At 69.8% G+C, this 57671-nt stretch carries 51 protein-coding genes (1 of these 51 running past the window's edge); 19 read left to right on the forward strand and 32 right to left on the reverse strand.

Annotated elements, in window-relative coordinates; translation table 11 throughout:
* Window positions 1–26: 26 nt before the first annotated feature.
* The gene (locus tag P2Q00_RS47230; RefSeq protein ID WP_275781095.1) at window positions 27–245 is read right to left on the reverse strand and encodes a hypothetical protein; all 219 of its coding nucleotides are present in this window, start codon (window positions 243–245) and stop codon (window positions 27–29) included.
* A gap of 133 nt (window positions 246–378) precedes the next feature.
* A complete protein-coding gene (locus P2Q00_RS47235) occupies window positions 379–2538 on the reverse strand; it encodes a RecQ family ATP-dependent DNA helicase (RefSeq protein ID WP_275781096.1) in 2160 nt (719 codons plus the stop codon).
* A gap of 445 nt (window positions 2539–2983) precedes the next feature.
* Here P2Q00_RS47235 and P2Q00_RS47240 point away from each other — a divergent pair, with 445 nt between their 5' ends.
* Window positions 2984–3619 carry a hypothetical protein gene (locus P2Q00_RS47240; RefSeq protein ID WP_275781097.1) on the forward strand — a complete coding sequence of 212 codons (636 nt, stop codon included), beginning with the start codon at window positions 2984–2986 and terminating at the stop codon, window positions 3617–3619.
* A gap of 196 nt (window positions 3620–3815) precedes the next feature.
* Here P2Q00_RS47240 and P2Q00_RS47245 read toward each other — a convergent pair whose 3' ends face one another.
* The 3 genes from P2Q00_RS47245 to P2Q00_RS47255 all read right to left on the reverse strand — a co-directional run bounded on the left by P2Q00_RS47245 (window position 3816) and on the right by P2Q00_RS47255 (window position 5920).
* Window positions 3816–4445, reverse strand: a complete 630-nt coding sequence (locus P2Q00_RS47245; protein WP_275781098.1) for a hypothetical protein — start codon at window positions 4443–4445, stop codon at window positions 3816–3818.
* 68 nt (window positions 4446–4513) lie between these two features.
* Window positions 4514–5215: a ribonuclease HII gene (gene rnhB, locus P2Q00_RS47250; protein WP_275781099.1), complete on the reverse strand. Its 702-nt coding sequence runs from the start codon at window positions 5213–5215 to the stop codon at window positions 4514–4516.
* A gap of 81 nt (window positions 5216–5296) precedes the next feature.
* The gene (locus P2Q00_RS47255) at window positions 5297–5920 is read right to left on the reverse strand and encodes a TetR/AcrR family transcriptional regulator (protein ID WP_275781157.1); all 624 of its coding nucleotides are present in this window, start codon (window positions 5918–5920) and stop codon (window positions 5297–5299) included.
* 185 nt (window positions 5921–6105) lie between these two features.
* On the opposite strand from P2Q00_RS47255, the gene P2Q00_RS47260 reads away from it, so the two are divergent.
* Window positions 6106–7653: an MFS transporter gene (locus P2Q00_RS47260; RefSeq protein ID WP_275781100.1), complete on the forward strand. Its 1548-nt coding sequence runs from the start codon at window positions 6106–6108 to the stop codon at window positions 7651–7653.
* Between the two features lie 323 nt (window positions 7654–7976).
* On the opposite strand, the gene P2Q00_RS47265 is transcribed toward P2Q00_RS47260, so the two are convergent.
* The 3 genes from P2Q00_RS47265 to P2Q00_RS47275 all read right to left on the reverse strand — a co-directional run bounded on the left by P2Q00_RS47265 (window position 7977) and on the right by P2Q00_RS47275 (window position 10291).
* Window positions 7977–8894, reverse strand: coding sequence for an ADP-ribosylglycohydrolase family protein (locus P2Q00_RS47265; protein WP_275781101.1), 918 nt, complete (start codon window positions 8892–8894; stop codon window positions 7977–7979).
* A 12-nt stretch (window positions 8895–8906) separates the two neighbouring features.
* A complete protein-coding gene (locus P2Q00_RS47270) occupies window positions 8907–9566 on the reverse strand; it encodes a histidine phosphatase family protein (RefSeq protein ID WP_275781102.1) in 660 nt (219 codons plus the stop codon).
* Between the two features lie 119 nt (window positions 9567–9685).
* Entirely contained in the window at window positions 9686–10291 is a 606-nt protein-coding gene (locus P2Q00_RS47275) for a YdbC family protein (RefSeq protein ID WP_275781104.1), read from the reverse strand.
* Window positions 10292–10450: 159 nt separating this feature from the next.
* Here P2Q00_RS47275 and P2Q00_RS47280 point away from each other — a divergent pair, with 159 nt between their 5' ends.
* A complete protein-coding gene (locus P2Q00_RS47280) occupies window positions 10451–10984 on the forward strand; it encodes a TerD family protein (RefSeq protein WP_275781105.1) in 534 nt (177 codons plus the stop codon).
* Between the two features lie 93 nt (window positions 10985–11077).
* On the opposite strand, the gene P2Q00_RS47285 is transcribed toward P2Q00_RS47280, so the two are convergent.
* Both P2Q00_RS47285 and nrdR read right to left on the reverse strand, forming a co-directional pair.
* Window positions 11078–13972: a vitamin B12-dependent ribonucleotide reductase gene (locus P2Q00_RS47285; protein WP_275781106.1), complete on the reverse strand. Its 2895-nt coding sequence runs from the start codon at window positions 13970–13972 to the stop codon at window positions 11078–11080.
* Window positions 13973–14136: 164 nt separating this feature from the next.
* On the reverse strand, window positions 14137–14697 hold the full coding sequence (nrdR, locus tag P2Q00_RS47290; protein ID WP_275781107.1) for a transcriptional regulator NrdR: 561 nt from the start codon (window positions 14695–14697) through the stop codon (window positions 14137–14139).
* A gap of 565 nt (window positions 14698–15262) precedes the next feature.
* Here nrdR and lexA point away from each other — a divergent pair.
* The gene (gene lexA / locus P2Q00_RS47295) at window positions 15263–16042 is read left to right on the forward strand and encodes a transcriptional repressor LexA (RefSeq protein WP_030947215.1); all 780 of its coding nucleotides are present in this window, start codon (window positions 15263–15265) and stop codon (window positions 16040–16042) included.
* Between the two features lie 151 nt (window positions 16043–16193).
* Here lexA and P2Q00_RS47300 read toward each other — a convergent pair whose 3' ends face one another.
* From P2Q00_RS47300 to P2Q00_RS47315, 4 genes are all read right to left on the reverse strand, one after another.
* The gene (locus P2Q00_RS47300; RefSeq protein WP_275781108.1) at window positions 16194–18170 is read right to left on the reverse strand and encodes an ATP-dependent DNA helicase; all 1977 of its coding nucleotides are present in this window, start codon (window positions 18168–18170) and stop codon (window positions 16194–16196) included.
* Between the two features lie 223 nt (window positions 18171–18393).
* On the reverse strand, window positions 18394–19203 hold the full coding sequence (locus P2Q00_RS47305) for a GNAT family N-acetyltransferase (protein ID WP_425579665.1): 810 nt from the start codon (window positions 19201–19203) through the stop codon (window positions 18394–18396).
* A 78-nt stretch (window positions 19204–19281) separates the two neighbouring features.
* The gene (locus P2Q00_RS47310; RefSeq protein ID WP_275781159.1) at window positions 19282–21114 is read right to left on the reverse strand and encodes an IucA/IucC family protein; all 1833 of its coding nucleotides are present in this window, start codon (window positions 21112–21114) and stop codon (window positions 19282–19284) included.
* Window positions 21115–21553: 439 nt separating this feature from the next.
* Entirely contained in the window at window positions 21554–23137 is a 1584-nt protein-coding gene (locus P2Q00_RS47315) for a diaminobutyrate--2-oxoglutarate transaminase family protein (RefSeq protein ID WP_425579664.1), read from the reverse strand.
* A gap of 269 nt (window positions 23138–23406) precedes the next feature.
* On the opposite strand from P2Q00_RS47315, the gene P2Q00_RS47320 reads away from it, so the two are divergent.
* Window positions 23407–24639, forward strand: coding sequence for a trypsin-like serine peptidase (locus P2Q00_RS47320; RefSeq protein WP_275781109.1), 1233 nt, complete (start codon window positions 23407–23409; stop codon window positions 24637–24639).
* Window positions 24640–24710: 71 nt separating this feature from the next.
* Here the strand turns inward: P2Q00_RS47320 and hflX are convergent, their stop codons facing one another.
* The 6 genes from hflX to miaA all read right to left on the reverse strand — a co-directional run bounded on the left by hflX (window position 24711) and on the right by miaA (window position 32970).
* Window positions 24711–26204 (reverse strand): GTPase HflX, encoded by a 1494-nt coding sequence (gene hflX, locus P2Q00_RS47325; protein ID WP_275781110.1) that lies wholly within the window; start codon window positions 26202–26204, stop codon window positions 24711–24713.
* Window positions 26205–26349: 145 nt separating this feature from the next.
* Window positions 26350–27906, reverse strand: a complete 1557-nt coding sequence (locus P2Q00_RS47330) for a M1 family metallopeptidase (protein ID WP_275781112.1) — start codon at window positions 27904–27906, stop codon at window positions 26350–26352.
* 118 nt (window positions 27907–28024) lie between these two features.
* Window positions 28025–30160 (reverse strand): RelA/SpoT family protein, encoded by a 2136-nt coding sequence (locus tag P2Q00_RS47335; RefSeq protein ID WP_275781113.1) that lies wholly within the window; start codon window positions 30158–30160, stop codon window positions 28025–28027.
* Between the two features lie 297 nt (window positions 30161–30457).
* A complete protein-coding gene (gene dapF, locus P2Q00_RS47340) occupies window positions 30458–31333 on the reverse strand; it encodes a diaminopimelate epimerase (protein WP_275781114.1) in 876 nt (291 codons plus the stop codon).
* 86 nt (window positions 31334–31419) lie between these two features.
* Entirely contained in the window at window positions 31420–31923 is a 504-nt protein-coding gene (locus P2Q00_RS47345) for a hypothetical protein (protein ID WP_275781161.1), read from the reverse strand.
* A gap of 108 nt (window positions 31924–32031) precedes the next feature.
* Entirely contained in the window at window positions 32032–32970 is a 939-nt protein-coding gene (gene miaA / locus P2Q00_RS47350) for a tRNA (adenosine(37)-N6)-dimethylallyltransferase MiaA (protein WP_275781115.1), read from the reverse strand.
* A gap of 183 nt (window positions 32971–33153) precedes the next feature.
* On the opposite strand from miaA, the gene P2Q00_RS47355 reads away from it, so the two are divergent.
* Window positions 33154–33429: a hypothetical protein gene (locus tag P2Q00_RS47355; RefSeq protein WP_275781116.1), complete on the forward strand. Its 276-nt coding sequence runs from the start codon at window positions 33154–33156 to the stop codon at window positions 33427–33429.
* Between the two features lie 84 nt (window positions 33430–33513).
* Complete coding sequence (locus P2Q00_RS47360) at window positions 33514–33783, forward strand: antitoxin (RefSeq protein WP_275781117.1); 270 nt, start codon at window positions 33514–33516, stop codon at window positions 33781–33783.
* A gap of 71 nt (window positions 33784–33854) precedes the next feature.
* Here P2Q00_RS47360 and P2Q00_RS47365 read toward each other — a convergent pair whose 3' ends face one another.
* The 3 genes from P2Q00_RS47365 to P2Q00_RS47375 all read right to left on the reverse strand — a co-directional run bounded on the left by P2Q00_RS47365 (window position 33855) and on the right by P2Q00_RS47375 (window position 36740).
* A complete protein-coding gene (locus tag P2Q00_RS47365) occupies window positions 33855–34592 on the reverse strand; it encodes a class III extradiol dioxygenase subunit B-like domain-containing protein (RefSeq protein WP_275781118.1) in 738 nt (245 codons plus the stop codon).
* 54 nt (window positions 34593–34646) lie between these two features.
* The gene (gene miaB / locus P2Q00_RS47370; protein WP_275781119.1) at window positions 34647–36164 is read right to left on the reverse strand and encodes a tRNA (N6-isopentenyl adenosine(37)-C2)-methylthiotransferase MiaB; all 1518 of its coding nucleotides are present in this window, start codon (window positions 36162–36164) and stop codon (window positions 34647–34649) included.
* Window positions 36165–36335: 171 nt separating this feature from the next.
* A complete protein-coding gene (locus P2Q00_RS47375; protein WP_275781120.1) occupies window positions 36336–36740 on the reverse strand; it encodes a pyrophosphohydrolase domain-containing protein in 405 nt (134 codons plus the stop codon).
* Between the two features lie 112 nt (window positions 36741–36852).
* Between P2Q00_RS47375 and P2Q00_RS47380 the strand changes: the two genes are divergently transcribed.
* A complete protein-coding gene (locus P2Q00_RS47380; RefSeq protein ID WP_275781121.1) occupies window positions 36853–37854 on the forward strand; it encodes a TAXI family TRAP transporter solute-binding subunit in 1002 nt (333 codons plus the stop codon).
* Window positions 37855–37893: 39 nt separating this feature from the next.
* On the opposite strand, the gene P2Q00_RS47385 is transcribed toward P2Q00_RS47380, so the two are convergent.
* Together P2Q00_RS47385 and P2Q00_RS47390 are read right to left on the reverse strand one after the other, a co-directional pair.
* Window positions 37894–39294 carry a HAMP domain-containing sensor histidine kinase gene (locus P2Q00_RS47385; RefSeq protein ID WP_275781122.1) on the reverse strand — a complete coding sequence of 467 codons (1401 nt, stop codon included), beginning with the start codon at window positions 39292–39294 and terminating at the stop codon, window positions 37894–37896.
* A 9-nt stretch (window positions 39295–39303) separates the two neighbouring features.
* Window positions 39304–39990, reverse strand: coding sequence for a response regulator transcription factor (locus P2Q00_RS47390; protein WP_275781123.1), 687 nt, complete (start codon window positions 39988–39990; stop codon window positions 39304–39306).
* A gap of 300 nt (window positions 39991–40290) precedes the next feature.
* Between P2Q00_RS47390 and P2Q00_RS47395 the strand changes: the two genes are divergently transcribed.
* The 8 genes from P2Q00_RS47395 to P2Q00_RS47425 all read left to right on the forward strand — a co-directional run bounded on the left by P2Q00_RS47395 (window position 40291) and on the right by P2Q00_RS47425 (window position 46662).
* Complete coding sequence (locus tag P2Q00_RS47395) at window positions 40291–41067, forward strand: amino acid ABC transporter ATP-binding protein (protein ID WP_275781124.1); 777 nt, start codon at window positions 40291–40293, stop codon at window positions 41065–41067.
* Between the two features lie 79 nt (window positions 41068–41146).
* Window positions 41147–41989, forward strand: a complete 843-nt coding sequence (locus P2Q00_RS47400; RefSeq protein ID WP_275781125.1) for a glutamate ABC transporter substrate-binding protein — start codon at window positions 41147–41149, stop codon at window positions 41987–41989.
* Between the two features lie 75 nt (window positions 41990–42064).
* A complete protein-coding gene (locus tag P2Q00_RS47405; RefSeq protein ID WP_275781126.1) occupies window positions 42065–42733 on the forward strand; it encodes an amino acid ABC transporter permease in 669 nt (222 codons plus the stop codon).
* On the forward strand, window positions 42730–43659 hold the full coding sequence (locus P2Q00_RS47410) for an amino acid ABC transporter permease (protein WP_275781128.1): 930 nt from the start codon (window positions 42730–42732) through the stop codon (window positions 43657–43659). Before P2Q00_RS47405 ends, P2Q00_RS47410 begins: the two co-directional genes overlap by 4 nt.
* Window positions 43660–43834: 175 nt before the next feature.
* Window positions 43835–45436 (forward strand): FAD-dependent monooxygenase, encoded by a 1602-nt coding sequence (locus tag P2Q00_RS47415; RefSeq protein WP_275781130.1) that lies wholly within the window; start codon window positions 43835–43837, stop codon window positions 45434–45436.
* Between the two features lie 118 nt (window positions 45437–45554).
* Entirely contained in the window at window positions 45555–45602 is a 48-nt protein-coding gene (locus tag P2Q00_RS51055; RefSeq protein ID WP_309506048.1) for a hypothetical protein, read from the forward strand.
* Between the two features lie 80 nt (window positions 45603–45682).
* On the forward strand, window positions 45683–46234 hold the full coding sequence (locus P2Q00_RS47420; protein WP_275781131.1) for a cupin domain-containing protein: 552 nt from the start codon (window positions 45683–45685) through the stop codon (window positions 46232–46234).
* Window positions 46231–46662 (forward strand): rhodanese-like domain-containing protein, encoded by a 432-nt coding sequence (locus tag P2Q00_RS47425; RefSeq protein ID WP_275781132.1) that lies wholly within the window; start codon window positions 46231–46233, stop codon window positions 46660–46662. Before P2Q00_RS47420 ends, P2Q00_RS47425 begins: the two co-directional genes overlap by 4 nt.
* Window positions 46663–46845: 183 nt before the next feature.
* Here the strand turns inward: P2Q00_RS47425 and recX are convergent, their stop codons facing one another.
* Window positions 46846–47784, reverse strand: coding sequence for a recombination regulator RecX (recX, locus tag P2Q00_RS47430; RefSeq protein WP_275781133.1), 939 nt, complete (start codon window positions 47782–47784; stop codon window positions 46846–46848).
* A 4-nt stretch (window positions 47785–47788) separates the two neighbouring features.
* Complete coding sequence (gene recA, locus P2Q00_RS47435) at window positions 47789–48913, reverse strand: recombinase RecA (protein WP_275781134.1); 1125 nt, start codon at window positions 48911–48913, stop codon at window positions 47789–47791.
* 501 nt (window positions 48914–49414) lie between these two features.
* Between recA and P2Q00_RS47440 the strand changes: the two genes are divergently transcribed.
* Complete coding sequence (locus P2Q00_RS47440; RefSeq protein ID WP_425579666.1) at window positions 49415–50170, forward strand: hypothetical protein; 756 nt, start codon at window positions 49415–49417, stop codon at window positions 50168–50170.
* 73 nt (window positions 50171–50243) lie between these two features.
* Here the strand turns inward: P2Q00_RS47440 and P2Q00_RS47445 are convergent, their stop codons facing one another.
* Both P2Q00_RS47445 and P2Q00_RS47450 read right to left on the reverse strand, forming a co-directional pair.
* Window positions 50244–51512 (reverse strand): AI-2E family transporter, encoded by a 1269-nt coding sequence (locus P2Q00_RS47445; protein ID WP_275781137.1) that lies wholly within the window; start codon window positions 51510–51512, stop codon window positions 50244–50246.
* A gap of 60 nt (window positions 51513–51572) precedes the next feature.
* A complete protein-coding gene (locus tag P2Q00_RS47450) occupies window positions 51573–51767 on the reverse strand; it encodes a DUF3046 domain-containing protein (protein WP_275781138.1) in 195 nt (64 codons plus the stop codon).
* An 80-nt stretch (window positions 51768–51847) separates the two neighbouring features.
* Between P2Q00_RS47450 and P2Q00_RS47455 the strand changes: the two genes are divergently transcribed.
* On the forward strand, window positions 51848–52792 hold the full coding sequence (locus P2Q00_RS47455) for a hypothetical protein (protein WP_275781139.1): 945 nt from the start codon (window positions 51848–51850) through the stop codon (window positions 52790–52792).
* Between the two features lie 11 nt (window positions 52793–52803).
* Here the strand turns inward: P2Q00_RS47455 and P2Q00_RS47460 are convergent, their stop codons facing one another.
* The 3 genes from P2Q00_RS47460 to P2Q00_RS47470 are packed head-to-tail and all read right to left on the reverse strand — an operon-like array spanning window position 52804 to window position 54757.
* Entirely contained in the window at window positions 52804–53112 is a 309-nt protein-coding gene (locus P2Q00_RS47460) for an AzlD domain-containing protein (protein ID WP_030947314.1), read from the reverse strand.
* Window positions 53109–53891 (reverse strand): AzlC family ABC transporter permease, encoded by a 783-nt coding sequence (locus P2Q00_RS47465; RefSeq protein WP_275781141.1) that lies wholly within the window; start codon window positions 53889–53891, stop codon window positions 53109–53111. The genes P2Q00_RS47460 and P2Q00_RS47465 overlap by 4 nt, the downstream gene beginning before the upstream one ends.
* Window positions 53792–54757: an AraC family transcriptional regulator gene (locus P2Q00_RS47470; protein ID WP_275781143.1), complete on the reverse strand. Its 966-nt coding sequence runs from the start codon at window positions 54755–54757 to the stop codon at window positions 53792–53794. Before P2Q00_RS47470 ends, P2Q00_RS47465 begins: the two co-directional genes overlap by 100 nt.
* 285 nt (window positions 54758–55042) lie before the next feature.
* Here P2Q00_RS47470 and P2Q00_RS47475 point away from each other — a divergent pair, with 285 nt between their 5' ends.
* A protein-coding gene (locus tag P2Q00_RS47475) for an ATP-dependent helicase (RefSeq protein WP_275781145.1) crosses the window boundary here: on the forward strand, window positions 55043–57671 show its 5' portion. The gene runs 2429 nt beyond the window's last position; only the first 2629 of its 5058 coding nucleotides appear in the window; the start codon lies at window positions 55043–55045; its stop codon lies off the right edge, out of view.

Raw genomic sequence — 57671 nt, forward strand, 5'->3', positions numbered from 1 at the left:
CTCACCCTGGCTCCCCGTCCCCGACGTCAGGAACCAGCCGCCTGCCAGCCCGAATCATCCGTCGTATCGACGACCCCGGACACCAGCCCCGACGCCGACACCGACGTAGACGCGGACCTGACGGTGGAGGCGGCGGCTGCCGGGGAACCCGCCGCCAGGGCCGCGCCCGACGCCGCGCCCACCCCCGCCATGACCAGGAAACCGGCCGTGACCGCGCTCAGAAACGTCCTGCGGACCGTCATCATCTTTCCCCCTCGTTCCGGAGTGTTCCGACGAGAGAGAGACTGTCCTGCCCCCCGGCACCCGCAAAAGAGGATTCCGGCAGGTCAAACCGTCCATGGCCTACTTGGGCCACCGACCTACTCGGGCCACGGAAGCTCAGCCTGCAGCCGCGAGGACAAGAGGAAGAACGCGTTCACTGCCTGCCCGGCAGAGCAGTCGGGCCGCGACTGCGAGAGTCCAGCCCGAGTCCGTGTAGTCGTCCACGAGCAGGACGGGTCCCGGAGAGCGTGCCAAGGCGCCGGCAAGATCTTCGGAGACCGTGAAGGCGCCGGACAGCGCGCGGAGCCGCTGCGCAGAGTTGCTACGCCGTACCGCGTGCGCTCCGCTCGGCCCGGTGTAGGTCAAAGTGCCGAGGAAGGGAAGCCGGCCGACGGTCGCGATTCCGTCGGCGAGAGAGCCGACAAGCTGCGGTCGGGCCAGCGACGGCACAGCGACAACCCCCACCGGCCGGGCCACGGCGTCGGGCCCCGTTGACGCCCAGCCGCCCGGAGAGCGCGCCCAGTCGGCGAGGACCGCCACCGCGGCCTGCAGGACATCGTCGGGGACCGGCCCGTCGGGCGCGTTCTCCGCCAGTAGCGGGCGCAGCCGGTTTCCCCAGCCGATGTCCGAGAGCCGCCCCAGGGCCCGCCCGGTGGAGCACTGCTCCTTGGCCGGGATACGCCCCTTCAGCTCGATGCCCAGTGCGGGCATCCCGGTCGGCCACATGCGGCGCGGCTCAACCTCCACTCCAGGGCGGTCCAGCTCCTTGACCGCCGCCGTCAGCGTCTGCTCCGAAACCGAGGAATCGGCCCATGCGCCCGCGCAGTTGTCGCACCGGCCGCACGGGGTCGCCCCCTCGTCGTCCAGCTGCCGCCGCAGGAACTCCATCCGGCACTGGGAGGTGCTCACGTAATCGCGCATGGCCTGCTGCTCGGCGGCCCGCTGCCGCGCCACCCACGCGTACCGCTCGGCGTCGTACGCCCATGGCTGCCCGGTGCTCTCCCAGCCGCCCTTGACCCGCTTCACCGCGCCGTCGACATCCAGCACCTTCAACATCGTCTCCAGTCGGCTGCGCCGGAGCTCCACCGCCGCCTCCAGGGCGGGCACGGACAGCGGGCGACCCGCGTCGGCCAGGGCCGCGAGAGTCTGCCGCACCTGCGCCTCGGGCGGGAAGGCCGTATCGGCGAAATAGCGCCAGATCGCCTCGTCCTCCTTGCCCGGCAGCAACAGCACATCAGCGTGCTCGACACCGCGCCCGGCCCGGCCCACCTGCTGGTAGTAGGCGATCGGCGAGGACGGCGAACCAAGATGGAGCACAAAACCCAGATCCGGTTTGTCGAAGCCCATGCCCAGCGCCGACGTCGCCACCAGCGCCTTGACCCGGTTCGCCAGCAGGTCCTCCTCGGCCTGCAGCCGGTCGGCGTTCTCGGTGCGCCCCGTGTACGAGGCCACTGGGAAGCCCCGCTGGCGCAGGTAGGCGGTGGCCTCCTCGGCCGCGGCAACCGTCAGCGTGTAGATGATCCCCGAGCCTGGCAGCTCGTCCAGGTGCTCGGCCAGCCATGCCAGCCGGTGCGCGGCATCCGGCAGCCGGACCACACCCAGCCTCAGGCTCTCCCGGTCCAGCGGGCCACGCAGCACCAGGGCCTCGCCGGCACCCGTACCCAACTGCTCGGCGACATCCGCCGTCACCCGTGCATTCGCGGTCGCCGTGGTGGCCAGCACCGGCACGCCGGGAGCGAGCTCGGCGAGCATGGCACGCAGCCGCCGGTAGTCCGGGCGGAAGTCATGGCCCCAGTCGGAGATGCAGTGCGCCTCGTCGACCACCAGCAGACCGGTCGTGGCCGCGAGCTTGGGCAGCAACTGCTCTCGGAAATCAACCGAGTTGAGACGTTCCGGACTCACCAGGAGAACATCGGTCTCGCCGCGCTCCACCTCCGCATAGATGGTGTCCCACTCCTCCGGATTGGCCGAGTTGATGGTGTGCGCCCGGATACCGGCCCGCGCCGCCGACTCGACCTGGTTGCGCATCAGCGCCAGCAGCGGCGAGACGATCACCGTCGGCCCCGATCCACGTCGGCGCAGCAGAGCGGTGGCGACGAAGTACACCGCCGACTTGCCCCAGCCGGTGCGCTGCACCACCAGTGCACGCCGGCGCTCTCTCACCAAGGCCGCCACCGCCTGCCACTGGTCCTCCCGCAGGCGTGCCGAACCGCCCGGGTCACCGACCAGCTCGGCGAGGATCGCGTCGGCTTCAGTGCGCAGCTCCAGATCGTCCATGCCTCCATGCAACCTGATGCCACTGACAACGGGCGAACTCACCCAGCGTGACCAGCCACCCGCGGACCGGTCACGGCTCGGCACGGTTCCTGCAGCACCCGACGGACGGCGAGGGCGCGGTCGCCGAACAGGCCACTTCGGGACGGTCGTTGAGCCCGTTCGACAACCCCACTCTGGACCACCCCCGCCCCAACGGTGTACGAACTTGGGGTGAACGGTCGCCCCATGCGTCGCAACGCGACGCACTGGGTAGGGATATGAACGGCATACCGCCATCTTTCGGTCAGTGGCCCCAATTGCTCGTTGCCGCATCCAAGTTCGGCAGCAAGAATTGAAGTCCGCTCCCCGCACGGCTCGTCCGTGGTCCGGTAGGGCTCTGCTGCGGCGTGCGCTCCCCTGAACAAGACCCCGCCCGCAGTGTGGGCGCGTAGCCGAAGGGAGGACTGTGACCTTCGGATTCGCTCCGTCCTCGGCGGCATCCACGTCGACGTCTGCCGACCTGTCCGCCGCATCCGCCAACCCTCTCGCCCGTATGCTCGAACCCGCGGAGTGGGCCGCCGCCGGAATCCCCCTGCTGCGCAATCCCCGTGAGGTCGTCAGCGGACTCCATTCCCGGCATCGCCCCAGGCCTGCGACCGCGATCGTGGCCGTACTCGACCCGGACGAACGCCTGTGTGCGAGCGCCTCGTTCACCCGCCGCCCGGCTCCGGCCGACGGCTGGATGTTCCGCAACACGCTCCTTGCTCAGCTGCGCCGGGTCATCCCGCACGACCTGCGGCGCCGCACACCGGTCCGCACCGCGGTACTGCTCTACTGCCGTGAGGGCGACGCGCGTTGGACCGAGGAGGACGGCGCATGGATGTGGGGCCTGCGTGACGCGTGCACATTGCACGGCCTGCGCTGCGGGGCGTACATCACGCTGACCCGGGACGGCTGGCAGGTGCTGGGCGAGGGCCGCGGCGGGCGCCGACCCAACGCGGACTCGTCACCGGAGCCCTTCGGACTGTCCGAGGCACCGCCTCCGCTGCCACGCACCGGCGGTGCCGCCTCGGAGGTCCTGCGCCGCGCGGCGGCCCGCTGAGCACACCGACGGGCCACGCCAGTCGGCACGCTCCGCCCGTCGGCACGGCTCCGTCACACCTCACAGGACCGGACGGAAGCGCTCGCACACCGGGCATCCCGGTGTTGTCTGCGCATGCCGAATCGCCCGCCGTGCCGATGCCGCCACAGCGGCGTCCTCGTCGCTCCGGCGTCCCCGTGGACGTACCGGAACAGACTCAGACGCCCGCGCCCAGCACCGAGTTGATCTGCTGCGGGTCGCCACAGACGATCAGCAGGGCCCCGGCCCTGGTGAGGGCCAGCGGCAACGCGGTGGCGGCGGCGTCGGGACCGCCGTTGACGGCAACCACGACCACGGGACGCGAGGCCGCACGGCCGACGACAGAGGCGTCCGTGTAGAAGACGTCGTCGCCCGCGTCGTGCTGCGCCCAGTAGGAGGCTTCACCGAAGGACAGCTCGTGGGCGGCCCACGGGTGCTGTTCGCCGGTGGTGATCACCAGCACGTCGCCGGGGGCACGCCCCGAGTCCAGAAGGAGATCCACGGCTTCCTCGGCGGCGTCGAGCGCGCCGTCCGCCGAAGCCGGGATCAGCTGGATCTGCGGGGTGGCCGCAGCAGCGACGGGAGCGGCCGGGACCGAGGGTCCGGGCTTGGCCGCAGCCACGTCATGCGACGTGCGTTGCACAGGCGGCGTGGGTCGGTGCGGACCAGGACGACCGGGACGCGGCGGAGCCGCGGGGCGGGGACCGGGTACGGGACGAGGGGTCGGCGCGGTGCGGCCACTGGCCGGGGTGGCGCGGGGACCCTGGGCACTCTCGTGAATCTGAGGCTCCTCGGGAATGAGAGGCATGAGCTGATTTTTATCAAACATTGGTGCGGCTCGCGTCAGCGGGTGGCACATGAGTGCGAGCGGAATCGTCAGAAATCGAAGCCGAGCTGCCCCTCGATCTCCGGAACGCTTCCGTCCGCGCAGCTGCGGACCTTCTTGAGATGCCGCCACTGGGGCAGCGCATCAAGATACGCCCACGACAACCGGTGGTACGGGGTGGGGCCCCGCTCCGCCAGTGCGGCCTTGTGCACGGGCGACGGATACCCGGCGTTGTCCGCAAAACCGAAGTCTGCATGGTCGACAGCCAGTTCGGCCATCATTTTGTCGCGCTGAACCTTGGCGATCACCGAGGCCGCGGCTACCGCCACGCACGACCGGTCACCCTTGATCACCGTACGGACCTGCCAGGGAGCGCCGAGGTAGTCGTGCTTCCCGTCGAGGATCACTGCATCGGGCCGGACCGGCAGAGCTTCCAGAGCACGGACCGCCGCCAAGCGAAGTGCGGCGGTCATGCCCAGATCGTCGATCTCCTCCGGAGAGGCGTGCCCCAGGGCGTACGAGGTCACCCACTTCTGCAGTTCCACGGCAAGAACCGTGCGTCGTTTGACGCTGAGCAGCTTGGAGTCGGTGAGGCCCTCAGGGGGCCTGCGCAGTCCGGTGACCGCCGCGCAGACGGTGACGGGGCCGGCCCAAGCGCCGCGCCCCACCTCGTCGACACCGGCAATGATCTTCGCTCCGGTCGTGGCGCGAAGGGAGCGCTCGACGGTGTGAGTAGGTGGTTCGTACGGCATGGCGCCTTCAGCCTACGCCCCGCGGATCATCCGGCGACACCCCGGATCCCCCAACCACGTCTCCACGGCCGTGCCCTGCACTCAGCCGCCGCTCGGCCGCAGCAGCGGAACCATCAACAGGTCGATCATTTCCTCGAGATCACGATCCTCCCATTCGCTTCCGCGCATTTTGGAGCGGTACATCATCATGGCCGGGATGGCGTCGAAGACATAGCTGTTCGCCGCGTCGGGCCGCACCTCATTCCGCTCGATTCCACGGGTGACGACCTCACGGAGCAGCTTGACGGTGGGCTCCACGATCCCGTCGAAGATCACGCCATGGAAGCGCTCCGCCTGGATCGGGTCGCATTCGTGAATCACGGCGCGGACCGCGAAACCGGGGCGCGAGAACATCGCCTCACGCGCCTGCCGGCACAGCGCGAGCAGATCCTCGCGCACGTTGCCCAGGTCGGGCGCCTCCTCTATGCGCGGCAGTCCGGCCTGCAGCGCATCGGCGACGAGATCCTCCTTGGACGGCCAGCGTCGGTAGACCGCGGCCTTGCCGGTCTGGGCACCGGCGGCGACGCCCTCCATGGTGAGGCCGTTCCAGCCGACCGTACTGAGCTGTTCCAGGGCGGCATCGAGGATCGCGCGTTCGAGCACGGCGCCGCGCCGACGGAGGGAGGCCGCCTGAGCGGGGGCGGCCGTCCAGCGCGAAGTAACCATCTGAGTGTCTCCAGCGAGCAAGGGGAGCGGGGATTTCGGGGGTGGGGGGCACCACGTGGCAGCAACGGGGGATTCGCCACGCGACACCAATTTAAGTGAACGCTTGCGTTCACTATCGGGGACTCACTACGGTTGTCGCGACAGTGAACGCGAGCGTTCACTAACGCACTTGTGGGGGACCCATAGTGACAACCTCTCAGTTGATCAAGGAACAGAAGCCAGGTGCGGCTCGCCGGGACGGACATCCCGGCATCGCGCTCGCAGTCATCGCGGCCTGCCAACTCATGGTGGTACTCGACACGACGATTGTGAACATCGCGCTCCCGCACATTCAAGACGCTCTGAAGTTCAGCACCACCGACCTCACCTGGGTCGTCAGCGCCTACACACTCACCTTCGGCGGCCTGCTGCTTCTGGGCGGCCGGGCCGGTGACATCCTCGGCCGCCGCCGGGTCTTCATGACCGGCATCGTGCTGTTCACCGTCGCCTCGATGCTCGGCGGACTGGCCCAGGAACCATGGCAGTTGCTGGCCGCACGCGTCCTGCAGGGCATGGGTGGCGCAATTGCGTCGCCCACCGCGCTGGCGCTTATCACCACGACGTTCCCCGAAGGCCCCGAGCGCAACCGGGCGTTCGGCGTCTTCGCCGCGGTCTCCGCGGGCGGCGGCGCGATCGGCCTGCTCGCCGGCGGCATGCTCACCGAGTGGCTCAACTGGCGCTGGGTGCTCTTCGTCAACCTGCCGATCGGCATCGCGATCACCCTGTTGGCGCCGCTCTACATCAGCGAGTCCGAACGACACACCGGCCGCTTCGACATCGCGGGGGCCGTGACCTCGACGGCGGGCATGGCATCCCTCGTCTACGGCTTCATCCGCGCTGCGGACGACGGCTGGCGGGACAGCCTGGCCATCAGCTCCTTCGGCGCCGCCGTGGTCCTGCTGGCGGCCTTCGCGCTCATCGAGTCCCGGGCCAAGGAGCCGATCACTCCACTGCGGATGTTCGCCGACCGCAACCGCTCGGGTACGTACGTGATCATGCTGACCCTGGCCGCGGCGATGTTCGGCATGTTCTTCTACATCGTGCTCTTCGTGCAGAACGTGCTGGGGTACAGCCCGATCCGGGCCGGCCTCGCCTTCCTGCCGGTGACGGTCGTGATCGCTCTCGGCGCGGGTCTGTCCCAGCGGTTCCTGCCCGTGCTCGGGCCCAGGCCGTTCATGCTCACCGGCTCGGCTCTCGCGGTGATCGGACTGGCCTGGCAGACCCTCATCGGCTCCGGCAGTTCCTACGCCGGCGGAGTGCTCGGCCCGATGCTGGTTTTCGGCTTCGGCATGGGCCTGAACTTTGTGACCCTGACGGTCACAGCGGTCTCCGGTGTCGCCCAGCACGAGGCGGGTGCGGCCTCCGGACTGCTCAATGCCACGCAGCAGGTGGGCGGTTCGCTCGGCCTGTCCATCCTCACGACGGTGTTCGGGTCGGCCAGCAAGGACGAGGCGCAGAAGCAGCTGCCGAAGTTCCTCGCCAATGGTTCGGCGGAACAGAAGGCGCAGTTCGCCAAGACGCACCAGCTGCCCGGCACGTGGGGGCACGAGGTGCTCGCGCAGGGCATTTCGATGGGCTTCGTGGCAGCCGCGGCCATGGCTGTACTCGCCCTCGGCACTGCCTGGTTCGTGATCCGGGTCCGCAAGAGCGATCTGGAAGCACTCGCCGGCACGGCGGGGGCGACGGCCGGCTGACCCTGCCGCGCCCGCATGGAGCCGCGGATGGCCGGACCGAGTCCGGGGGACCGACGGCGAGGACGTCGGTCCGGCCATCCGCACACGCACTGCAGGGCACAGCAACGTCAGGACCGAGATCACTGCCGGCACGACGACGAACTGCACGACCACGAGCTGCATGACCACCCCCAGGCCCTCTCGCGCATCAGGTGCGCACACCGACTCGTGCGCCACACGGCTGTTGTCACCACAACGGACGCGCGGTCACGCAGAGTTCCCGATGGACACAGAGAGTTTCCAGCGGATTCCCGCCGGACAAGCTCCACGGGACAGACCAGAGGTCAGGCCGACGCCGTCCGGACATTCGGTACCCAGTCCGGCAGCGCCTCGGTCAGCCCCACCCACTCGGCCGGCGGCATCCCCGCCTTCCCGGCGGCGAGCACACCGCCCACGATGGCGCAGGTCGTGTCCACGTCACCGCCGACCTGGGCGGTCGTCCAGAACCCCTGCTCGAAGTCACCGAGGGCTCGCGCGGCCGACCAGAGCGCGAAGGGCACGGTGTCATGGGCGGACGTACGCCGTCCGCAGCCCAGTACGGCCGCGACAGTGCCCGCGTCGGCGTAGTCGAGCATGTCCCGGGCGCGCCGTAGCCCCGCGCCGACGGCGCTCTTCGGGACGAGTGCGACGACTCCGTCGAGGAGCGCCTCCGGGCTGGGCGGGCCGCCGGGGGCGGCGACCAGCGCGGAGGCCGCCGCGACCGCCATGGAGCCGACGACGGCCTCGCGGTGTTGGTGCGTGGGGTACGCGGAGATCTCGGCCTGGTGGGTCGCCTGTTCCGGGTCGTCCGCGTACCAGGCGCCCAGCGGAGCGATCCGCATGGCCGCTCCGTTGCCCCAGGATCCCTGTCCGTTGAAGAGCTCTGCGGCCAGCTCACGCCAGTCCCCGCCCTCTCGAACCAACCGGAGCAGACGATTGACCGCGGGACCGTAACCCCGGTCGAAGTCATGGTGGTGGGCGAAGGAGTGCGCCAGGGCGTCCTGGTCGATGCGGTGGTGGGCGGCCAGCACCGCGACCACGGAGCAGGCCATCTCCGTGTCGTCGGTCCACTGCCAAGGGCCCGGCGGCAGCTCGCGGCGCTTCAGCCGCGGATAGTTCACCGGCACGAAGAACTGCGAGCCCAGCGCATCCCCCACCGCCAGTCCACGCAGACTGGCCAGGGCGCGGTCCAGGCGCCCGTCAAAAGAGGAATCAGGGGTCATCGCTCTGCCACTCTATCCGGTGATCCCGTACGGTTCCGGATCTCGCCAGCGTTCGAAAGGCCGATCAAGCGCGTACCGGCCGTCGTCCCCGAGAACGAGCATCCGCATCTCCGCGTTCCCCGGATTGGACAGTGACTCGAATTCCGCAACCGTCCAGTGGAACCAGCGCATACAGAACAGCCGCATGGCCAGGCCATGGGTCACCAGCAACACATTGGACGGGTGGTCGGGGGCCTCGAAGCTGCGGTACAGGCTCTCCAGGAAACCGCCGACCCGGTCGTACACGTCGGCGCCGGACTCCCCCTGGGCGAAGCGGTAGAAGAAGTGGCCGTACGCATCCCGATAGGCCTTCTGGAGGCGTACGTCGTCGCGGTCCTGCCAGTTTCCCCAGTCCTGTTCGCGCAGCCGGGGCTCCTCACGCACCCGTATGAGCTCAGGGTCGAGATGGAAGGCGCGCAGGGTCTCGTGCGTGCGACGGTACGGGGACACGTACACGCTGACGCGCTCGCGGCCGAAGACCTCGCGCAGCCGTTTGCCGGTCTCCTCGGCCTGCTGCCAGCCCCGCTCGGTCAGCGCCAGCGCGTGGTCGGGCTCGCGTTCGTAAACGGTGTCATCAACATTGCCCGTTGACTCTCCGTGCCGGACAAGGACGATGCGCCGTGGTCGTGCCATGCCGAAACCCTAGATCGGGTGACGGCTGATCGAGCACTCGTACGGGCTCCATACGGCGTAGGTCACACACTTCCTGCACCACTGGCCACGCCAGGGCGCACGATTAACGCGTCCGGTCCTCAAACCGTCCAGGTCGGCTCCAGCTCGACGATGTCGCCCGTAAGGGCCGCGACGTCCGCTTCCGTCTGGGCCCGCAGGGCGAGCCGCTCCACGCGCTCCGTGCGGTACTTGCCGTGTTCGGCGGCCGACCGCCACATGGACAGCACCAGGAACTCATGTCCCGGCGCCTCGCCGAACAGGCCCCGGATCATGCCGGGAGAACCGGCCATGGCCGGGTTCCAGACCTTCTCCTGCATCAGCGCGAAGTGCTCGGCCCGTTCCTCATGGACTCGGCAGAGGGCGACCCGCACCAGGTCCGCGTCCGTGAAACGCGGTTCAAAGCCGGTCTTCACGTCGAAGCGGTAGTCGAAGAGCTTGACCTGGGCATCCTTGAATGTGCCCGCCTGGGCCGCAGCCAGCCGATCATGGGAACGGGCCATGAAGGAGTCGTAGAAGGCACGACTTTCCCAGAAGGCAAAGATGTGGGCCACTCCTGTCCGTCCCCGGCTCCAGCCACCGCCTTGTCCCCGAAACCCCGGCTCCCCCAGAAGCCCCGCCCACTTTCGCTGCCCCCGCTCGAAGCCGCGGCGGTCCACCACGGTGCAGCGAATCCACTTGACCAGCACCGCGCCATGGTAAGGCCACGGAGCGTGGCGCCGGTCACGGTCCGGCGGACAGCTCTGCCGCACACGTACGCGCGCGCGTGGCAGGATGGACAACCGGCCTTGTCCGTCCGGCAGTTCGGGGCGGCGGGAGCGCACGGGGAACGGGGAAGGGGAACTCTGGTGAACGGCCTCAACAAAGGGATCCGCAAGGCCGAAGTCGCACTGAAATGGGACCCGAGTCCGACAGGGCAGCCGCCCACCGATCTGGACATCGTCGCTGCCACCTACCTGGCGGGCGATCCGTACGGCGAGCCCGCCTATGTGGTGCACTTCGACAGCCGCTCCCCCGACGGCACCATCTACCTCAACCGGGACAGCAAGGACGGCAAGGGCTTCGGCTGGGACGAGGTCATGACCCTGGAGCTCGACCGGCTGGATGACCGGTACGCGCGCGTGGTGGTCGGTGTCGTCATCCAGCAGCGCTCGGCGCACCGGACCTTCGTCGGGGTGCTCGGTCCCGGCCTGCGGATCCGCGAGGGTTACACCGTGCTGACCGAGGAGGACTTCGGCAGCGTCCTCGGGGCCACGGCTGCGACGGTCGGGGAGTTCGTACGCGACACATCAGGCAGTTGGAACTTCCAACCCGGCATCCGGGGCTTCGAGGACGACCCGGCGACGTTCACCAGGACGATGGGCCGGGCGCACCAGCCCTGACGGACGTCATACGGCGAGGAGGGGCGCCGACACATGGTCGGCGCCCCTCCTCTTCAGGGACTGTCCGTCAGGCGGGGCGTGCCCCGGCCCGGGTCAGCTGCAGCCGCTGGTCGAGCCGCAACCCTCGCAGATGTAGCAGGAACCCGCCCGCTGCATCTTCGTACCGCAGGAGAAGCACAGCGGGGCGTCGGCCTGGATGCCCAGCTGCATCTCGACCAACTCGGCGCTGGTGTGGGCCTGCTTCGGGGCGGGCTTGGCCGCCTCGACCTCGGCACGCGGCGTGGCGACGGCCTTCAGCTCCTGGGCGCGCGGCGCCGACTGGGCCAGGCCCTCGACGTCCACCTCGTCCTCGGAAGGCTCGTACGAACCGGTCTCCAGATGCCGCTGACGCTCCTCGGCGGAGTGGATGCCGAGCGCGGAACGCGTCTCGAACGGCAGGAAGTCCAGCGCCAGGCGACGGAAGATGTAGTCGACGATCGACTGCGCCATCCGCACGTCCGGATCGTCCGTCATGCCGGCCGGCTCGAAGCGCATGTTGGTGAACTTCGAGACGTACGTCTCCAGCGGCACGCCGTACTGCAGACCGACCGAGACGGCGATCGAGAAGGCGTCCATCATGCCCGCGAGGGTGGAGCCCTGCTTGGACATCTTCAGGAAGACCTCGCCGAGACCGTCGTCCGGGTAGGAGTTGGCGGTCATGTAGCCCTCGGCGCCCCCGACGGTGAAGGACGTCGTGATGCCGGGACGGCCCTTGGGGAGGCGCTTGCGGACCGGGCGGTACTCGACGATCTTCTCGACCGTCTCGCGGATGGTCGCCTCGGCCTTCTCCGTGACCTCAGCCTTCTCCTTCTCCTTGGTCTTGGCGGAGAGCGGCTGGCCGACCTTGCAGTTGTCGCGGTAGATCGCGAGGGCCTTGACGCCCAGCTTCCAGGCCTCGAAGTAGATCTCCTCGACCTCCTCGACGGTGGCCGACTCCGGCATGTTGACCGTCTTGGACAGGGCGCCGGAGATCCACGGCTGGATCGCGGCCATCATGCGAACGTGGCCCATCGCGGAGATGGAGCGCTCGCCCATGGCGCAGTCGAAGACCTCGTAGTGCTCGTGCTTGAGGCCCGGGGCGTCGACGACATTGCCGTTCTCGCCGATGTGGGCGACGATCGCCTCGATCTGCTCCTCCTGGTAACCCAGGCGGCGCAGGGCCTGCGGGACCGTGCCGTTGACGATCTGCATCGAGCCGCCGCCGACCAACTTCTTGAACTTGACCAGGGCGAGGTCGGGCTCGAGGCCGGTGGTGTCGCAGGACATCGCGAGACCGATGGTGCCGGTCGGGGCGATGACGGACGCCTGGGAGTTACGGAAACCGTTCTTCTCACCGAGCCGCTGCACGTCCTGCCAGGCCTCCGTGGCGGCGGCCCAGATCGGCGTGTCCAGGTCGTCCACGCGGACGGCCTTGGTGTTCTCGTCGGAGTGCTGCTTCATGACGCGCAGGTGCGGCTGGGCGTTGCGGGCGTAGCCGTCGTACGGGCCGACGACCGCGGCGAGTTCGGCGGAACGCTTGTACGACGTGCCCGTCATGAGGGAGGTGATGGCACCGGCGAGGGCACGGCCGCCGTTGGAGTCGTAGGCGTGGCCGGTCGCCATCAGCAGGGCGCCGAGGTTGGCGTAGCCGATGCCGAGCTGGCGGAACGCGCGCGTGTTCTCACCGATCTTCTGCGTCGGGAAGTCCGCGAAGCAGATGGAGATGTCCATCGCGGTGATGACGAGCTCGACGACCTTGGCGAAGCGCTCGACCTCGAAGGACTGGTGGCCCTTGCCGTCGTCCTTCAGGAACTTCATGAGGTTCAGCGAGGCGAGGTTGCAGGACGTGTTGTCCAGGTGCATGTACTCGCTGCAGGGGTTCGAGCCGTTGATACGGCCGGACTCCGGGCAGGTGTGCCAGTGGTTGATGGTGTCGTCGTACTGGATGCCCGGGTCGGCACAGGCCCAGGCGGCCTCGGCCATCTTGCGGAACAGGACCTTGGCGTCGACCTCTTCGATGACCTCGCCGGTCATGCGGGACGTCAGGCCGAACTTGCCGCCCGACTCGACGGCCTTCATGAACGTGTCGTTCACCCGGACCGAGTTGTTGGCGTTCTGGTACTGGACGGACGTGATGTCGTCGCCGCCCAGGTCCATGTCGAAGCCCGCGTCGCGCAGGGCGCGGATCTTCTCCTCCTCCTTCACCTTGGTCTCGATGAAGTCCTCGATGTCGGGGTGGTCGACGTCGAGGATGACCATCTTCGCCGCGCGGCGGGTGGCGCCACCGGACTTGATGGTGCCGGCGGACGCGTCGGCGCCGCGCATGAAGGAGACCGGGCCGGAGGCGTTGCCGCCGGAGGACAGCAGCTCCTTGGAGGAGCGGATGCGGGAGAGGTTGAGGCCGGCGCCGGAGCCGCCCTTGAAGATCATGCCCTCTTCCTTGTACCAGTCGAGGATGGACTCCATGGAGTCGTCGACGGCCAGGATGAAGCAGGCGGAGACCTGCTGGGGCTGCGGGGTGCCCACGTTGAACCACACGGGGCTGTTGAAGCTGAAGATCTGGTGCAGGAGGGCGTACGCCAGCTCGTGCTCGAAGATCTCCGCGTCGGCGGGCGAGGCGAAGTACTTGTAGTCCTCGCCGGCCTTCCGGTACGTCTTCACGATGCGGTCGATGAGCTGCTTCAGGCTCACCTCGCGCTGCGGGGTGCCCACGGCACCACGGAAGTACTTGCTGGTGACGATGTTGACCGCGTTCACCGACCAGAAGTCGGGGAACTCGACGCCGCGCTGCTCGAAGTTGACCGAGCCGTCGCGCCAGTTGGTCATGACGACGTCACGGCGCTCCCAGGCCACCTCGTCGTACGGGTGCACGCCGGGGGTGGTGTGGATGCGCTCGATACGCAGTCCCTTGGTCGCCTTGGTGCCCTTGGCGCGGGAACTCCGTGCCGGACCGCTCGCCGTCTCTGTCATGCCGCCTCCCTGTACGGGCTAAAACGCCCTGAAGTGCCCCGATGTTCCCGTGGCACGGTGTTGTGTCTGGTGTTGCGGGCATCTCGCGCTGCCGCCCGCAACAGGTCTTCGATCGCCGCCATCCGGCCGGAATCAGCGCCTCCGCCCGGTTTCCGGCCCGCCGATCAGTCGGCGGCGTGGGCGGGCTCGGGGACCTGAGCAGTCCCTCCGGGCCCGCAGTCTTCTTCCTGGCCCCCCGCGACAGCGTCCTCACGGTCGTCGTTGTCCGCGGCGACGGGTCGCATCTCCTCCCTGAGTTCCGCGATCGCGGCCTCGAAGTCCTCGAGCGAGTCGAACGCCCGGTAGACGGAGGCAAATCGCAGATACGCGACGAGGTCGAGCTCCTGCAACGGGCCGAGTATGGCCAGCCCCACGTCGTGGGTGGTCAGTTCGGCACTTCCCGTGGCCCGCACCGCCTCCTCGACCCGCTGGCCGAGCTGGGCGAGTGCGTCCTCGGTGACAGGCCGTCCCTGGCATGCCTTGCGCACACCATTGATGACCTTGGTACGGCTGAAAGGCTCGGTGACTCCGGACCGCTTGACCACCATGAGCGAGCACGTCTCCACAGTCGTGAAACGACGGGAGCAGTCCGGACACTGGCGGCGCCTGCGGATCGACGTACCGTCGTCGGTCGTACGACTGTCGACGACACGGCTGTCGGGGTGCCTGCAGAAGGGGCAGTGCATGGACTCCCAACCCTCCTCACAGCAGACTCAATAGCCTCGCTGGACCTCATGGGCCCCTCGAAGCAGCCCCAAGCATAGGCGATCGCCGAGAGCCTGAAGACCCGGGGGACCACAACTTCTGGGCTGCTGCCGCAATCCAACCACTAGATGTGGGGATTGGCCCATGCATGCACGCCATACGCGCGTGTCGCGCCCGTATTGGCATGTGCCACGCGACCGCGGCGCCGCACCGGATCCGGAGGTGCACAGCCGTACCGTTGCGGCACATGCGGAGATACCGTGGGCGCCGCAGGGAGGCGACGTGGGGCTCCCGCAGAGATGGGGACTGGTTCCCGGTTGACGGAATGCCGGATGGCAGACTGGGGCAGTAGCCCACGAGGTCAGCACCCCGGCGGTGAAGAGTACAACAATGAGCCCTTTTGTCCGCCAGGTGCCGCGTTAGCTATACACCCAGACACGTGATCAAGTAAGGCGATCCGCGTTTTTTCACTCGAACGTGTGTTTGGCGCAACCTTTCGAAAGCAACTACCGTTGTCCAGCAGGGAGACCATCGAGAGGGGCCGACGTGACCACCACCGCAGACAGTGCCACCATCACTGCCCAGGACCGCTCCCAGGGCCGACTCGAGCCGGTGCATGCGATGAACGAAGCCGTGAATCCCGAGGGGCACAAGCGCTCCCTGCCGGGCCGACCTCCAGGCATCCGGGCGGACAGCTCGGGACTCACCGACCGGCAGCGCCGGGTGATCGAGGTCATCAGGGACTCCGTGCAGCGGCGCGGCTACCCGCCGTCGATGCGGGAGATCGGCCAGGCGGTCGGCCTGTCCAGCACGTCCTCGGTCGCACACCAACTGATGGCACTGGAGCGCAAGGGCTTCCTGCGCCGCGACCCGCACCGCCCGCGCGCCTACGAGGTGCGCGGCTCCGACCAGGGCGCCTCCGTGCAGCCCACCGACACCGCCGGCAAGCCTGCCGCGTCGTACGTCCCGCTGGTCGGCCGCATCGCCGCCGGTGGCCCGATCCTCGCCGAGGAGTCGGTCGAGGACGTCTTCCCTCTCCCCCGCCAGCTGGTCGGTGACGGCGAGCTGTTCGTGCTGAAGGTCGTCGGCGACTCCATGATCGAGGCCGCCATCTGCGACGGCGACTGGGTGACGGTGCGCCGCCAGCCCGTCGCCGAGAACGGCGACATCGTCGCGGCCATGCTCGAAGGCGAGGCCACCGTCAAGCGCTTCAAGCGCGAGGACGGCCATGTCTGGCTCCTCCCGCACAACGCGGCGTACGAGCCCATCCCTGGCGACGACGCGACCATCCTCGGCAAGGTGGTGGCAGTGCTGCGGCGCGTATGACGGCTGCGGCGGGCGGTTCGTGCGGAACCACCCTCTGACCGGGCCCCGGGACCCCTGCGCCGGTTCCGGGGCCCTGTGCTGTCCGGGTGGGTCCCGGGTCGCTTGTGATCGGGGTTGTGCTGTCACGGCGCCGCGACAGCCCAACCCCCGATTATTCGGCCTCTGTCTTCTGCGCCGCCGCGTCGATCGCCGCCAGCGACTTCCGGACCTGGTTACGGTCCGTCGTGTACCAGAAGTCCGGCAGTGACGCCTTCAGATAGCTGCCGTATCGGGCAGTGGCCAGTCGCTGATCCAGTACGGCGACCACGCCGCGGTCCCCCGACGCTCGTACGAGGCGGCCGGCGCCCTGGGCCATCAGCAGCGCGGCGTGGGTGGCGGCGACTGCCATGAAGCCGTTGCCTCCCGCGTCCTCCACCGCCTTCTGGCGGGCGCTCATCAGCGGGTCGTCCGGACGCGGGAACGGGATCTTGTCCATGACGACCAGCTGGCAGCTGGGGCCGGGGACGTCGACGCCCTGCCAGAGCGACAGCGTGCCGAACAGGCAGGTCTTCGGGTCGGCGGCGAAGTTCTTGATCAGCTCGCCGAGCGTCTCCTCGCCCTGCAGGAGGATCGGGAACTCCGGGATCCGGGAGCGCAGTTCCTCGGCGGCGAGCTGCGCGGCCCGCATGGAGGAGAAGAGGCCGAGGGTGCGGCCGCCGGCCGCCTGGATCAACTCCGTCAGCTCGTCCAGCATGTCCGCGCGGTCGCCGTCCCGCGCGGGACGCGACAGGTGCTTGGCGACGTACAGGATGCCCTGCCTGGGGTAGTCGAAGGGCGAGCCGACGTCGACGCCCTTCCACTGCGGGAGGTCCTCGCCCTCCGTGCCTTCCGGGGCGAGCCCGAGGGAGGCGCCGACGCCGTTGAAGTCGCCGCCCAGCTTCAGCGTCGCGGAGGTCAGGACGACGGAGCGGTCCGCGAAGAGCTTCTCCCTCAACAGGCCCGACACGGACATGGGGGCAACCCGGAGGGAGGCGCCGAAGCGGTCATGGCGCTCGTACCAGACGACGTCCCACTCGGAGCCGTTCGTGATCCGCTCCGCCACGTCGTGCACCGTCTCCACGGAAGCCAGCGCCTGCTTGCGCACGGCGTCCTCGTCCTGGACGGACTTGTCGCGGGTCGCACCGATCCCGGAGATCACCGTACGGCAGGCATCGCGCAGCGCCATGAGCGCGTACCCGAGGTCCTCCGGGATCTCCTCCAGACGGCCCGGCAGGGCCAGCTCCATCAGCCGCTCGAAGCCCTCGGCGGCGGTCTGGAGCTGGTCGGCGGCCTTCTCGTTGACCAGTTTCGCGGCGCGGCGGACCGCTCGGTTGACCTGGCCGGGTGTGAGCTCGCCCGTGGCCACTCCGGTGACCCGGGAGACCAGCTCGTGCGCCTCGTCGACGATCAGAACCTCGTGCTGCGGGAGGACCGGGGCGCCCTCGATGGCGTCGATCGCAAGCAGAGCGTGGTTGGTGACGACGACCTCGGCGAGCTTGGCACGCTCGCGGGCCATCTCGGCGAAGCACTCGGCTCCGTACGCGCACTTCGTGGCGCCCAGACACTCCCGGGAGGAAACCGAGATCTGCGCCCAGGCCCGGTCGGACACGCCGGGCGTGAGGTTGTCGCGGTCACCGGTCTCGGTCTCGTCGGACCACTCGCGCAGCCGCAGCAGGTCCTGGCCCAGCTTGCTGGTGGGGGCGGCCGCCTCGAACTGGTCGAACAGCCCTTCCTCCTCGTCCTGCGGGACGCCCTCGTGGAGGCGGTGCAGGCAGAGGTAGTTCGACCTGCCCTTCAGCATTGCGAACTCCGGGCGGCGGCGCAGCAACGGGTGCAGCGCGTCGACGGTGCGCGGCAGATCCCGCTCGACGAGCTGGCGCTGGAGGGCGAGGGTGGCCGTCGCCACGACGACACGCTCCCCGTGCGCGAGCGCGGGCACGAGGTAGCCCAGCGACTTTCCGGTGCCGGTGCCGGCCTGGACCAGCAGATGGGAACCGTCGTCGATCGCCTCCGCGACGGCTTCGGCCATGGTCACCTGGCCGGGGCGCTCCGTACCGCCGACGGCAGTGACGGCAGCATGCAGGAGTTCGGGGAGTGAGGGCTTCGTCATAGCGCGACCACCCTACGGCCCGGCACTGACAATCGGGTGATCAAGGCGGGGACGAGGGGCGGGATCAAGACCGGGTGCTCCTCGGTGAGGGTCGGGGCGGATCGCTCGGGAAGACCGGCTCGGGTGCCCTTGAGATCGGCGCTGTGGAGAAAACGGATCGGCGGCGGTGGAAACCGGCTCGGCGCGAGCGGTGTACCAAAAGTGACGCTGTGGCGGCATGGCGTCACAGCAGATCGCGCAGGGACCGGTCACGGATCATGAGGGCGGCTCGCTTGGCGGGCAGGTCGACCTCGGCGGAGAACCGGAAGCCGGCGCTCAGAAAAGCAGCGACGGAGGGGGTGTTGCGAATGTCGGGTTCCGCGACGACGCGTGCGCAGGCAGGTCGCTTGTCGAGGGTGAGATCGGCCGTGGCTCGGAGCAGGGTGCTGCCGAGCTTGCGGCCGCGGTCGGCGACCCCGCCGATGAGGAGGTGGAGTCCGGTGTCATGAGGTCGAGCGGGATAGTGGCGGGCCAATGGGTCGAGGTCCGCCCGGTAGATCTCCCAGTAACTCATCGGCGTGCCCTCCAGCACACCGAGGCACGGGACACTGCGTCCGTCGCCGGAGAGCTGGGCCCGTAGGTGCCCCTCGGTCACGGCCGGAGGACCGGCCAGCTCCCAGAACTCCGCGACGGCAGGGTCATTCATCCAGCGGCTGATCAGCGGCAGATCCCGGTCGACGTGCACGGGGACAAGGTGGAACACGCCCGCGGGTGTGACGACCGGCCCCCAGTCGGCGACACGGTCGAGGAGGTCGTCCTCGGCAGTGGTGACGGAAGCGGACGGGGCCGGGGCTTCACACCGGCTTCGTGCCTTGCCGGAGTCGTTCTCCGCTGCGAAGAGTGCAACCAGCTCGTCGGGCAGACGCAGGTCCAGTGTGTCCTCGTTGTCCGTGCTCACGTCGGCACTGCTCTCAGCCGTAAGGGGGCTTGGGCCGATGCCCATGGCGGCGCCGGTGGCGGTGGCTGGGTGTGCGCTGGCGTCGGTGGGAGGCACGGCGCCGCTCCTCTCAGAAGGCGGGGTGGGGCATGTTCCTCGGAAGCGCAGGGAGTTGACGGTGATGGGCGGTGGCTGTCAGGGATGGAGGGGGTTGGCGATGGTGACGTAGACGGACTGGGTGTCGACCGGGCCGACGAGTTCGTCGAGGCCGTGCAGACGGGTCAGCAGGTTGGCCTTGCACCGCAGGACGGGTGAGTCCAGCAGGTGGGCGGGGAGTGTGGTGCCCAACCGGCCGGGACCGGAGGCGACATCGCCGAGGAAGCGGCGGAAGGCGGCGAGCAGCAGCTGTTCGTCGGCGAGGCGCTGGGAGCCGAAGGCACCGATGAGGCCGAGCACGTTGTTGATCGCGAGGTAATAGGCGAAGCGCTCGTCTGTGACCTCGTCGGAAACGAAGGTGTCGCTGTGCTCCCCGATACCGGGCAGCCGGGCGTCGAGTTCCGCGCGCCGGGACTCACGGAAGTAGTAGCCCTGGTTGTCGCGGTAGCGGCCGCCGACGGGCCAGCCGTCGGCGTCCAGCAGGAGGAGTGTGTTCTGTTGATGCGCCTCCAGGGCGATGCCCGCCTCCGCGTCCAGCCACAGCACGGGACGGACGACCTGCTCGAGGTAGCGCAGGAACCACTCGGCGGCAACGGCCGTACAGGGGCGACCGGTTCGGCCCGCCAGGCGCGTGACAACCGTGGCCAGTCGGGACCTCAGGGGCAGCCGGGGTGAGACGAGACCGGCGATGCAGGAGACGTCGTCCGACGGGTTGAACGGGTTGTGGCGGATCATCACGTCGAGTCCGGGCACGGGGGTGCCGTCCGGCGCGTCGACCGCGAGCCAGGCCGGGTCGCGGACGATGTCGAACCCGGGGTGGGCGGCCTGCCACTGCTTGGACAGGCCGCCGCGCAACAGGCGGTGGACCTCGACGCCTCGGTGCAGTTCCTTGCGGAGGTTCTCGCGACGGGAGTTGGTGATCCGCAAGCCCAGCGACAGCTTGAGCATGGCAGGGGAGCCGGACCGGTGGACGGTGCGTACGGAGGAGGTGGGGTGCCACGGTGAGCCATGCGTACCGAGGTCGCGGAGCAGTCCGGCGTCGAACAGGGCCGCGGTCTCGGGGCGTTGCCGGACCTCGCCCCATTGCCAGGGGTGCAGCGGCAGGGCTGCGTAGCCGTCGGGAAGCATCAGCTCGGCTTCGGCGAGCCGTGCCATGAGCTGGGGTGCCGGGACGGGACGGCCGCGCTCGGTCCAGGCGGAGTCTGTGGCAAGTGCGGAGGGGGCGACAGCCAACCAGTGCAGGGGGAAGGAGCCGCGCAACTCCGGTGAGTACAGGCGCGCTTCGGCCTCGGAGAGACCTTCGCGGCTCTTCGGGGTGGGGTGGAGCGGGTGCCCGAGTACGAGTGCCTGCTCGGATGCCAGGAAGAGGTCGGGTCCGTCGGAGGGGCGTTCCCGGCGTTCGCGGATGAAAGCGCCGGTACGACGGAGGGAGTCGGCGACGCGGGCGACCAGGTCCGGTGCGGAGTCGGAGGCGGTTGGATCGGGGGCTGATGTGGAGGCAGTCGCAGGGTTGGGGGCGGCGCTGGTCGTCGGTCGGGGGGTGGCGGGCAGGGCGCGGCTGTCGGTGCCGCTCTCGGGCGTCTCCCGGGCGAGGAGGGCGGCGACTGTGACCGCGTCGGCCGGTGGGGAGTGTTCGGGGGTGTTGGCGAGGAACGGGAGACCGAACCGGTGCCATCCCGTCGGGGACCAGTAATGGACCGGGGCGAGGAGGGCCGTGCCGCTGGCGGGCAGGGGGATGCGGAGTGTGCCGTCGTCGGGGGCGTGGAGGCCGGCTTCACGCACCCAACAGCGCAGCAGGTTCTCGACGGCCGCGGCCTCGGCTGCGGTGCGCGGGTCGGGGTGCTCGAGGAGATCGGCGGCGGCGTGGCGCAGACTCTCGGCCGCGGGGGCTTTGCGCTGCTGCGGAGCCCTCGCCTGCTCCGGAATCCTGCCCGCTCCTGACTCTCCGGCCTGCTTCGGCCCGCTCTCTGCTTTCGGGCCCGCTCCCTGACCAGGCACTGATGGGCTCACCGATGCAGGTGGAGTCTGCTGGGAGGGCGGTGCATCGGAGGGGACTCGCTCAGGGGCATGGGCTCGGGCGTCGGATGCGGAGGTGGGATTCAAAGCGGTCCTCGTGGGTGGTTCCGGTTCGTGCCGGGACGAACCTGGGCCGTACTGCGCTACGGGCGACGTGGAGGTATGGGCGTCCTGGTGTCAAGGTGTTCGAGAAATAGGCGGATATCGATACCTCCCCTGAGGCACAAGCGGGAGCACGGGCAGGGACGTTGGTGCCGACGGAACGTGCAAGTGCGCGTCCGCACGAGTCGCCGTACTAACCCGTCCGCTCGGCGCGATCGCCCTGCCGTCGGTGCCGGGGGTCGGGTCGGCGCTGCCGTCGTATTCCAGGTGGTCGGCCGGAGCGGTCGCGGGCTGCCGCCTCCACTGCATCGGCCAGTCGGTCGAATACCGCGGCCGCCTGTTCTTCGCTGATCGTCAGTGGCGGGAGGAGCCGCACGACGCTTGCGTGGCGGCCCCCCAGTTCGACGATGAGGCCACGTCGGAGGCACTCACGCTGGACGGCGGCCGCGAGTTCGGGATCGGCCGGGCGCGGGCTGCCGGCGCGGGAATCCTGCACCACCGCCGGAGTCACTCCGCCGTTGAGGGGCTCACTGCCCAGCAAAGCATCGGCGGCACCCCCATCACCGGAAGTCCCGTCCCCGAGCCTCCCGCAATCCCCCTCCGCATCCACCAGTTCCACCCCGATCATCAGCCCCCGCCCCCGCACGTCCCCGATGCACGGAAACTCCCCTGCCAAGGAGCGGAGTTGGTCGAGCATGCGGGAGCCGAGGGTGGCCGCTCGCTCGGCGAGGCGGTTTTCACGGACGTAGGCCAGGGTGGCCGTGCCTGCGGCCATGGCGAGTTGGTTGCCGCGGAACGTGCCTGCGTGGGCGCCGGGTTCCCAGACGTCGAGGTCGTCGCGGTAGACCACGACGGCGAGGGGGAGGCTGCCGCCGATGGCTTTGGAGAGCACCATCACGTCGGGGGTGATGCCGCTGTGCTCCACCGCCCAGAAGGCACCGGTCCGTCCGACCCCCGTCTGGACCTCGTCGGCGATCAGCGGGATGGAGCGCGCCGCCGTGATCTCTCGCATACGTCGCATCCACGCGTCCGGCGCGGGGATCACCCCGCCCTCGCCCTGGACGGGTTCCAGAATCATGCCCGCGGGATGTGGCACCCCCGACTTGGGGTCGTCGAGGACGGACTCGGTCCAGCGGGTCGCGAGTTCGGCGCCGCGCGGGCCGCCGACGCCGAAGGGGCAGCGGTAGTCCTGGGGATACGGGAGGCGGGCGACTCGTACGTCCGGGGCGTCCCCGGACGCGTCAAGGGCTCCGGCGGTCATGCCGTGGTAGGCACCGGTGAAGGCCAGGAGTCCGGTGCGGCCGGTCGCGGTGCGGACCAGCTTGAGCGCGGCTTCCACCGCGTCGGTACCCGCCGGCCCGCAGAACTGCACGCGTGCGTGGTCGGCGAGACCGCGCGGCAGGGTGTGGAACAACTCGGTGACGAAGGCGTCCTTGACGGGGGTCGCCAGGTCGAGGACGTGCAGCGGGGCACCCGAGTCGAGGACTTTGCGGATGGCCTCCAGCACAACGGGGTGGTTGTGGCCGAGGGCGAGCGTCCCGGCACCCGAAAGGCAGTCGAGGTAGCGGCGGCCGTCGGCACCCTCGATGGTCAGCCCCCGGGCCCGCACGGGCACGATCGGCAGGGCGCGCGCATAGGTGCGCGCCGCCGATTCGCGTGCCGACTGGCGCCGCAGGATCCCTTCGTGCGCGGCCCGCGCGGTCGCGGACACCTCACCGACAGCACGCCGCCCAAGAGTTCCCTCGGACGCACTCCCGCCGCCTGCAGACTCGGCCACGACTCCCTGTCCTCCCGCCGGGGGACCGCACACGGACAGCAGAACCCCCATCGGTACCAACCCCCCCATCGCTCACCGGGTTACGGGTTGCCTCAAGATCCTTTCCGTGACGGAACCGTTGCCGTTCCGTCGGAAGTCCCCCACAGCGAGCGCATAGTGTGTGATGCCGTTCCAAGGAGCCGTGAAGTCACCTGAGATCACCTGCGCCGAGCGTGAAATCACGGACGTAGCACCCGATTTGATCAGTTCACCCCAGGGGGAGTCAGAGCATGCGATCCATAAGGCCGTCCGTCACCGTTCGCCGGGAACGGGGTGCCCGCCGCAGAACCTCCCCCGTTCTGGCCGCCGTTGCCCTCGCCTCGGCGCTTGCGCTCACCGCCACCGCCTGCAACTCGGGCGACGACAAGGCCGACGGCCAGGCTTCCGCCTCCGCGACCGACATCGGCAGCAGCGGCGACGGCAAGATCAAGATCCCGGACGACATCAAGAACAAGCTCAAAGAGCACGGGATCGACATCGACAAGTGGAAGCACGGCGCCTGGAAGAACTGGAACAAGGACGACTGGCTGCGCGAGGCCGACGACTTCATCAACCCGATCATCAAGGGCCTGTGGAACCCGGACCGGATGCGGAAGGCCAACGACCCGGCCAAGAGCGTCGACAACAACGACCTCTCCGGTGACCAGGGCGTGACCGACCCCACGCCGGCGCCGGTGGACGCGAAGGCCGTGGCGCCTACGTACCACGCCAACGCGGCGACATCCGGAAAGGTGTTCTTCGACTCCCCCGAGGGCACGATGGTCTGCTCGGCAACGGTCGTGGAGGACCCGGCCCACCCCGGCAAGTCGAACCTCGTGTGGACGGCGGGCCACTGCGTGCACGCCGGCAAGAAGGGCGGCTGGTACCGCAACATCGCGTTCGTGCCGTCGTACAACAACGCGGGCAAATCGGCCGCCCAACTGCAGAACGCCACCAAGGAGGAAGCCGCTCCGTACGGCGTCTGGTGGGGCGACTGGGCGCAGACCTCCCAGCAGTGGATCGAGAAGGGTGGCGAGACCGGTGGTGACGGTGCCTCGTACGACTACGCCGTCATCCATGTGACGCCGGAGAAGGGCGGCAACGGCAAGTCACTGGAGGAGACGGTCGGTTCGGCACTGCCTGTCGACTTCAACGCCCCGGCCGTGCCGAAGGTTCCCGGCATCACCGCGACCGGCTACCCCGCCGCCGCGCCGTTCGACGGCCAGAAGATGTTCCAGTGCACGGACAAGCCGGGACGGCTGTCGATCAACGCCTCGGACCCGACGATGTACCGCATCGGCTGCACCATGACCGGCGGTTCTTCCGGCGGCGGCTGGGTCGCGACGGGCTCGGACGGCAAGCCGGCGCTGGTGTCCAACACCTCGATCGGCCCGGTGACTTCGGGCTGGCTGGCCGGACCGCGGCTGGGTGACGTGGCCAAGGGTGTGTACACCTCGGTGAGCAAGAAGTTCGCCGGCCAGTAGAGAGCAGTCCGGCAGAGAGCAACAGAGAGGCGCCCCGGCCGTCGTGTGACAGCCGGGGCGCCTCTTCTCGCTCAGACCAGCGGGACCGGAACATACGGCGCGAGGTCCGCCGCCAGTTCCTCGTGCACCCGCACCTTGAGCAGCGTGCCCTCCGGGGTGTGCTCCTCGGAGATCACATCGCCCTCGTCGTGCGCGCGGGCGACCAGCTTGCCGTGGGTGTACGGCACCAGCGCCTCGATCTCGACGGAGGGCCTCGGCAGCTCGTTGTCGATGAGCGCGAGCAGCTCCTGGATGCCCTGGCCGGTGCGGGCCGAGATCGCGATGGAGCGCTTCTCCATCCGCATGAGCCGTTGCAGCGTCAGCGGGTCGGCCGCGTCCGCCTTGTTGATCACGACGATCTCGGGCACGTCGGTGGCGCCGACATCCCTGATCACCTCGCGTACGGCGGCCAACTGCTCCTCCGGGGCCGGGTGCGAGCCGTCCACCACGTGCAGGATCAGGTCGGACTCGCCGACCTCCTCCATGGTGGAGCGGAACGCCTCGACCAGGTGGTGCGGCAGATGACGTACAAAACCGACCGTGTCGGCCAGCGTGTACAGGCGGCCGCTCGGGGTCTCCGCCCGGCGGACGGTCGGGTCAAGGGTCGCGAACAGGGCGTTCTCGACCAGGACGCCCGCGCCCGTGAGGCGGTTGAGCAGCGAGGACTTGCCGGCATTGGTGTAGCCCGCGATGGCGACGGACGGCACCTTGTTGCGCTTGCGCTCCTGGCGCTTGATCTCGCGGCCGGTCTTCATCTCCGCGATCTCCCGGCGCATCTTCGCCATCTTCTCGCGGATCCGACGCCGGTCGGTCTCGATCTTGGTCTCACCGGGACCACGGGTGGCGAGGCCGCCGCCCTTGCCGCCGCCCATCTGCCGGGACAGCGACTGACCCCAGCCGCGCAGCCTCGGCAGCATGTACTGCATCTGCGCGAGCGCGACCTGCGCCTTGCCCTCTCGGGACTTGGCGTGCTGGGCGAAGATGTCGAGGATCAGGGCCGTACGGTCGATGACCTTGACCTTGACGACGTCTTCCAGGTGGATGAGCTGGCCGGGGCTGAGCTCACCGTCGCAGATCACGGTGTCGGCGCCGGTCTCCAGGACGATGTCCCTGAGCTCGGTGGCCTTGCCGGAACCGATGTAGGTGGCCGCGTCGGGCTTGTCGCGGCGCTGGATCACGCCGTCGAGCACGAGCGCACCCGCCGTCTCCGCCAGGGCGGCGAGCTCCGCGAGGGAGTTCTCCGAGTCCTGCGCGGTCCCCGTGGTCCAGACGCCGACGAGCACGACTCGCTCCAGGCGGAGCTGTCGGTACTCGACCTCGGTGACGTCCTCGAGTTCGGTGGAGAGGCCCGCCACGCGGCGCAGGGCCGCGCGCTCGGAGCGGTCGAACTGGTCGCCGTCCCGCTCTCCGTCGATCTCGTGGCTCCAGGCGACGTCCTCTTCCATCAGGGCATCGGCCCGAAGACCCTCGGGGTAGGTGTGCGCGAAGCGCTCAGTGTCCTGGGAAGGGGATGAAGAGGAGGTCATTGGGTCCTTACGTCGATGAGGATTCCGATGCGGCGATCGCACAGCAATCACTGTGCTCAACGCATGAGTACCCCGGGAGATTCCCGCGACCCGTGCCGCGCCGACCCGAAGATGGTCGCACGGCACGGCCCGTCCGGTCATCGCCTTATTTCGCGGGCTTTGCAGCCTTCGTGCCGGGTGCCGCCGGCTTCCAGTCCGGGTGCCCTGGCATCGGCGGGGTCTTCTCGCCGTACAGCCAGCCTTTGAAGAAGCCGCTCAGGTCACGCCCGGAGATCCGGGAGGCGAGCCGCTCATAGTCGGCGGTCGTGGCCGTACCGTCGCGGTGAAGGGTCACCCAGGACCGTTCCAGATGCTCGAAGGCGGGGCGGCCGATCTCCTGGCGCAGGGCATAGAGCACGAGCGCGGCGCCGTCGTAGACGTTCGGCCGGAAGATGCTGATCTTCTGACCGGGGTCGGGAGCCTTGGGTGCGGCCGGCGGTCCTCCGGCGTCCCGCCAGCCGTCGGAGGCGGCGTACGCGGCCTTCATGCGCTTCTCCATGGGCATGTGGCCCTTCTCGTCCGCGTACAGGGCCTCGTACCACGTGGCGTGCCCTTCGTTGAGCCACAGGTCGGACCATGTGCGCGGGCTGACGCTGTCGCCGAACCACTGGTGGGACAGCTCGTGCACCATGATCGACTCGACGTACCACTTGGGGTAGGTGTGCCCGGTGAAGAGCTCTCTCTCGAAGAGAGAGAGCGTCTGCGTCTCGAGTTCGAAGCCGGTGGACGCCTGTGCCATGAGCACGCCGTACGTCTCGAAGGGGTAGCGACCGACCTTGCTCTCCATCCAGGCGATCTGGTCGGGGGTCTCGGCGAGCCACGGTTCGAGCTCTTTGCGGTCCTTGGTGGGTACGACGTCTCGTACGGGCAGGTGATGCGGCCCGGTGCGGTGCAGCACGCTGGAGTGGCCGATGGACACCTGGGCGAGCTCGGTGGCCATGGGGTGCCGGGTGCGATACGTCCAGGTGGTCGCCTCGCTGCCGCGCTCCACGTCGGTCGGCAGGCCGTTGGCCACGGCCGTGTAGTCGTTGGGGGCGGTGATCCGGATGGTGAACATCGCCTTGTCGGAAGGGTGGTCGTTGCACGGGAACACCACGTGCGCGGCATCGGCCTGGTTGGCCATGGCGAGCCCGTCCTCGGTGCGCACCCAGCCGCCGTCCTGGTCCTTGGCGGCCACGGGGTCGCTGGTGTGCCGCACGGTGATCCGCGTCCAGCTGCCCGCGGCCAGCGGCCTGGTGGGCGTGACGACGAGGTCGTCACCCGCACTGGTGAACGTGGCCGGCTCACCGTTGACCTGGACCGACTCGACCTTGCCGTGCGCGAAGTCGAGGTTGAGGCGGTCCAGGTCCGTGGTCGTCCGGGCGTTGATCGTGGTGATGGCCTGGAGGGGCTTGCTGTTGGTGCCGGGATAGGTGAACGAGAGGTTGTACGACTCCACGTCGTATCCGGGGTTGCCGAGTTCCGGGTAGAGGCGGTCGCCGAGGCCCAGGGGGACGGGGGGCGAGCTCGCGGCCAGGAGGCAGACGGAGACGGCGGAGGCGAGCAGTGCGGTCGCCTTGAGGCGGCGTGGACTCCGGGGAGGACGGCGGAAGCAGGCCGCGATGCCGGGGCGCGGGCCGTGGGTACCGGGTCGTTGGGCCTGGGAGCGCGGGGTGAGCAGCATGGATCACCGCTATCAGCGCGCGCGTGCCGGACGGCGACGACTCGCGTTCGGCCCACCCGAATGGGTAGGTCAGGTGCGGGTGTGCGGTTCTGGCGTCATGGGGCGCCTCGCTCAGTGCTCACACGCCCGGCGTCTGTGCCCGGCTCACGTCGTAGACCCCCGGGACATTGCGCATCGCCCGCATCAGCGCGGGCAGGTGGGCCGCGTCCGGGAGCTGGAGTGTGTACGTGTGGCGGACGCGCTGCTGGGTCGGGGGTTCGACCGTCGCGGACACGATTTCGGCGCCTTCGAGGGCCATGGCCTCCGTCAGGTCCGCCAGCAGATGGGGGCGGACGAACGATTCGGCTAGCAGCGTGACCCGGCACTCGGTGGTGTCCCCCCAGCGCACGTCGACCTCTGCGCGCCCCCCGCTCTTCATGCGCTCCACAGCGGCGCACTCGATGCGGTGGACGGTGACCACACCGCCCCGTACGGCGAAGCCGGTCACCTCGTCGGGCGGTACGGGCGTGCAGCAGCCGGCGAGGCGTACGGTCGCGCCGGGCTGGTCGACCGTGATGTCGGCGGTGGTGGGGCGGGAGGTCGGGCCGTCGGCGGCGGGCCGGGGAGCGGCCGAGAGCTCCTCGTCGGTCTCCTGCGACCTCTCCGGCTCTCCCTCCTGCACCTCATCGTGCGTCGGGTGGGCCGCGAGCCACCGCTGGATGGCGATACGGGCGGCAGGCGTGTGGGCGTGCTCCAGCCACTCTCTGGAGGGCTCGGAGGCCGGGTCCTGGCCCATGAGGAGCTGGACGGTGTCGCCGTCCCGCAGGACCGTACTCAGCGTCGCCAGGCGGCCGTTGACGCGTGCGCCGATGCACGCGTGCGCGTCCTCGCCGTACTGGGCGTAGGCGGCGTCGACGCACGTGGCACCTTCGGGCAGGCCGAGCGTGCCGCCGTCGGGGCGGAAGACGGTGATCTCACGGTCCTGGGCGAGGTCCTCGCGGAGGGTGGACCAGAACGTGTCCGGGTCGGGCGCGGCCTCCTGCCAGTCGAGGAGACGGGAGAGCCAGCCGGGGCGGGTGGGGTCGACACGCTCGCCGTCGGCCGGGGTGTGCTCCTCCGGAGGAGGAGCGTAGGGATTGCCGAGCGCGACGACGCCGGCCTCGGCGGCCTTGTGCATCTGGTGGGTGCGGATGAGGACTTCGGCGACCTGGCCGTCGGCGCGGGCGACCGCAGTGTGCAGGGACTGGTACAGGTTGAACTTGGGGACGGCGATGAAGTCCTTGAACTCCGAGACGACAGGCGTCATACAGGTGTGCAGTTCGCCGAGGACGCCGTAGCAGTCCGCGTCCTCGTTCACCAGCACCAGCAGGCGGCCGAAGTCGGAGCCGCGCAGCTGGCCGCGCTTGCGGGCGACGCGGTGGACGGAGACGAAGTGCCGCGGCCGGATGAGGACTTCGGCCGGGATGTCGGCGTCGCGCAGCACGCCTCGTACCTCGTCGGCGATCTCGGCGAGCGGGTCGTCGGCGCGGGAGGCGTTGTCGACGATCAACTCCCGCGTGTGCTCGTACTCTTCGGGATGGAGGATCGCAAAGACCAGGTCCTCCAACTCGGTCTTCAGCGCCTGAACGCCGAGCCGCTCGGCGAGCGGGATGAGGACGTCGCGGGTGACCTTGGCGATGCGCGCCTGTTTCTCGGGGCGCATGACGCCGAGGGTGCGCATGTTGTGCAGCCGGTCGGCGAGTTTGATCGACATCACACGGACGTCGCTGCCGGTGGCGACGAGCATCTTGCGGAAGGTCTCGGGCTCGGCGGCGGCGCCGTAGTCGACCTTCTCCAACTTTGTGACGCCGTCGACGAGATAGCGGACCTCCGACCCGAACTGCTCGCCGACCTGATCGAGAGTCACGTCCGTGTCCTCGACGGTGTCGTGGAGCAGAGAGGCCGTCAAAGTCGTGGTCTCCGCGCCGAGTTCGGCGAGGATCAGGGTCACCGCGAGCGGGTGCGTGATGTACGGCTCGCCGCTCTTGCGCATCTGGCCGCGGTGCGAGGACTCGGCCAGCACGTAGGCGCGGCGCAGGGGTTCGAGGTCGGCGCTGGGGTAGTGGGCCCGGTGAGCGTCGACGACATGGCTGATGGCGCTGGGCAGCCGGTCACGGGTGGCGGGGCCGAGCAGGGCGGCACGGCCGAGGCGGCGCAGGTCGATCCGCGCCCGCCAGCGCGCCGCCGGGCCTGATACCGGACCTGGGGTCGCGGGATTCGTGGCCTCCGCACTCATGGGCACCTCCGGCTGCGTGGACCGGCGGACGGGGTGCCCCATGGCGGACACGGCTCAGGGGATGGCAACGGTCCCCCGTCCGGGCCGGTGCTTGATGCTACCGAGCCCATCACGTGCGGCTGACCGCCTCTCGCCGAGCGTGAAACGGATCACCCATTCGAGCGAAGGTCTGTAGGTTTACGGTTTCGCGCCACATGGCAGGGGCCGTCCGTGATTTCGAACCCATGGCCGTCGCCCCGGAGGTCTTCCTCTGCACCACCGGGCACACCGGCCTCGGATCCCAAGCCGCCTTATTGTTCAGCGAACGAATGTTTCCAGCCACTCGGATTCGATCTCGCCCTCGGCGACGATCACTGCCGGGCCGGTCATCTCGATCTCGCCGTCGGGCTGTTCGGTGATCACCAGGGTTCCGCCGGGCACATCGACGGTGTACGTCACCGGGCTCCCGGTGACGGCCGGGTCGGCGCCGTCCCGACGGGCGGCGGCGACGGCGACGGCGCACGCGCCCGTGCCGCACGAGCGGGTCTCGCCGGCACCGCGCTCGTGGACGCGCAGCGCGACGTGCCGGGGACCGCGGTCGACCACGAACTCGACGTTCACCCCGTCCGGGTACACGGAGGCCGGGCTGAACGGCGGCGGGGAGAACAGGTTGCCGGCGTGCGCGAGGTCGTCGACGAACGCGACCGCGTGCGGGTTGCCCATGTTCACGTTCCGCGCGGGCCAGCTGCGCTCGCCGACACTCACCGTGACGTCCCCTTCGGGGAGGCGCGCCTTGCCCATGCCGACGGTGATGTCACCGTCCTTCGCGATGTGCACGCTCTTCACGCCCCCGCGCGTGGCCACCGCCAGGTCGCCCTCGCCCACGTACCCGGCGCGCTGGAGGTAGTGCGCGAACACCCGCACGCCGTTGCCGCACATCTCCGCGATCGAACCGTCGCCGTTGCGGTAGTCCATGAACCACTCGGCCTCGGCCGCCATGTCCTGCGCCTCGGGGTGCGCGGCGGACCGCACCACGTGCAGCAGGCCGTCACCGCCGATGCCCGCGCGGCGGTCGCACAGGGCGGCGACGGCGGCCGGGGGCAGGTCGATGGAGTTCTCGGGGTCCGGCACGATCACGAAGTCGTTCTCCGTGCCGTGGCCCTTGAGGAAGGCGATCCGCGTGCGCGTGCTCATGCCTCGATCGTAAGGGAAGGACGTTCTTTGACTGCGGGCCGGTGGGGGTTGATCACACAGTTCCCCGCGCCCCTTTCAGGGGCGTTTCAGCGGAGCCTTGCTACGCGCCATACGGCCAGGACGACCACCGCGGCCACTACGACCACGTACGCCAGGACCACTCGCCAGTCCGGTCTGCGGCCGGAGCCGCGCTGCGGCAGGCCCGGCCCGGTGTAGCCGACCCGGCGGGCGGCCATCATGCCCCAGCCCGCCGCGCAGGAGCAGATAAGGAGCCCCAGCATGGCGATCACGGCCCCGCTGTCGCCGAAGTCGAAGGCAAGTGGGAAGGCGAACATCAGGGAGCCGACCGCAGCGAGGGCGACGATGGGGGCGAGCTGCCAGATGCGCAGGCGGCGCTGCGGGCGCAGCTCGACCTCGACCTCGGGGCCACCGGCGAACATCTCTTCGGGCTCGGGGCCGTCGGCGGTCACTCCGCCCTGCGTCTCGTCGGGCCCGTCGGGGCTCAGACGGTCCTCGTCCTGCTCCGGTTCACCGCTCTCGACGGTGAGGGGCTCGGTGCCTTGTGCGGTGTCGCGAGGGCCGGCCTCCATCGCCACGCGCCCTCCCAACTAGGACTCCACTTGGTCGATCGAAGCTCGATGATGGCACGGCGCCGGAGGCCGGGACGGCGGCCGGAGCGTCCCGATGCCATGACGTGATCAGGCTGTAACCGGTCGTTCGACCAACGCCAGTGCGCGGTGCGGAAGTTCTGTGAGATCCGCCGCAGCCCCGCTGAGCCAGTGCACCCGCGGGTCGCGCCGGAACCAGGAATCCTGACGGCGCGCGAAGCGCTTGGTGGCGCGCACGGTCTCGGCCCGCGCCTCCTGCTCGGTGCACTCTCCCGCCAGCGCCGCGAGCACCTGCTGGTAGCCGAGCGCGCGGGCAGCCGTACGCCCCTCGCGCAGCCCCTGCGCCTCCAGCGCGCGCACCTCGTCCACGAGCCCCGTGTCCCACATCCGGTCGACCCGGCGGGCGATGCGCTCGTCGAGCTCGGGGCGGGCCACGTCGACGCCGATCTGGACGGTGTCGTAGACCGAGTCATGGCCGGGCAGGTTGGCGGTGAAGGGCTGGCCGGTGATCTCGATCACTTCGAGGGCGCGGACGATACGGCGGCCGTTGCTGGGCAGGATCGCCTGCGCCGCCTCGGGGTCCGCGGCGGCAAGTCTGGCATGCAGCGCGCCGGACCCGCGCAGTGCGAGCTCCTCCTCGAGCCGGGCTCTGACCTCGGGGTCGGTACCGGGGAACTCCAGGTTGTCGACGGCCCCGCGGACGTACAGGCCGGAGCCGCCGACCAGGATCGGCCAGCGGCCCTCGGCAAGCAGCCCGTCGATCTTGGCACGCGCCAGCTTCTGGTACTCGGCGACGGACGCCGTGACCGTCACGTCCCAGATATCGAGGAGGTGATGCGGAATGCCGCCACGCTCCTCGGGCGTCAGCTTGGCGGTTCCGATGTCCATCCCCCGGTAGAGCTGCATGGAGTCGGCGTTGACGACCTCGCCTCCGAGCTGCCGGGCGAGAAAAACGCCCAGATCGGATTTTCCTGCCGCGGTCGGTCCGACGACGGCGATGACTCGGGGGGCGGGGGGTGCGGTGCTCACTGCACCAGTCTCGCAAACCCCGAGGGCTGTCCTCGAACGAGTTACGTGACGGCACGGGGGCGGGGTCGTTGCCCGTTGCGAGGTTCTCGCCGCCGGTTTTCGGGAGGCGGCGGCCCGGGCGACGCAAACGGACGCACCGGACGACGCGGGATCTCACCCGCACAAGTAACTTATGGAGTGGATATGGGCGTTTTCGCACGACTTCTGCGGAGGTCGAAGGCTACGGAGGAGGCGTCAACCGCCGAGGCTCAGGCCGACACACAGACGGCCGAGCCCGCGGCGGAGGAGGCGGCAGAGACGAAGGGGTCGGCCGAGGCCGAGGAGCGGACCGAGAGCGAGCCGGCGCCGGCGCCGGCGGAAACCGTCGAGTCCACTTCCGGTGAGGGCGTCGAGATCCCCAAGCAGCAGTCCGCCGAGGAGGCGGCCGACAGCGACGCCGGCGAGGACGCCCGCACATAACCGCCCCGCGCGCGTGAGCCGAAGGGGCACGCCGGTGGCTGTGCCGTGGGGTGCACCAAGCCCGGGAACAACGGAAGGCGGACCATGGGTCTCCTGAACAATTTGAAGGCCAAGCTGTCCCCGGCCAAGGACAGGGTCTCCGGCCTCGCGCAGCAGCACGGGGGCAAGATCACGAACGGTCTCGACAAGGCCGCGAAGGTCGTCGACGAGAAGACCAAGGGCAAGTACAGCGACAAGATCCACACCGGGGCCGGCAGGGCCAAGGACGCCATGGAACGACTTGCGCACAAGGACGAGACGAGGACGGGCGGCGGCACGACCGCGCCGCCGCACTCCACGCCGCCGGCTTCCTGAACGGCACGGCACAACGGCGGACGGCCGCGGGGCCCTAGAGCCCCCGGCCGTCCGCCGTTTCCCCTGCGCTTCTACGACCAGGCCGCGACGATGTACCCCACCCCGTACGGCGCGTCCTCGTACAGCAGCGCACCGGCGAGGTCCGTGCCCTCGGCCGCGCCCGCGAGAACCTGCCAGGAGGCTCGGCCGGATGCCTTCAGCTCGTACGCCAGCTCGGTGTCCAGCGCCTTGAGAGCCGCCACGTCCGCCTCCCCCAGCGCACGCGCGACCGCCGCGTCGAAGGCTGCCGCGCGCTCGTCGAGATAACCGGGGGCCTTCAGCGTGCGGCACGCGCTGGCGTCGCCCATCACCAGCAGCGCCACCCGCTCGGCCCCGGCGGCGATTTCCCCTCCGACCTGAATACACCGCTCGGCCGCGAGTGGATCCCCCACACCGAGTCCCTCGATCGGAGCATCGGACCACCCGGTACGCCCAAGCAGCCACGCGGCCACCGCCAGCGAGGGCGGAAGCAACCGCTCCGACGCCGCCGGGGCCGGATCTTCGGCCTCGGCGTCCTTGGCCCTCCCGAGCCGTACGTCGACGTCCACGCCGAAGCCGCGGAAGGAGCCGAGGGTGCCCTCGCGATACATGCCACGGCCGCCCTGCTCGGCGGGACCGACGACGACGAGCCGGTCGGGCCGGGCAGCGGCGAGCACACCGAGCGCGTCCGTGCACGCGGCACGCGCGACGTCCAGTTCCGCGGCGGCACCCGCGGCCACCTCGGGCACGAGCAGCGGCGGGCAGGGGCAGACTGCAGCGGCGACAAGCACGATCGGCAGAGTAACCCCGCCGACTGCCGAGGGACACCGCGCCGAGCGGACCGGTCAGTCGCAGCCGCAGCCGCTCCCCGTCGCGACCGGCAGCGGCTCGGGGGCGCCGATCTTCGGCAGGCCCAGCATCACGCCCGCCGGCCTCGCCGCCTCGGCCGCGTTGCGCTTCTCCCAGGCATCCCCTGCGCGCGTGCGGCGCACGTCGAGGACGGCGCCCTCGGCGAGGAGGTGGTGCGGGGCGGCGTACGTTATCTCGACCGTGACCACGTCCCCGGGGCGCACCTCCTGCTCGGGCTTGGTGAAGTGGACCAGGCGGTTGTCGGGGGCGCGGCCGGAGAGACGGTGCGTGGCACCGTCCTTGCGGCCCTCGCCCTCGGCGACCATCAGCTCCAGGGTGCGGCCGACCTGCTTCTTGTTCTCCTCCCAGGAGATCTCCTCCTGGAGGGCGACGAGACGCTCGTAGCGCGCCTGGACGACCTCCTTGGGGATCTGGTTGTCCATGGTCGCGGCCGGGGTGCCGGGGCGCTTGGAGTACTGGAACGTGAAGGCCTGGGCGAACCGGGCGACGCGGACGGCGTGCAGGGTCTGCTCGAAGTCCTCCTCGGTCTCGCCGGGGAAGCCCACGATGATGTCGGTGGTGATGGCGGCGTGCGGGATGGCCGCCCGCACCTTCTCGATGATCCCGAGATAGCGCTCCTGCCGGTACGAGCGGCGCATCGCCTTCAGGACCGTGTCCGAGCCGGACTGCAGGGGCATGTGCAGCTGCGGCATCACGTTGGGGGTCTCGGCCATCGCCGCGATCACGTCGTCCGTGAAGTCGCGCGGGTGCGGGGAGGTGAAGCGGACGCGCTCCAGGCCGTCGATCCTTCCGCAGGCGCGCAGCAGCTTGCTGAAGGCCTCGCGGTCGCCGATGTCGGAGCCGTACGCGTTGACGTTCTGCCCGAGCAGCGTGATCTCCGAGACGCCCTCGCCGACCAGGGCCTCGATCTCGGCGAGGATGTCGCCGGTCCGGCGGTCCTTCTCCTTGCCGCGCAGGGCCGGGACGATACAGAAAGTGCAGGTGTTGTTGCAGCCGACGGAGATCGACACCCACGCCGCGTACGCGCTCTCGCGCCGCGTCGGCAGGGTGGAGGGGAACGCCTCCAGGGACTCGGCGATCTCGACCTGGGCCTCTTCCTGCACGCGCGCGCGTTCCAGCAGGACCGGCAGCTTGCCGATGTTGTGCGTGCCGAAGACGACGTCCACCCAGGGCGCCTTCTTCACGATGGTGTCCTGGTCCTTCTGCGCGAGACAGCCACCGACCGCGATCTGCATGCCGGGACGCTTCGTCTTCATCGGGGCGAGGCGGCCCAGGTTGCCGTACAGCCGGTTGTCGGCGTTCTCCCGCACGGCGCAGGTGTTGAAGACGACGACGTCCGCGTCCCCGTCCGACCCCTCGGGCGCACGCACGTATCCGGCCTCTTCGAGCAGCCCGGACAATCGCTCGGAATCGTGGACGTTCATCTGGCACCCGTAGGTGCGGACTTCGTAGGTCTTCACGCCCACTGCCTGGCTCCGGTCGATGCTGCTCATGTGACAAGGGTAGGCGGTGCCGGAAGTGTCTCCGGTCGCCCTGTGGACAACCTGGGCCTCACGGCTCGATGAGGCCCGCGCGGATCGCACAGCGGGTGAGTGCCAGACGCTCGCGCTGCCCTCGGCGACCACCCGCCGCCGCTCCCCCATACGCAGGCACGCCGCAAGACCTCACACACCGTCGGGCGCCCACCCCTGGCGGCGCAGCACCGCCGACACGTCCGGGGCCTCGTAGTGCTCGCCCTTGAGAACCTTGCCGTCGGTGCGGCGGGCGACCAGGCCGTCGGGGCCCAGCTTGGTCATGTTGGAGCGGTGGATCTCGGCGATCACCGCGTCGAGGTCGATGCCGTGGACCAGGGCCGTGCCGTAGGCGACGTAGACGACATCGGCCAGTTCGTGTGCGAGCTTGTCCAGCGGGCCCGTGACCGAGACCTCGGCGACCTCCGCGGCCTCCTCCGCAAGCAGTTCTCCGCGGTGGGCGGCAAGCGAGGGCGGGACCTCGGTGGGCGTACTACGGGCGTCGAGCCCGACGGCGAGGTGGAATTGGCGAACCAGGTCGGCGGGCGATGAGGTCATACGGCGACTCTAGCGATCGCCACTGACAACGCCCGGCCGTGATCCCGTTGTGACCCCTGCCCGGGCCGGCAGCCCTGGTCAGCACCGCGTTCCGGCTGGCAGGATCCCTCGCATGTCCAAGATGTTCCCCCGGATCGGCAGGCGCCGGGCCCTGCAAGGTGCAGCCGCCGGCGTCGTCGCCCTCGGGCTGCTGCTGTGGTGGCTGCTGCCCCTGGGCGAGGCCCCTCCGAGCGGAACGATCACGTTCAGCACGGGAACGCCGGCCGGGGTGTACCAGCAGTACGGCAAGCTGCTGCGCGCCGCGCTCGACAAGGACATGCCGGACCTCAAGGTGAAGCTGCTGACCAGCGACGGCTCCCAGGAGAACGTCAGACGGGTGGCGACCGGCAAGGCCGACTTCACGATCGCCGCGGCCGACGCGGTGGAGACGTACGAGCTGGCCGGCCACAACCCCGGCGCCCACCAGCTGCGCGGTGTCGCCCGCCTGTACGACGACTATGTGCAGCTCGTCGTCCCGCGCGACTCGGGCATCAAATCCGTCGTGGACCTCAAGGGCAAGCGGGTGGCCATAGGGCCGCCCAGCTCAGGCGTGCGACTGATCGCCGACCGGGTGCTCAAGGCGGCCGGCATCGACGCGGCGAAGGACATCACGCCGTTCGCCGACGGCATCGACACCGGGCCGGACCAGCTGAAGCAGGGCAAGATCGATGCGTTCTTCTGGTCCGGCGGGCTGCCCACGGAGGGGCTGCAGAAGCTCGCCGACACCTTCGCCTTCCGGTTCGTGCCGATCAAGCCCGGCCTCGTCGCCAAGCTGCACGGCCAGGGCCGGGCCACCCGCTACTACCGCGCCACCAACATGCCGGAGTCGGCCTACCCCAGTGTCCAGAACGGGGTCGCGGTGCCGACGCTGGCGGTGTCCAACGTGCTGATGACACGCAAGGACATGGACCCCCGGCTCACCGAGTGGATGACCCGCACCGTGATCAAGAGCCGTGACGGCATCGGGACAAGGGTCCACTCCGCGCAGCTCGTCGACCTGCGCACCGCGATCTACACCGACCCGCTGGCCCTGCACGAGGGCGCCCGGCGCTACTACCGATCGGTCAAGCCGTAGCCGTACCACTTCTGGGTCGGGCCGCAGCGGCCCCCTCGGTCAAGCCCTGGGGCTGTTCCTCGGCACGGACACCGTCACCGTCAGCCCGTGCGGCTCGTGATGGCCGTACGAGATCGAGCCGCCGCCCGCGGCGAGCAGCGTGCGCGAGATGGACAGGCCGAGGCCGGAGCCCTTGATGTTCTGGTGACGGCCGCTGCGCCAGAAGCGGTCGCCGACGCGGGCGAGTTCCTCTTCGGTCAGGCCCGGGCCGTTGTCGGTGACCACGACGGTCGAGGTGTCGCCGTCGGCCGCGACCGTGACCTCGACGCACTGGTCCTTCGGCGTGAACTTGACCGCGTTGTCGATCACCGCGTCCAGGGCGCTGGAGAGCGTGACCGGGTCCGCCCAGGCAGTGGTCGGGGGGCAATTGCCCACCAGCCGTACGCCCTTGGCCTCGGCGGTCGGCGTCCAGGCCGCGACGCGCTCCGCGGTCAGCGCGCCGACGTCGGTGATGTGCAGGTCGGCCTCGGTGTGCTCGGCCAGGGCCAGGTCGAGCAGGTCGTCGAGGACCTCCGCAAGACGCTTGCCCTCGGTACGGACCGATGCGATCTCCTCATTGCCCTCCGGCAGTTCGAGAGCCAGCAGTTCGATACGCAGCAGCAGCGCCGCAAGGGGGTTGCGCAACTGGTGCGAGGCGTCGGCGACGAAGGCGCGCTGCTGCTCCAGGACGTCCTCGACGTTGTCCGCCATCTCGTTGAACGCATGGGCCAGGCGCCGGAGTTCCGGGGGGCCGCCGGCGGCCGCAACCCGGGACTTCAGCCGACCGCTCGCGATCGCGTGGGTGGTGGCGTCCAGCACCCGTACGGGCCTGAGCACCCAGCCGGTCAGCCGGAGCGCGGCGCCGACGGCCAGCAGCATCGCGGCGATCTCGCCGACGCCGATGACCAGCCAGCCGTGCAGGATCCGCGAACGCAGCGCTCCGGTGGGCGAGTCGGTGACGACGACTGCGACGACGTCACCGTCGCGGATGACCGGTGAGGCGACGACCAGACGGTGGCGCTGCCAGGGCCACACCTGCTTGGGGTCGTGGCTGCGGCGGCTGAGCAGGGCCTCGGCGAACGCGTCGCGCACCTCGCCCTTGTCGGGGAAGAAGGTCTTCGGCGCCTGCGCCATGGGGCTGCCGGTACGGCAGAACACGCCGGCCCGGATGCCGTAGACGCCGTAATAACTGTCGAGTTCACTGCTCAGAGTCTCCAGGCGCTCGTCCGTGGACGTACGCGTGGAACTGCAGGCGTCGGTGACGAACTGGGCGAGGGACGCGAAGCGGGCCGTGTCGTCGATCCGGTCGACGACGACCTTCTGCTGCTGGGCGGAGGCCACGCTCACGGCGAGCGGGATACCGAGCGCGAGCAGCACGGCCGCCATCAGGACGATGAGCAGCGGAAGAAGACGAGTACGCACCCGTGCACGCTACGAGGCCGGAGCGACGAGTCGGTAACCGACGCCGCGTACGGTCTCGATCAGGGCCGGCATCCGCAGTTTGGCGCGCAGGGACGCGACATGCACCTCCAGGGTGCGTCCGGTCCCCTCCCAACTGGTGCGCCATACCTCGCTGATGATCTGCTCCCGGCGGAAGACGACCCCGGGCCGCTGTGCAAGCAGGGCGAGCAGATCGAACTCCTTGCGGGTCAGTTGGACAACCGAACCGTCCACGCTCACCTGCCGGGTGGGCAGTTCGATGAGCATGGACCCGAGGCGCAGTTCGTTCTCACCGCCCGCAGCGGCGTCCTCGTGGATGCTGCGCCGGCTGACGGCGTGGATCCGGGCGAGCAGTTCCCCGGTGTCGTACGGCTTCACCACGTAGTCGTCGGCGCCGAGGTTGAGGCCGTGGATGCGGGAGCGGACGTCGGAGCGCGCGGTGACCATGATCACCGGGGTGCTGGTGCGCTTGCGGATCTTGCCGCAGACCTCGTATCCGTCCTGGTCGGGCAGACCCAGATCGAGCAGGACGACGCCGAAGCCCTCGCCCTCCGGAACGAGCGCCTGGAGAGCTTCCTCGCCGCTACGCGCGTGCGTGACGTCGAAACCGTGCCGCGCCAGAACCGCAGAAAGAGCGGCGGCGACATGGTTGTCGTCCTCGACGAGGAGCAGTCTCATCCGGGCCTCCTTCGGTTCATCGGCCGTACGAACAGGATGGGTACAAGAGGGGTGCAAATCACCTGGCACGCGCGTGCGTGCATCAAGGCAGTCACGCTGATGGACGACGACGACGTCAAGTGGGTTCCGGTTGCGCGGCGCATTAGTTACCCGGCCGATACTCGACCCGCGCGCAAGTGCTACGACACGTGTCCGATTGCTATCGGATCGTGATGCTCAGATTCCCCTCAGATGTAATGACGCAGGTGGAACGGGGTTACTACTGTCCTCCGAAACCGAGGAGGACGGAGCCCGATAGCGATGACCGAAGTATCGGTGGCCAAGGAAGATGTGGCCGCGACCGGCGAACTGGTCGTCCTGAAGAGCGTCAACAAGCACTTCGGCGCGTTGCACGTACTCCAGGACATCGACCTGACGATCGCCCGCGGCGAGGTCGTCGTGGTCATCGGGCCCTCCGGGTCCGGTAAGTCCACCCTGTGCCGCACCATCAACCGCCTGGAGACAGTCGACTCCGGCTCGATCGCGATCGACGGCAAGGCGCTGCCCCAGGAGGGCAAGGAGCTGGCCCGGCTGCGCGCCGACGTCGGCATGGTCTTCCAGTCCTTCAACCTCTTCGCGCACAAGACCGTGCTCGAGAACGTGATGCTGGGTCAGATCAAGGTCCGCAAGGCCGACAAGAAGCAGGCCGAGGAGAAGGCCCGCGCCCTGCTGGACCGGGTCGGCGTGGCCACCCAGGCGGACAAGTACCCCGCACAGCTCTCCGGCGGCCAGCAGCAGCGCGTAGCCATCGCGCGGGCCCTGGCCATGGACCCCAAGGTCATGCTCTTCGACGAGCCGACATCGGCCCTCGACCCGGAGATGATCAACGAGGTCCTCGAGGTCATGCAGCAGCTCGCCCGCGACGGCATGACCATGATCGTCGTCACCCATGAGATGGGCTTCGCACGATCGGCTGCAAACCGTGTGGTCTTCATGGCGGACGGCCGGATCGTCGAAGAGGCTGCGCCGGACCAGTTCTTCAGCAATCCGCGCAGCGACCGGGCCAAGGACTTCCTGTCGAAGATCCTCCACCACTGACGGTCCACCTCGCGCAGCCACCGCCGGCCCCCATCTCTCTGCCGGCCCCCATCTCTTCACCAGCCAAAGGAAGTTCATCATGAAGCTCCGCAAGGTCACCGCAGCCTCGGCCGCCGTACTCGCTCTTGCCGTGGCGGCCACGGCTTGTGGGTCGAGCAACAACGACAAGGGCAGCGGCTCCTCCTCCGGCGGCGGCAAGAAGATCACCATCGGCATCAAGTTCGACCAGCCGGGCATCGGCCAGAAGACGCCGCAGGGTTACGCCGGCTTCGACATCGACGTCGCCACTTACGTCGCCAAGAAGCTCGGTTACAGCGCGAACCAGATCGAGTGGAAGGAGTCGAAGAGCGCCGACCGCGAGACCATGCTGCAGCGCGGTGACGTCGACTTCATCGCCGCCTCGTACTCGATCACCCCGGAGCGCGAGAAGTCGGTCGACTTCGCGGGCCCGTACCTGCTTGCCCACCAGGACGTCCTGGTCCGCGCAAACGACAACTCCATCAAGTCGCCGGCAGACCTCAACAAGAAGAACCTGTGCTCGGTGACCGGCTCGACGTCGGCGCAGAACGTGCACGACAAGCTGGCGCCCAACGCCCAGCTTCAGAAGTACCCGACCTACTCGGCCTGTCTGACCGGCCTGCAGAGCGGCGCGATCGACGCACTCACCACGGATGACTCGATCCTCGCCGGTTACGCCTCCCAGGCCCAGTACAAGGGCAAGTTCAAGCTGGGCGGCTTCAAGATGACCAACGAGAACTACGGCATCGGCATCAAGAAGGGCAGCGCCCTCAAGGCCAAGATCAACAAGGCTCTCGAGGACATGGTCTCCGACGGTTCCTGGGAGACGGCCGTGAAGAAGAACTTCGGCCCGGCGAACTACAAGAACGAGCCCGCGCCGAAGATCGGCGACGTCAAGAGCTGAAGCAACGCCTGACAGGTGCGCCGTCCTCCGAGGCGGCGCACCGGGGCATTCCTACACGCGGAAGCGCGGGAGATCGTGTTCGACTTTCTTCAAGGTTACGACGTGCTGGGGGCCTTCTGGACGACGGTGCAGCTGACGCTGCTCGCTGCCGTCGGCTCCCTGGTCTGGGGCACTCTGCTGGCGGCCATGCGCGTCGGCCCGGTCCCTCTGATGCGCGGTTTCGGCACCGTCTATGTGAATACCGTGCGGAACATTCCGTTGACCGTGATCATTCTGTTCACGTCGCTGGGCCTGGCCAACACCCTGGGCGTCACCCTCGGCGCGAAGGGGGTCATCGACACGCTCAACTTCCGGCTCGCCGTTCTCGGTCTGGTCGCGTACACGTCGGCGTTCGTGTGTGAGGTGATCCGGTCCGGCATCAACACGGTGCCGGTCGGTCAGGCTGAGGCCGCCCGCGCGATCGGCCTCAGCTTCTCCCAGGTGCTCCGGCTGGTCGTACTGCCGCAGGCGTTCCGTTCTTCCGTGGGCCCGCTGGCGAACGTCCTGATCGCCCTCACGAAGAACACCACGGTGGCCGCCGCGATCGGTGTCGCCGAGGCGGCGACTCTGATGAAGACGATGGTCGAGAAGGAAGCCCAACTCATCCCGATCACCGCGGTCTTCGCGCTGGGCTTCGTGATTCTGACGCTGCCGACCGGTCTGATCCTCGGCTGGGTGGGCAAGAAGGTGGCGATCAAGCGATGAGTTCCGTTCTCTACGACGCGCAGGGGCCACGCGCCAAGCGGCGCAACGTCCTCTTCACCGGCGTCTTCGTGGTCGCCCTCGCGGCGGTTGTGTGGTGGGTGTACACCAGCCTCGACGACAAGAACCAGCTTGAGTGGGCGCTATGGAAGCCCTTCTTCGGCACGGAAGCCTGGTCCACATACCTCTGGCCGGGCCTGCAGAACACCTTGAAGGCCGCAGCGCTGGCCATGGTCATCGCGCTGCCGTTCGGCGCCATCCTGGGCATCGCCCGGCTCTCCGACCACGTCTGGGTCCGCGTACCCGCCGCTCTCGTGGTGGAGTTCTTCCGGGCGATCCCCGTGCTGGTCCTGATGATCTTCGGGCTCGCCCTGTATGCCAACTACACCAGCGTCAGTTCGGACGACCGCCCGCTGTACGCGGTCGTCACCGGCCTTGTGCTGTACAACGCCGCGGTCCTCGCGGAGATCGTCCGGGCCGGCATCCTGGCCCTGCCCAAGGGCCAGTCCGAGGCGGCCGTGGCGATCGGCATGCGCAAGGGCCAGGTGATGCGGCTCATCCTGCTGCCGCAGTCGGTCACCGCGATGCTGCCGGCCATCGTCAGCCAGCTCGTCGTGATCGTGAAGGACACCGCCCTGGGCGGCGCGGTCCTCACCTTCCCGGAACTGCTCGCGTCCGGCAACACGATGATCGGCTACTACGGCAACACCATCGCCACCTTCACGGTCATCGCTGTGATCTTCATTGCGCTGAACTTCTCGATCACGACCTTCGCAGGCTGGCTGGAGGCCAGGCTCAGGCGCAGCAAGAAGAGCACGGGCGCGGTCCTCGGCGAGGACGCGGTCGAGATCAACCCGGCGGCGGTGGGCGGTGGCTTCGGCACCGGCGGCGAGGGTGGTGGCCTCCCCGGCAGCCGGACCTATCTCTGACGACCAGTCAAACAGCATGGGCGACACGGAGGCAGTGGCATGATCGCCACTGCCTCCGTCGCTTGACGCAAACCCCGCCAATGGGTTGCATACGTTCTGTGATCGTGCACCCTGCTCCAACTTCCTGTTCACATACGTCCGTCAGGACACCGCCGCGGGCAGGGGGCGCCGCGCCGTGGACCCGGTGATCATCGTCGGAGCGGGGCCCGTCGGGCTCACGCTCGCCCTGGCACTGGCCCGTCAGGAAGTCCCCTCCGTCGTGCTGGACGAGGGTCCCGGCAAGGACGAATCGCGCCCGGCGCGCACCGTGGTCCTGCGCGAGGACACCGCCGCGCTGGTGGAGCGGCTGGCCGGTGTCCCGCTCGCTCGGGACGGGGCCCACTGGGCCGGATGGCGGTCGATGCGGCGCAAGCAGGTGATGCGCGAGGTCTCGTTCGGCGGCGATGACCCCGCCCCGCTGCACATCGCCCAGCACGCCCTGACCGGCGCCCTGCGCGCCGCCCTGGCCGCCGAGCCCCTCGTCGAGGTCGCCGTGGACAGCCGCCTCGACGCCGTCGAGCAGGAGCGCTCGGGGGTCACTGCCCACACGCGCGGCCCCAAAGGCACCTGGTGGCGCGGCAGTTATCTGGTCGGCTGCGACGGCCCGCGCTCCACCGTGCGCAAACTCCAGGACATCCGCTTCCCGGGCCGTACCGCGGTGGAGCGACACGCCGTAGCCGCGCTGCGCACGGAACTTCCGTGGCCAGACGAGGCGTTGCTCCATCGGATGCCGCCGTGGCGGACGTCCGGGCCCTCGGCCGGGGAGGTGACCGCCCGCCCCCTCCCGGACGGCGTGTGGCGCCTGGACTGGCTGCTACCGCCGGGCAAGGACCTGGTCACGCCCGAGCTGCTGCTGGCCCGCATCCGGGAGACCCTGGCCGGGTGGAGCGGCGGCACGACACCGCCGTACGAACTCCTCGACACCGGAGTCCACACCGTCCACCACCGGCTGGCCCGCCGGTGGCGGGTCGGCCGGGTCTTCCTCGCCGGGGACGCGGCGCACCTGCTCGGCGCCCTGGGCACGCAGGGCTTGGACGAGGGGCTCAGGGACGCCGACAACCTGGCCTGGAAGCTGGCGCTCGCCTGGCACCACGGGCCGCACGAGGCGCTGCTCGACAGCTACCAGGCGGAGCGTCGCGGGGTCGTCGCCGGCCGACTGCGCGCCGCCGACCAGGTGCTGCCGCTGCTACGCGCCGGCGGAGGGCTGCGCGTGTACATGCCCGGCTCGGCCCGCGGCCACGACGCGCTGCTCACCGACGGTCACCTGGGGCGTGGAGCGCTCGGTGCGCCGGGGGCGTACGCCACCTCCCCGCTCGCGCCCCGGCACCTCGAAGAGGAGGCCCCCGTGGACACGGCGCCCGGTGCGGCGGTCACCGATGTGCGGGTCACGGCGGAGGACGGCTCCTTCGTACAGCTGCGGGACCGGCTCGGGCGCGGTGCCCTGCTGGTGGTGCTGATCGCGCCGGGCACGGGAGTGTGGGCCCGCAAGCACTGGGTGACCGCCGGGATCATGCCCCGCCTGGCGGCCGCGGTGGCCGCGCTGCCGCACCCCGCCGAGCTGCTGGTCGCCGAGAGCTACCCCGGAGCAGCCGCCCACACCGTGCTGTTGGTCCGGCCCGACGGCCACCTGGTCGCGGCACTGAGCGGCGTACGTCCGGCCGACCTGTACGCGGCGGCGGAGGCGACGCTGGGAGGACCGGCGAAGGCTGAGGCCACGGTCGGCTCGACCTCGAAGTGACCCTACTCACCGTCACCCCGTGGTCCACATAGTGACGGTGAGTTGACCGCTGCACACCGTCAATGGTGTACTCCGAATCGTGACCGACACCCTTGTGCGCCTGTGGCGGAGGGTCCATATGGACCTCGTCCGCTATGCGGGCTGCGTGTGTCGTCCGTCCTGCTGAATTCGCATCCCACTCCTGCCGCGCGCGCCTTCCAGTGCTGCCGCGCGCTCCCACGCGAACACTTTTCAGGACGGTGCCACGTGTCTGTCTCCCCTTCTGCCTCGCCCTTTGCCTCCCCTCCGGCCGCCGCACCCGCCCAGGTTCCGACACAGGCGGATCTCCTCGACTTCGTACGGCGCACGGCCGCCGACGCCGAGCTGATCGCCTCGCTCCCGCTCGACCCCGAGGGCCGCACCTGGGTGCGCCTCGAGGGACCCGGCGGCAGCGAGGCCTGGTTGATCGGCTGGCCGCCCGGCACGGGCACCGGCTGGCACGACCACGCCGAGTCCGTCGGCGCATTCGTGACGGCGTCCGGTGAACTCAAGGAGAACTCGCTCGCCGCCCGGCTGCCCGCCGACGGCTGGAAGACCCTGGAACTCACCGACGGCGTGGACCGGGAGCGGCGGCTGCCGGCCGGCAAGGGGCGTGCCTTCGGTCGCCATCACGTCCACGAGGTGCTCAACGAGTCCGCCGACCGACACGCGGTCTCCGTCCACGCCTACTACCCGCCCCTGCCGCAGATCCGCCGCTACAGCCGCGTGGGCCAGGTCCTGCGTCTGGAGCAGGTCGAGCGTCCGGAGGACTGGCAGTGAGCGGCGACGGTTCGACCCGCAGTCAGGCGGGCGGCGCTGGCGAACAGCCCGTCGGCATCGACGAGTTGCTGAGGCGGGTGCGCGAGGGCTACGAGCGGATCGAGCCTAAGGAGGCGTACGACGCCGCCCAGGCCGGCGAGGCGCTCCTGGTCGACATCCGATACGCCGCCCTGCGTGAGCGGGACGGCCTGATCCCGAGCGCCCTCGTCGTCGAGCGCAACGAGCTGGAATGGCGCCTCGATCCGCAGGGCAGCCACCGCCTGCCCGAGGCCACGAGTCACGAGGTGCGGGTCGTGGTGATCTGCAACGAGGGGTACGCATCGAGCCTCGCGGCGGCGTCCCTGCACCAGTTGGGACTGGGACGGGCCACCGATCTGGTCGGCGGGTTCCAGGCGTGGAAGGCGGCGGGGCTGCCCGTGACGTCGTAGGCGGTTCGCGATCGGTCCTCGCCGACGCCGGTGCTCAGTGGCCGTCCGACGTGTCCTCGAGATGGCCTTGAGGCAGACGACGACAGCACCGGCGAGGAGCAACCGAGCCGCCGGGTTTGACGGTCACGCCGGACCGAGCGCGGCACGCATCCCGGCGGCCACGCCTCGATGGCTCGTGCCGCGTCAGAAACCCTCGTCCCCGAGGAACTCCGTGTCCTCCCCCTCTTCCTCCAGCGCCTGCCGGACCACTCGCAGCGCCATGCCCTCGGAGTAGCCCTTGCGGGCCAGCATGCCCGCGAGGCGGCGCAGCCGTTTGTCGCGGTCCAAGCCGCGCGTGGAACGCAGCTTGCGGGCGACTAGTTCGCGCGCGGTCTCCTCTTCCTGCTCGGAGTCGAGCTGTGAGACGGCCTCGTCGATCAGTGTGGAGTCGACGCCCTTGGTCCGCAGCTCCTGGGCCAGCGCCCGCCGGGCGAGCCCCCGACCGTGGTGCCGGGACTCCACCCAGGCGTCCGCGAACGCACTGTCGTTGATCAGCCCGACCTCCTCGAACCGCGACAGCACCTCCTCCGCGGCGTCGTCCGGGATCTCCCGCTTGCGCAGGGCGTCGGCAAGTTGCTTGCGCGTGCGCGGGGTCCCGGTGAGCAGGCGCAGGCAGATCGCCCGTGCCCGCTCGACCGGGTCCCCTGAGGACTCCTCCTGCTCGGCCCTCGACGAGGAGGAGGAGCCCCCGTCCTCACCGGCCGGCTCGCCGCGACGTCGCTGCCGACGCCCTCGGGAGCCGCCCGCACCACGGGCCCCGCCATCCCGGGCCGCACCGCCACGACGGCGCGAGTGACCGCCGGACGAGCTGGAGCCACGCGCCGAGCCATCGTCCGGCCACTCCACGCCACCGGACGACTCGCTCTCGCCGTACGACCTACTGTCCCGATAGGACGCGCTGTCGCTGTACGAGCCCCCCGTGCCGTACGACTCCGCACGGCCACGTCCCCCGTCCGTGCCATACCCCGCATCGTCCCCGTGCGCATCGCCGCCCAGCCCGGCAGAACCCCCGTCGCCTCCCTCACCCCGCATACGCGGAGCGTCCTGGTAGGCGTACTCGGCCCAGTCGGTTCGCCGTGTCACGGGGTCAGCTCTTGGTAGCCGGGGCCTTGGCCTTCGCCGCCTTGGCCGCCGTCGGGGCCGGCACCTTCGTGGCGTCGTCCGCGGTGGCGGTGACGGCGGCATCCGCGCCCGGCTCAGCGGTGGGCTCCTCCGGTCGCACGCCGACGCCCAGCTTCTCCTTGATCTTCTTCTCGATCTCGTTGGCCAGGTCGGGGTTGTCCTTCAGGAAGTTGCGCGCGTTCTCCTTGCCCTGGCCGAGCTGGTCGCCCTCGTACGTGTACCAGGCGCCGGCCTTGCGGACGAAGCCGTTCTCCACACCCATGTCGATCAGGCCGCCCTCGCGGCTGATGCCCTGGCCGTAGAGGATGTCGAACTCGGCCTGCTTGAAGGGCGGGGCGACCTTGTTCTTGACGACCTTGACTCGGGTGCGGTTGCCGACCGCGTCCGTGCCGTCCTTCAGGGTCTCGATACGGCGGATGTCGAGGCGCACCGAGGCGTAGAACTTCAGCGCCCGGCCACCGGTCGTGGTCTCCGGGGAGCCGAACATCACGCCGATCTTCTCGCGGAGCTGGTTGATGAAGATCGCGGTGGTCTTGGACTGGTTGAGCGCGCTGGTGATCTTCCGCAGGGCCTGGCTCATCAGTCGGGCCTGCAGACCGACGTGGCTGTCGCCCATCTCGCCCTCGATCTCCGCGCGCGGGACGAGGGCGGCGACGGAGTCGATGACGATGAGGTCGAGGGCACCGGAGCGGACCAGCATGTCCACGATCTCCAGGGCCTGCTCGCCGTTGTCCGGCTGGGAGAGGATCAGGTTGTCGATGTCGACGCCGAGCTTCTTCGCGTACTCGGGGTCGAGGGCGTGCTCCGCGTCCACGAAGGCGACCTGGCCGCCGGCCTTCTGCGCGTTCGCCACCGCGTGCAGCGTCAGGGTCGTCTTGCCGGAGGACTCCGGGCCGTACACCTCCACCACGCGGCCACGCGGCAGGCCGCCGACGCCGAGGGCGACGTCGAGTGCGGTCGACCCGGTGGGGATGACCTCGATGGGCTCGTTCGGCCGCTCGCCGAGGCGCATCACGGCGCCCTTGCCGAACTGCCGTTCAATCTGTGCGAGCGCGGCGTCGAGCGCCTTCTCGCGGTCGGTTCCTGCCATGGGTTCCACCCGGTTTGCTTGAGTCGATCGCTTCACGTCAAAGACGCTAACGCCTGCCACTGACAATGCGCCCCGACGCCCGTCCAGCCTGTGGATAACTCGGGGACGTCTCCGTCAAAACCGTGTCGAATTACCCATCGGGAGCTTCGCCGGAGCCTCCATAAGAATGGATGTTCGATTTTCGTGTCAAGCGCACCACGCGACACCTCCGAGACTACGTCCGCGGTCCGACAGCAGGCCGGACTCCGGGCCGTCCGGCCCCTGTTCGTGCCGGCGTCCCGTCCGGCTGGTCCCCGAGCTACTCCCCGCGGCGTACGGCGGGTGTCTTCGGCCGGACGACGACTGGACAGGGCGGCCTCGCGAGGCTGAAGGCATGGAGACCAAGAAGCTCACCCGAGAGGGCGGCAGGGCAGAACGTCCCCCTGGCAGCACGGCGGTCACGCGACGGACGGGGGCACGGGCCTGATGACAGCCTCCACCGTGGCGACACGGCCGTCGGCCATGGTGGCGTGGTGGTCGGGGCTCCGCCCGGCCGAGCGCCTCTGCCACACCGTCGGTCTCCTCCTGATCCTCTCCGGTCTCGCGCACCTGGTGGTGTTCGCCGTGGACGGCGGCCCCTGGGACGGGCCTGTCTCCTGGCGCAAGCCCGTCACCTTCGGGCTGTCCTTCGGGGCGACACTGATCGCGGTCACCTGGGTGACGTCGTTTCTGCGCGTCGGCTCACGGCTGCGCGCCCTGCTGCTCATCGTGTTCGCCGCCGACTGCGTCGTGGAGGTCGGCGGTATCACCCTTCAAGCCTGGCGCCGGGTGCCCTCGCACCTCGACATGGAGACGCCGTTCGACACCGTGGTGTCCATGACGCTCGCGGTGGGCGGTGGCGTCCTCGTGGTGCTGCTCACCGTGTTCGCCCTCGCCTCGTTCCGGCACCGGCCCACAGGCCCGGCGGGGATGGCGCTCGCGGTGCGTTCCGGCTTCGCGATCCTGCTCGTCGCGCTCGCTTCGGGCGCCGCGATGATCGCGCGCGGTGTCGTGCTCACCCGTACCGGGCACCAGGAGGCGGCGTACCACTCGACGGCCCCTCTCAAGCCGCTGCACGGGGTCAGCCTGCACGCTGTCCTGGTCCTGCCGGTGCTGGCCTGGCTGCTGTCCCGCACGTCCTGGAGCGAGCCGGTCCGGCGGCGGATCGTGGCCGCGGCGGCCGGTTGCTATGTGGCTGCCGTCGTTGGTGCCGGGGTGTGGGCCCTCCTGACCTACTGAGCCGGTGGCGCCTGCCGATCCGTCTGTGCCTCACGACCTACCGACACGGCCTCCCCCAAGAGGAGGTGCCGTCTCAGGAGGAGGAGCCCTCCCCGAACTCCCCCGCCGCCTCCTGCTCCGCCCCAGGCCGCTGCGCCCACAGCCGCCTCGCGCGCGCGACCAGCCCGGGTCCCGACCCCCCTCTCCGGTGGCCGTGGACACGGGGGTCGTCCGTGACCGCGTACCGCTTCACATACGCCCCCAGGAACGCCTGCAGCGTGGCGACCGCCGGGATGGCTATCAGCGCGCCGACAGCACCGAGGAGTGCCGTTCCGGCGATGACCGAGCCGAAGGCGACGGCGGGGTGGATGTCGACGGTCTTGGCGGTCAGCTTGGGCTGCAGCATGTAGTTCTCGAACTGCTGGTAGACCACGACGAAGATCAGCACCCACAGCGCGTACCAGGGGTCGACGGTGAAGGCGATCAGCATGGGCAGCGCGCCCGCAAGATACGTACCGATGGTCGGGATGAACTGGGAGACCAGGCCCACCCAGACGCCGAGCACGGGCGCGTAGGGCACGCCAAGGATCTGCAGCAGGATGTAGTGCGCTATGCCGGAGATGAGCGCCATCAGACCGCGCGAGTAGATGTAACCGCCGGTCTTGTTGACGGCGATCTCCCACGCGCGCAGCACCTCGGCCTGCCGCGCGGGCGGCAGGACGGAGCAGATCGCGCGGCGCAGCCGCGGGCCGTCCGCGGCGAAGTAGAACGAGAACAGCGTGACCGTAAGCAGCTGGAAGAGGCCGCCGATGACCTGAGCGGACACATCCAGGACGCCGGTGGCGCTGTGCTGCACGTAGTTGCGCAACCAGTCGGAGCGGAGCAGGCCCTCCTGGACGTCCACCCGCTTCAGGTCGGTGTGGAAGTGGGTGTTGATCCAGTTGATGACGGAGTCGAGGTAGTCCGGAAAATCTTCGACGATCTTGATGATCTGGCCCGCGAGCATCGAGCCGAGCAGGGTGACGAAGCCCGCCGCCATGATCATTACGGCGAGGAAGACGAGGCCTGTGGCCAGCCCCCTGCGCATCCCGCGCGAGGCCATCCAGCTCACCGCGGGCTCGATGGCGAGGGCCAGGAAGAATGCTATGAGGATGTTGATCAGCAGGCCGGTGAGCTGGTGGAAGGCCCAAGTGCCCAGCTGGAAAGCGGCGTAGAGGGCCAGCACGAACACCACCGCGCGCGGCAGCCAGCGCGGCATGCGGATACTCGACCCGGCGGCGTCGGCCGGGGGCCGGCCGGGCGGCGTCGTGCCGAACGGAGATGCCTGCTGGGCCGTCTGCCCGGTCTCGTCAGTGGGTGCCACGGATCAAGTCTCGCCCACTGGTCTGACAATCAACTACCGTCCTGCGATCTTCGTGACCGATCAGCGCTTCTCCCCCGGAACGTCCATGACTGTGCAGACCACACGCCACACGTCCTTGGCATCCCAGCCGGCGTCCAGCGCCCCGTGCACCGTGTGACCGCCGAGCTCCGCCATCACATGGTCGCGCGCGAAGGTGTCGGCGTTTCCCGGACCGAAATGATCCGCCATCCGCTGCCAGAAGACCGTCAACCGCATGCCTTCATTATCCCGCCCCTGAGAGTGGGCCTGAGCCGGGACCCCTTGCCGAGACCGCTTTCCGCCCTACGGTCTGACGCATGTCCGAAACAGGAGCTTCCCCACTCCCTGCCACACCCCCGGCACGCTCCCCGCTCTTCCGCGCCGAGCACTTCGTATGGCTCACCGCGCGCGTGCTGGAACAGCGCCTCTTCGCGTACCACTTCCTGAACGGCGGCGCCGACCCGGTGGAGACCGCGCTCGACGCCTACCGCAACGAGGACGGCGGGTACGGCCACGCGCTGGAGCCCGATCTGCGCGGCCCGGTCAGCCAGCCGCTGCACACCGGACATGCGCTGCGTGTCCTGGACTCCATCGGACGCTGCGGCGGACAGCGTGTGGAGCGCGTGTGCCGCTACCTGACAGCCGTCTCGACGGCGGACGGCGCACTGCCGGCGATCCATCCCAGCCAGCGCGGCTATCCGGCAGCACCCTTCATCCCGATCGTGGACGACCCGCCCAGCGAACTCCTCGCCACGGGGCCGGTGGTGGGCCTGCTGCACCGCAACGAGGTGTGGCACGCCTGGTTGTTCAGGGCCACGGACTTCTGCTGGCATGCGGTCGAGTCGCTGGAGAAGTCCCACCCCTACGAGATCGAGGCCGCCGTGGCCTTCCTGGACTCCGCTCCCGACCGCCCGCGCGCGGAGGCGGCCGCCGACCGCCTCGGCCGCCTGGTGCGCGAACACCGGCTCGCGGCTCTGGAGCCCGACCGCCTCGACGCGTATCCGGTCGCCCCCGGCTACGCGCCCGGCGAGCACCACTTCCCGCACGACTACGCGAGAACGCCGAGCTCTCTGGCGCGCGCGTGGTTCACGGATGCCGAGATGACGCGCTCCCTCGACTTCCTCGCGGACGCGCAGCAGGAGGACGGCGGCTGGCCGGTCCGCTGGCGCCAGTGGGCACCGGGCACCGCCCTGGAGGCACGCCCCATGGTGACCGTCGAGGCGCTGCGCACCCTCAGGGCGCACGGACGCCCCATCGGCTGACCCGGCCGTCGTCACCCGCCCATGGCGCGCACCCCGGCGGTCACCACGACGGCCGCCGCCACGACAAGCAGGAACGGGGCACGCAGAACCAACGCCAGAGCGGCGGCCGCGAGTCCCGCGACCCTCGCGTCGAGCACCAGGGCGTGCCCGTCGGCGAAGGTCTGCTGGGCCGTGAGGGCGGCTAGGAGGGCCACCGGCAACAGCGCGGCCAGGCGCCTGACGAGCGGCTTCTCGAGCGCGCCCGCGGGTACGAGCAGCCCGGCGAGTTTGACGGCGTAGCAGCCTAGGGCGGTCGCGCCGATCGCGATCCAGGTGTTCAACTGTCTTCCTCTGGTACGTCGTTGTGGTGTGCCGGCACGTCGCTGTTGTGTGCGTCGTTGCGTGCTGTGCCCCTGCGGCGGCCCTCCAGGAAGAGCACAGCGGGCGCTGCCAGCGCGGCCACCAGGACGGGCACTCCGGCGGGCAGTACGGGCAGCAGACCGAGCCCCAGAAGGACGGCCAGTCCTGCGACGGCCCGTTCGGTGCCGGTCTTGAGCATCGGCGCGAGCAGCGCCAGGAACACGGCGGGCCCGGCCGCGTCGAGGCCCCATGCGTCGGTGTCCCCTATGGCGTCGGCGCCCAATGCGCCGAGGAACGTGGTGAGGTTCCACAGCACGTACAGGCTGAGCCCGGTGACGGCGAACCCGATACGCGTACTCCGCCGCGTCGGCTGCGCCAGTGCGACCGCGGTCGTCTCGTCGATGACCCACTGGGCGGCAAACGGCCGCACCGCGCGCGGGAGGGCCAGCAACTGGGACAGGCGGAGCCCGTAAAAGGCGTTGCGCACCCCCAAGAAGAAGGCGCCCGCCGCTGCCGTGAGCGGGTTGCCGCCGGCCGCGAGCGCCCCCACGAGGGCGAACTGGGATGCGCCGGTGAACACCAGGAGGCTGAGCGCGCAGGTCTGCATCAGTGTGAGCCCACTGCCGGCCGAGGTCACCCCGAAGGCGAAGCCGGACAGTCCTACGGCGACGCCGACTCCGAGGGCGTCCCGTACGACGGCGGAGTCCGCTTTTCCTCCGTCTTCGGGGCGTATGTCTGCGAGAGCTGTCTGTTCTGCCACGCACCGGACGGTAGAAGCAGTCGCCCTCGCGCGTCTTGTACGTTCTTGCGCTCACGCCGGTATGCCCCTGGGGGCACGCCGACGATCCGGGTGAAGTGCCGGTTCAGGTGCGGCTGATCGGTGAACCCGACGACGACGGCTGCCTCTGCAGGCGTGGTACCGGCGTCCAACAACCGCCGTGCCTGCCGCACCCGGGCGTCCGTGAGCCAGGCGTGGGGCGGCATGCCGTAGGCGTCCCGGAACGCCCGCAGCAGCGCGAAGGGGCTGGTACCGAGGTCGGCCGCGAGTTTCTCCAGGGTCGGCGGCTCAGCCATCCGCCCCTCCAGCACGGCACGCGCGCGTGCCGCGATCCGGCCTCCCGCCGTCCGTACCTCCCGCTGTGGCAGCGGCCCGCCGTTCAGCCGCAGCAGCCTGGTCACGGCGACCCGCAGCAGGGTGTCGGCGGCCAGTGCATTCCCGTCCTCCGCGGCACGCAGCACCTGATGCACAAGCCCCACGGTGTACGGATCGTCGAGCACCGGACTGACGAACCCCGGCGTCCCGCGGATGAGGGTGGTCTCGGCCGCGATCTCGGCCACCACCTCCGGCGACGGATACACGGCCCCATACCGCCACCCCTCGGGTACACCGGCCCGCCCTGTGTGCGGCGTATCGGGGTTGACCAGCGCGAGCGCCCCCGCCCCGGCGTACTGATCGGCCCCACGGTGATGAAAGACCTCGACCCCGTCCGCGATGGCGGCGATGACGAAGTTCTCGTGGGTGTGCCGCACGAACGTCTTCCGGATGTACCGGGCCCGCAGCAGATCGACCCCGGGCAACTCGGCGTACTGCCAGTGCCGCGCCAACTCCTTCCCCGAACCTGCCATACCTCCATTCTCCGCCAGGCCGATACAGAGCAGCCCCGGAACGCACCCCCACTCACCTGCAGCCGCCGACGCACGGGAGCGGGTCGCGGCGGTGCGGCGCAGCCCGCCGCTTACCTGGCCCCACCACCGACCCACTCAGGCAACAGGCGGACGAACAGCGGGCGGCGGGCTCGCCGCACCGCCGCGACCCCGACCCATGACGAACCCAACCGCGACCGGCCCAAGCCCAGCACAGCGGAACCGCAGGTCAGAGCCATTGTCAGTGGGCGGGTGCAGGATGGACGCATGGTCAGCTCCGCACACCGAGCCCTTGACGGCTTCTCCCCCGCGACCCGCGGCTGGTTCACGGGGGCCTTCTCCGCGCCCACCGCGGCCCAGGCGGGCGCGTGGCAGGCCATCAGAGAGGGCGCGGACGTGCTGGTGGTCGCCCCCACCGGCTCCGGCAAGACCCTGGCCGCGTTCCTCGCCGCCCTGGACCAGCTGGCCTCGACACCTCCGCCGGCCGACCCCAGGAAGCGCTGCCGAGTCCTTTACGTGTCGCCGCTCAAAGCCCTCGCGGTCGACGTCGAGCGCAACCTCCGCAGCCCCCTGACCGGTATCCGCCAGGAATCCGTGCGCCTGGGCCTGCCGGAGCCCGAGGTGAAGGTGGGCATCCGCTCCGGCGACACCCCGGCCGCCGAGCGCCGCGCCCTGTCCACCCGGCCCCCGGACATCCTGATCACCACCCCGGAGTCACTGTTCCTGATGCTGACGTCGGCCACGCGCGACGCGCTGACCGGCATCGAGACGGTGATCCTCGACGAGGTGCACGCGGTGGCAGGCACCAAGCGCGGCGCGCATCTCGCGCTCTCCTTGGAGCGGCTGGACGAGATCCTGCCGAAGCCGGCCCGCCGCATCGGCCTGTCGGCGACGGTCCGCCCGGTCGACGAGGTCGCGCGGTACCTCTCGCCACGCCGCAAGGTGGAGATCGTCCAGCCGAGGTCGGGCAAGGAGTTCGACCTCTCGGTCGTCGTCCCGGTCGAGGACCTGGGCGAGCTGGGCGGCTCCCCGGTCGCCGACGGATCGGAGGGCACGGAGCGCCCGTCGATCTGGCCGCACGTCGAGGAGCGGATCACCGACCTCGTCCAGGCCCACCGCTCCACGATCGTGTTCGCCAACTCCCGCCGCCTCGCGGAGCGCCTGTGCAACAGGCTCAACGAGATCGCTTACGAGCGCGCGACCGGCGAACCTCTGGACGAGCACCACGCCCCGGCCGAGCTCATGGGCGGCTCGGGAGCAGCCCAGGGCGCGCCCCCGGTCATCGCCCGCGCCCACCACGGCTCGGTCTCCAAGGAGCAGCGTGCCCTGGTCGAGGAGGACCTCAAAGCCGGCCGCCTCCCCGCCGTCGTAGCGACATCCAGCCTCGAACTGGGCATCGACATGGGCGCGGTCGACCTCGTCGTCCAGGTCGAGTCCCCGCCGTCCGTCGCCTCCGGCCTGCAGCGCGTGGGCCGCGCGGGACACCAGGTGGGCGCGGTCTCCACCGGCGTGGTCTTCCCGAAGTACCGCGGCGATCTCGTCCAGGCGGCGGTGGTCACCGAGCGCATGCGCACTGGTTCCATCGAATCCCTGAAGGTCCCCGCCAACCCCCTGGACGTGCTGGCACAGCAGCTGGTGGCGATGACGGCTCTGGACACCTGGCAGGTCGACGACCTGCTCGCCACGGTCCGCCGCGCCGCCCCCTTCGCCTCGCTCCCGGAGTCGGCGTTCACGGCGGTCCTCGACATGCTCGCGGGCCGCTATCCGTCCGACGCGTTCGCCGAGTTGCGCCCGCGCGTGGTGTGGGACCGCGTCGCCGGCACGGTCGCGGGCCGCCCCGGGGCGCAGCGTCTCGCCGTCACCTCCGGTGGCACCATCCCCGACCGCGGGCTCTTCGGGGTCTTCCTCGCCGGTGCCGACCCGAAGAAGGGCGGCGGCCGGGTCGGCGAGCTCGACGAGGAGATGGTCTACGAGTCGCGCGTGGGCGACGTCTTCACGCTCGGCACCAGCTCCTGGCGCATCGAGGACATCACACGCGACCGCGTCCTGGTCTCCCCCGCGCCCGGCGTACCGGGCCGACTCCCCTTCTGGAAAGGCGACCAGCTGGGCCGCCCGCTCGAACTGGGCCGCGCGGTGGGCCAGTTCCTGCGCGAGGTCGGCTCACTGCCCAAGGAGGACGCCCGCCTGCGTCTCCTCGCGGCAGGCCTGGACGCCTGGGCCGCGGACAACGTCCTGTCCTACCTGGACGAGCAGCGCGAGGCCTGCGGCCACGTCCCGGACGACCGCACCATCGTCGTGGAGCGCTTCCGCGACGAGCTCGGCGACTGGCGGGTCGTCGTGCACTCCCCCTTCGGCGCCCAGGTGCACGCCCCGTGGGCGCTCGCCCTCGGCGCCAAGCTCTCCGAGCGCTACGGCATGGACGCCCAGGTCATGCACGCCGACGACGGCATCGTGCTGCGCCTCCCGGACGCCGACCTCATGGGCCTGGACCTGCTCGACCAGGAGCCGATGAAGGCGGGTGCTCCCTTCAACACGACGGTCGACGCCGATCAGGCACCCGTCGGCGCTGCGGACGTCGTCTTCGACAAGGGCGAGGTCGACCAGGTAGTCACCGACCAGGTGGGTAGTTCCGCCCTGTTCGCATCCCGCTTCCGCGAGTGTGCCGCCCGCGCACTGCTGCTGCCGCGCCGCAACCCGGGCAAGCGGACCCCGTTGTGGCAGCAGCGCCAGCGCGCCTCCCAACTGCTCCAGGTGGCCAGCGAGTTCGGCTCCTTCCCGATCGTCCTGGAAGCGGTCCGCGAGTGCCTCCAGGACGTCTTCGACGTCCCCGGGCTGGTCGAGCTGATGGGCGACCTGGAGGCCCGCAAGGTACGCCTGGTCGAGGTCACCACCCCCG

Origin of the sequence: Streptomyces coacervatus, assembly GCF_029223485.1 — a bacterium.
Lineage (GTDB): Bacteria > Actinomycetota > Actinomycetes > Streptomycetales > Streptomycetaceae > Streptomyces > Streptomyces coacervatus.

Bases quoted from the DNA above. Each gene is read 5' to 3' on its own strand.
- recA (WP_275781134.1), bottom strand. From the start codon at position 48,913: ATGGCAGGAACCGACCGCGAGAAGGCGCTCGACGCCGCGCTCGCACAG.
- P2Q00_RS47400 (WP_275781125.1), top strand. From the start codon at position 41,147: ATGAAGCTCCGCAAGGTCACCGCAGCCTCGGCCGCCGTACTCGCTCTT.
- P2Q00_RS47395 (WP_275781124.1), top strand. From the start codon at position 40,291: ATGACCGAAGTATCGGTGGCCAAGGAAGATGTGGCCGCGACCGGCGAA.
- P2Q00_RS47330 (WP_275781112.1), bottom strand. From the start codon at position 27,906: ATGCTGCTCACCCCGCGCTCCCAGGCCCAACGACCCGGTACCCACGGC.
- nrdR (WP_275781107.1), bottom strand. From the start codon at position 14,697: ATGCACTGCCCCTTCTGCAGGCACCCCGACAGCCGTGTCGTCGACAGT.
- hflX (WP_275781110.1), bottom strand. From the start codon at position 26,204: ATGACCTCCTCTTCATCCCCTTCCCAGGACACTGAGCGCTTCGCGCAC.
- P2Q00_RS47345 (WP_275781161.1), bottom strand. From the start codon at position 31,923: ATGGAGGCCGGCCCTCGCGACACCGCACAAGGCACCGAGCCCCTCACC.
- P2Q00_RS47390 (WP_275781123.1), bottom strand. From the start codon at position 39,990: ATGAGACTGCTCCTCGTCGAGGACGACAACCATGTCGCCGCCGCTCTT.
- P2Q00_RS47265 (WP_275781101.1), bottom strand. From the start codon at position 8,894: ATGACCCCTGATTCCTCTTTTGACGGGCGCCTGGACCGCGCCCTGGCC.
- P2Q00_RS47300 (WP_275781108.1), bottom strand. From the start codon at position 18,170: ATGACGAAGCCCTCACTCCCCGAACTCCTGCATGCTGCCGTCACTGCC.
- rnhB (WP_275781099.1), bottom strand. From the start codon at position 5,215: ATGCCGTACGAACCACCTACTCACACCGTCGAGCGCTCCCTTCGCGCC.
- P2Q00_RS47235 (WP_275781096.1), bottom strand. From the start codon at position 2,538: ATGGACGATCTGGAGCTGCGCACTGAAGCCGACGCGATCCTCGCCGAG.
- P2Q00_RS47455 (WP_275781139.1), top strand. From the start codon at position 51,848: ATGTCCGAAACAGGAGCTTCCCCACTCCCTGCCACACCCCCGGCACGC.
- miaB (WP_275781119.1), bottom strand. From the start codon at position 36,164: ATGAGCAGCATCGACCGGAGCCAGGCAGTGGGCGTGAAGACCTACGAA.
- P2Q00_RS47230 (WP_275781095.1), bottom strand. From the start codon at position 245: ATGATGACGGTCCGCAGGACGTTTCTGAGCGCGGTCACGGCCGGTTTC.
- P2Q00_RS47375 (WP_275781120.1), bottom strand. From the start codon at position 36,740: ATGACCTCATCGCCCGCCGACCTGGTTCGCCAATTCCACCTCGCCGTC.
- P2Q00_RS47380 (WP_275781121.1), top strand. From the start codon at position 36,853: ATGTCCAAGATGTTCCCCCGGATCGGCAGGCGCCGGGCCCTGCAAGGT.
- P2Q00_RS47335 (WP_275781113.1), bottom strand. From the start codon at position 30,160: ATGAGTGCGGAGGCCACGAATCCCGCGACCCCAGGTCCGGTATCAGGC.
- P2Q00_RS47285 (WP_275781106.1), bottom strand. From the start codon at position 13,972: ATGACAGAGACGGCGAGCGGTCCGGCACGGAGTTCCCGCGCCAAGGGC.
- P2Q00_RS47470 (WP_275781143.1), bottom strand. From the start codon at position 54,757: ATGGCAGGTTCGGGGAAGGAGTTGGCGCGGCACTGGCAGTACGCCGAG.
- P2Q00_RS47360 (WP_275781117.1), top strand. From the start codon at position 33,514: ATGGGTCTCCTGAACAATTTGAAGGCCAAGCTGTCCCCGGCCAAGGAC.
- P2Q00_RS47410 (WP_275781128.1), top strand. From the start codon at position 42,730: ATGAGTTCCGTTCTCTACGACGCGCAGGGGCCACGCGCCAAGCGGCGC.
- P2Q00_RS47255 (WP_275781157.1), bottom strand. From the start codon at position 5,920: ATGGTTACTTCGCGCTGGACGGCCGCCCCCGCTCAGGCGGCCTCCCTC.
- P2Q00_RS47320 (WP_275781109.1), top strand. From the start codon at position 23,407: ATGCGATCCATAAGGCCGTCCGTCACCGTTCGCCGGGAACGGGGTGCC.
- P2Q00_RS47440 (WP_425579666.1), top strand. From the start codon at position 49,415: ATGGTGGCGTGGTGGTCGGGGCTCCGCCCGGCCGAGCGCCTCTGCCAC.
- P2Q00_RS47245 (WP_275781098.1), bottom strand. From the start codon at position 4,445: ATGCCTCTCATTCCCGAGGAGCCTCAGATTCACGAGAGTGCCCAGGGT.
- P2Q00_RS47270 (WP_275781102.1), bottom strand. From the start codon at position 9,566: ATGGCACGACCACGGCGCATCGTCCTTGTCCGGCACGGAGAGTCAACG.
- P2Q00_RS47355 (WP_275781116.1), top strand. From the start codon at position 33,154: ATGGGCGTTTTCGCACGACTTCTGCGGAGGTCGAAGGCTACGGAGGAG.
- dapF (WP_275781114.1), bottom strand. From the start codon at position 31,333: ATGAGCACGCGCACGCGGATCGCCTTCCTCAAGGGCCACGGCACGGAG.
- P2Q00_RS47450 (WP_275781138.1), bottom strand. From the start codon at position 51,767: ATGCGGTTGACGGTCTTCTGGCAGCGGATGGCGGATCATTTCGGTCCG.